Raw genomic sequence first — 48,392 nt, forward strand, 5'->3', positions numbered from 1 at the left:
TCTCGAAGAATCACGCGGTGACCGTCTTTCGTTCGGCTACGACACGCCGGCCATCTCATTCGGATCCAGCTCGTACACCATCCTCATGGACGTAACCCGTAGATGAAGACGATCAACATCCACGTATCGGTCTTCCCGTTACCTTCTTCGTAGCCCTGCAACACAGGGCGACGGTCGCCAAGTTCGGTATGACTTCTTGCCCCTGTCACTCGAATGATCCGGGGGGGTGATGTCGCCGAACCTGGTGACGTCGATGGACCGCTGATAGGGACACGGCCGCCTGCTGTGCCGGGGCATCGGGCAGGTCTCCTCGTAACGTGGGTGCCGGGTATCGACGTCGGATCGGTGACCGTCCGGAGCGGAACGAAAGGTGCGCTTCATGGACCCCACCTACGCCGTGTTCTGCGGCATCGACGTGGGCAAAGGCGAACACCACGCCGTCGGACTCGACCCCGTGCAGCTGCCAAGACCTTCGCGCAATGGCCGAGGAGAACGTCGATGCTCTCCGGTGATGTGCCGGCGGCACGGAAAGTGATCGGCGCACCTGCCAGCCCGACGGTATCGCGGTGTCAGCTCTACTTGGCGCGAGTGCATACCTCACAGAACACCCCACGGAGGCGCTCACCGGGACCGCACAAGCACATACCGTCGAAGTTCCTTCGGGCATGTGCCGGGCGAGGCGGGCGTCGCAAATGGTGGCCTTCATATACGAACTGCTGATGTAGACGGTTTTTTGGTCTGAGATCAGCAATGTGAGGGCGGATAGGCATCGACGCGCTGTGCCCGAGAACTGGTGTCGGCGGTCAAACCGGGGTGCCGGTGATCGTCGTAGCCAAAGCAGCGCGGACTTCGTCGACGGTGCTGATCTCGGCCAGTAGCGCGAGGGAGTCGATGCTGGCTTGATGCGCTGCGAGAGTGGCCGCAGAGCATGCATCCTCGACGATCACCACTCGGTATCCGAGATCGCCTGCGACCCTGGCTGTTCCCTCGACGGAGGCGTTTGTGGCCACACCTGCGAAGAGGAGGGTGGTGATGCCTTTGCTGCGTAGGATGGTATCGAGGTCGGTACGGGCGAAGGCTCCGATGCGCTGGTGAGTGAGCACGGTGTCCTCATCATGCGGCGTGAGGGGTTCGATGATCTCGGCGAGTTCGCTGCCTTCCTTGAGGCAACCGGATTGGGCGACGATGCCGAGTAGGGGCGAGTTGGCGTCGAGATCGGACAAGTCCGGCTTCCATGCGACCCGGGTGTAGACGATCGTGGTGTGGGCGGTACGGGCGGCGGTGATGAGCGTGGCTATGCGGTCGATGACCTTGCGCTCGGTCACCTGCTGGTAGAAGAAGTCGGCGAAGGCGCCGGTAGGTTCGACGACGTCGCCTTGACAGTGGACAGCCACGAGCGCAGTGGTACGCGGGTCGAGTTCCATCAGTATCTCCTGGGCAGAACGGGGAAGGATCAGACGTGGGCGAGGATCGAATGCCCGATGTTGTCGATGTCGCGGGCGGCTGTGCGTGGGTTGGACAGGAAGACTTGAAGGATGTCGACGCCGGCTTCGCGCATCAGGGCTGTTTTTTCTCGTAGCTCGGCAGGAGAGCCGTACAGGCACCAGTAGTCGACGAGTTCCTTGGTGATGATCGGACGGTGCCGGGGGTCGAGGCCGCGCAGGTACTTCGCCCAGACGTCGAGATAGTGCGGTTGGTCCGCGGATTTCGGGTCGCCGAGGTATTGCTGGGCGGCGGTGAGTGAGGCGTCGACGATCGAGTCGCCGAGTTCGTCGCGGTGTTGGTCCATCAGTCCGGCGTTGGTGATGCATGAGCTGATCGGTCCGGATCCGAAGCCGTTGGTGACGCCGTCTTCCCAGGTTTCTCCGTTGCCGAGTTGGTAGAACCAGGACAACGAGACGAGCTTGACAGAGCCTGGGGCTCGTCCTGCATCGGCGACGGCTTTGTCCAGGAGCCTACGAATCATCTGGATCATGTCGATGTTCGGTCCGAGGCAGTAGACGACGGCGTCGGCGTATTTGGCTGCTTCGGCAAGACCGCGGGGCCCGCCGGCAGCAACCCAGATCGGGATGTGGTCGGTGACGTTGTAGAAGCCACTTTCTTTGTCGAGGAACTCCACTTCCCGGGACTGTCCGAGCCAGGTGTGGTTGACCCGGTGGCCTGCCATCAGTTCACGGGAGACCTCGATGGCGTGGGACAGTTCGGAGATCTTCGCGGTGCGGTTACCCATGGAACGCAGCGCGTTGTTGGCGGTACCGATACCGAGGAAGGTTCGGCCTGGCGCCAGGGCATTGAGAGTGGCCATGGAGTTCGCGGTGACCGGGGCGATGCGGGTCAATGGATTGGTGACCATGGTGCCCAGGTGGATGCCGGTGGTCTGCTGCGAAGCCAGGGCGAGGAACTGGTACGGATCGGAGAACAGCAACGGGCCTTCGCCGACACCGAAGTGAGTGACCCCGAGGTCCTCGGCCTGCTTCACCATCGCGACCTGGTCGATCTTGGCGCAGGTGCCGATACAGAATTCCATAAGTTTCTCCTTGCACGGGGCCCAGGGGTGTGCACTTGGCTCGTCCTACCCGTCGTAGCGGGGATGTGTCCGACGGCCTCACTACGGGTGTGCATGCCTCCGGAGTGGATTCCGCAATCGGGGATGCTGCCCACTGATCGCGAACTGGAATGCTAGCGTTCCAGATGAACGTAGCTCACAGTGACTCACACCACAAGTACTAGAATGCAAGTCGCTGCCTTCAACTCCCAGCACCACCCGATAACCGACGGAAAGCCTGAGCCGATGACCTCGACCGATCCCGGCCCGACGGCTAGCACCGAGGCTGCCGCCCTCCTTGCGCACGTCCGCACCTCCGGGGCACGCCTGTCCTCCGCGCTCTACGACATCTTGAAGACCCGATTGCTCGAAGGCCGCTATACAGCTGGCGAGAAGATCGTCGTCGAGTCGATTCGGCAGGAATTCGGGGTGAGCAAACAGCCGGTCATGGATGCCCTGCGTCGCCTCTCGAGCGACAAACTGGTCTACATCGTCCCCCAGGTCGGGTGCGAGGTCGTTTCCTACACCCCGCGTGAGGTCGAGGACTTCTTCACCCTGTTCGGTGGTTTCGAAGGAGCCATTGCTGCGGTGGCGGCCACACGGCGAACCGAGGCGCAGGTGCGGGAGCTGGATCTGATCTCTGCACGCGTCGATGCCTTGATCGCCTCCGACGACCCCGAGGTCCGCGCCCACGGATACCGAGTTCACAACAGGGAATTCCATGCCGCCATCCATGCGATGGCGCATTCACGGATCATGGAGGAGACCAGTCAGCGGATGTGGGATCTGTCGGATTTCCTGATCAACACCGCCGGCATCACCAACCCGCTCGCGAGTGCGTTACCCAACCGCCAGCACGACCATCACGAGATCGCCGAGGCGATCCGAAATCGCGATGCCGCTGCGGCGCGTGAGGCGATGGAGCGCCATATCGTCGGCACGATTGCGGTCATTCGCGACGAATCGAGTGCTCAGCCATCGCGCTGATGGTGAGCCGCTCGCTGTAACGGGTTCTGTGCCACCGGACAGGCCTACAGGCTTCCGCCCCGCCTGCGGCGCTGTATCTTCGGGCAGCGCAGCATCACATTGATCGCCACAGAGCGATCCACACTCCTCCGACAGAGACTTGCGTCACCATTCGCGCTGGAGTAGCTTCGCAACTAGACGTCTAGCATTCCAGTTGCTCGGCCCCTTCTGCGGTGGCCCTCTTCGACCTCCCGACGAATCTCAGACGAAAGGCGCGGCCATGACCGCCTCGCACCCAGCATTGTTCGCAGTGCCAGCCTGCCCCGCCCCTCGCAGCGGGGGAACCACACCGTGACCACCGCGCCGACTTCCGCAACGAAGACCTCCCCGATGCGGGTGGCCCTGGCCAGCTTCGTAGGGACCACCGTCGAGTACTACGACTTCTTCATCTACGGCACCGCGGCCGCACTGGTCTTCCCCACCTTGTTCTTCCCCGATGTCTCACCTGCTATCGGAATCCTGTTGTCCTTCGCTACTTTCGGCGTCGGATTCCTCGCCCGACCCCTCGGAGGCATCGTCTTCGGCCACTTCGGTGACCGGGTCGGCCGCAAACAGATGCTCGTTATCTCTCTCGTCGGTATGGGTGCCGCCACAGTACTGATGGGACTGCTGCCCGGTTACGCCCAGATAGGCATCGCCGCTCCGATCCTGCTCACCTTGCTGCGCCTGGTTCAAGGCTTCGCCGTAGGCGGTGAATGGGGTGGCGCCACCTTGATGGCCGTCGAGCATGCCCCCACCGCGAAGAAAGGATTCTTCGGCTCCTTCTCACAGATGGGTGCTCCCGCCGGGACGAGCATTGCGACCCTGGCGTTCTTCGCCGCTTCTCAACTCCCGGACGAGCAGTTCCTCAGTTGGGGCTGGCGGCTACCGTTCCTGTTCAGCGCGGTCCTGATCGTAATCGGCCTGTTCATCCGCCTGTCCCTGACCGAAAGCCCCGACTTCGCCGAGATCAAAGCCAACAGTGCTGTAGTGCGGATGCCGATCGCCGTCGCATTCCGAAAGCACTCGAAAGAAATCTTCCTCATTGCCGGCACCTACCTGTCCCAGGGAGTGTTCGCCTACATCTGCATGGCGTATCTCGTCTCCTACGGCACCACCGTCGCCGGAATCAGCCGCACCTTCGCCCTGGCCGGCGTGTTCGTCGCCGGCCTCGTCGCCGTCCTCCTCTATCCCGTCTTCGGCGCCCTGTCGGACACCTTCGGCCGCAAGACCATGTACCTGCTCGGCGCCGTCACCATGGGGGTGGCGATCGGCCCGGCCTTCGCACTGATCAACACCGGAAACCCCTGGCTTTTCATGACCGCGCAGGTACTGGTCTTCGGCATCGCCATGGCCCCCGCCGCCGGAGTAACCGGATCGCTGTTCACCATGATTTTCGATGCAGATGTGCGCTACAGCGGCGTCTCGATCGGCTACACGATCTCCCAGGTCGCGGGCTCGGCGTTCGCCCCGACCATTGCGACCGCCCTGTACGCCTCCACCAACACCAGCAACTCGATAGTGCTCTACCTGTTGATCGTCTCGACCATCTCGGTGGTCTCGGTGGTCCTGCTGCCCGGCGGCTGGGGACGCAAGGGCGCGACACGCCAACTGGATGCCGACCAGCGCACCTCGACACCGAGCGCAACTGCCATCGCAGCTTCTTCGACTCCGCCCACCACCGACGCCGCACGGTCCGTGCGGACCCTGGACAAGTGAAGTGACCACCATGAACGACCACGACCCCACCTACGACACCGACGTCATCGTCGTCGGACTCGGTCCCGCTGGAGGCACAGCCGCTCTCGCCCTGGCCACCTACGGTGTCCGCGTCCACGCCGTCTCGATGTTCCCCTGGGTGGCGAACTCACCCCGCGCGCACATCACCAACCAACGCGCCGTAGAAGTGCTCCGCGACCTGGGCGTCGAAGACGAAGCCCGCACATACGCCACTCCGTGGGACCAGATGGGCGACACCCTGTTCACCACCAGTCTGGCCGGTGAAGAAATCGTCCGGATGCAAACATGGGGCACCGGCGCCCGGTACGGCGACTATCTCGCCGGCAGCCCGTGCGCGATGCTCGACATCCCTCAGCCCCTGATGGAACCGGTACTGATCAAGAACGCGGCCGAACGCGGCGCGTTGATCAGTTTCAACACCGAATACCTCGATCACAGCCAGGACAAGGACGGTGTCACGGTGAGATTCCGGGATGTGCGCTCGGGCACCGAGTTCACCCAGCGAGCGCGCTTCCTGCTCGGCTTCGACGGTGCCCGCTCGAAGATCGCCGAACAGATCGGACTGCCCTTCGAAGGCGAGCTCGCCCGTGCCGGCACCGCCTACATCCTGTTCAACGCGGATCTGAGCAAGTACGTCGCTCACCGGCCGAGCATTCTGCACTGGATCTTCAACTCCAAGGCCGGTTTCGGTGAGATCGGCATGGGTCTGCTGCGGGCGATCAGACCTTGGGGCCAGTGGATCGCCGGATGGGGCTTCGACATGTCCCAAGGTGAACCCGACACATCCGATGACGTTGTGCTAGAACAGATCCGTACCCTTGTCGGCGACCCTGAGCTGACCATCGACATCGTGTCGCGCTCGTTCTGGTACGTCAATCAGCAGTGGGCCGAGCATTATCAATCCGGCCGGGTGTTCTGTGGCGGCGACGCCGTACACCGGCATCCGCCGAGCAGCGGCCTGGGCTCGAACACCTCCATGCAGGACGCATTCAACCTTGCCTGGAAGATCGCCTACGCCGCCAAGGGATACGCGGGACCGGGACTGCTCGAGTCCTACTCCCCCGAGCGGGTTCCGGTCGGCAGGCAGATCGTCGCGCGCGCCAACCAGTCCCGCAAGGACTACGCCGGTCTGCGCGAGTGGTTCGATCCCACCAGCGACGACCCGGTCACCGCCGGCCTGGCAAAACTCAAAGCTCCCTCCTCCGAAGGCGCGGCACTGCGTGAGCGCCTATACGAGGCACTCGAGGTCAAGAACACCGAGTTCAATGCCCACGGCGTCGAACTCAACCAGCGTTACGCCTCGTCTGCGGTGGTCCCCGACCTTGAAGCCGGTGAGGAGGTATGGGGACGCGACCGGGAACTGTACCTGCAGGCCACCACTCGTCCTGGCGCCAAGCTGCCACACGCCTGGTTGGTCGGCCCGCACGGTACCCGGGTCTCGACCCTCGATGTCACCGGCAAGGGACAGATGACCCTGCTCACCGGCATCGGCGGACAGGCATGGAAACGTGCCGCTGCCACATTGGACCTACCGTTCCTGCGCACCGTAGTCATCGGTGAAGCGGGCATCAACGACTCGTACGGGTACTGGCGGCAGCTCCGTGAAATCCATGAGGCCGGGGCTCTTCTCGTGCGCCCCGACGGCTACGTCGCCTGGCGGTACAGCGCTCCGGTATGGGACGACAGCGAAGCACTCACCCACCTCGAGAACGCGCTCAGCATCGTCCTCGACCGTGCCCCGCATGAGACCCCAACCGCCGGGAACGGCGGTACGCCCCAGTACAGCATCCACGCCGTACCGAGCGTCGTCCCGCACGTCACCGCCGACGACGCAGCACCAGCCTCCACAGCCAGCATCACACCAATCGAGGGAGCACACGCATGACCCGCCCGTACACCAGCGTCTGGGACGATCTGAACCAGGTCGAGTTCAGCCAGGGGTTCATCCAGGCCGGCCCATACCGCACCCGCTATCTGCACGCCGGGGACGACTCCAAGCCCACACTCATTCTCCTACACGGCATCACCGGCCACGCCGAAGCATATGTCCGCAATCTGCGTTCACACGCCGAGCATTTCAATGTGTGGGCCATCGACTTCATCGGCCACGGCTACTCCGCCAAACCCGATCACCCCCTCGAGATCAAGCACTACATCGACCACGTGCTGCACCTTATGGATGCCATCGGCGTCGAGAAAGCATCCTTCTCAGGCGAGTCGCTGGGCGGATGGGTCACCGCCCAGTTCGCTCACGACCACCCGGACAAAGTCGAGCGGATCGTGCTCAACACCATGGGCGGCACCATGGCCAACCCACAGGTAATGGAACGGCTCTACACCCTGTCGATGGAAGCCGCCAAAGACCCGAGCTGGGAACGCGTCAAAGCACGCCTCGAATGGCTCATGGCCGACCCGAACATGGTCACCGACGACCTCATCCGCACCCGCCAGGCCATCTTCCAACAACCGGACTGGCTCAAGGCATGCGAAATGAACATGGCCTTGCAGGACCTCGAAACTCGCAAACGGAACATGATCACCGATGCCACCCTCCAAGGCATCACCGTGCCAACGATGGTTCTGTGGACTACCAAAGATCCCTCCGGTCCGGTCGACGAAGCAGAGCGCATCGCCTCCCACATCCCTGGCGCCAAGCTGGCGGTCATGGAGAACTGCGGACACTGGCCCCAGTACGAAGACCCCGACACCTTCAACAAACTGCACCTGGATTTTCTCCTCGATCGCAGTTGACACAGATGCAGCCGGTGCCGTCCTCGCCTGAAACCCCTGGCGGCACCGGCCGGACGCACCCATCCGACGAACCTCATCCGCTCTCGCTCGAACCATCCGGGCAGAGGCCGTGAAGTACCAGAAAGGAGGCTCCGCGATGCCTGTGGCGCTGTGCGCGATGTCGCACTCCCCCCTGATGGGACGCAACGACCCCGATCAAGAAGTCATCGACGCCGTCGACGCCGCCTTCGACCACGCGCGCCGATTCATCGCCGATTTCGCCCCAGATCTGATCGTGATCTTCGCCCCCGACCACTACAACGGGGTCTTCTACGACCTGCTGCCACCGTTCTGCATCGGAGCCGGCGCGCAGTCCGTCGGCGACTATGGCACCGAAGCCGGCCCCCTCGACGTCGACCGCGACGCCGCCCGCACTATTACGCGCGAAGTACTCGACAGCGGTATCGACGCCGCGTTCTCCGAACGCATGCACGTCGACCACGGTTTCGCCCAGGCTCTACAACTACTCGTCGGATCGATCATCGCAGTACCGACCGTGCCGATCTTCATCAACTCCGTCGCCGAACCCCTCGGCCCCGTCAGCCGAGTTCGGCTGCTCGGCGAAGCTGTCGGACGAGCAGCCAACAAACTGGACAAACGCGTCCTGTTCGTCGGATCCGGAGGGCTCTCCCACGACCCACCGATTCCGCAGTTCACCAGCTCGCCTGAGCAGGTGCGCGAACGGTTGATCGACGGCCGCAATCCGAGCGACGCCGAACGCAAGGCCCGCGAACAACGCGTCATCACCGCAGGTCGAGACTTCGCTGCCGGTACCGCCACCATTCAGCCGTTGAACCCCCACTGGGACCAGCATCTTCTCGAGATTCTGGCATCCGGCGAACTCGAACAAATCGACACGTGGACCAATGACTGGTTCGTCGAGCAGGCCGGCCACTCGTCCCATGAGGTGCGCACCTGGATCGCCGCCTACGCCGCGCTCCACGCCAACGGCCCCTACCAGGTCACCTCGAGCTTTTACCGCGCAATCCCGGAGTGGATAGCAGGATTCGCAATCACGACAGCCCTCACCCTCTCCTCGAACCACACGAAATGACCGGCACCTGAACCCACGAAAAAGGTTCCTGTCGTTGTTCGACAAATCCGACTGAGCGCGACCATCACCGCACCGCCGCGGCTATCAAGCAGTGCACTACTGCAGGCTCGCGGGTCTGTTCGAGGTCGACCTTGCCGTCGCGGGGATCCCAATTGTTCACCACGACAATGAATTTCTTGCCGAGCGGTTCGATGACCTGCTTGATCGTGCGCGCGGTGGGACCGAGACACAGCGGCTCGGGTTCGATCGGAACGATGACCAGATCGGCGACCTCGAGCACCGCGCGCAACGCGTCGGCGGAACTACCGGTGCCGAGGACATCGGTGCCGTCGTCGGCACCGGACAGGTCGATCCAGCCCGGGGTGTCGACATAGACGTGCTCGATGCCGAGCAACTTGTCGAGATTACGTAGCACGTCGAGGTTGTCGTGGACCTGGTCGATCATAGACGGCAGTTCCTCGACACGTGAGGCCCACCAGACTGCGGAGCCCTGGGGGTCGACGGAGATCGCGGCGACCGGGGACTGAACATCGTCGTCGTCACCGCCGGCGAGTTGATCCTCTTCTCCCCGGCTTGCGCAGCACCGCTACTCCGAACGACGACTGTCGCCGCCATATGCAGTACGCACTCATCCTCCGGTTACACCGGGGATGGCCCTGCTGCCCGACAACCCGCCGACATGGGTGAGATAGGCGCCGGTCCGCAACCCTGACTCCGCGTCAGGGTTGCGCACATTGCCTAGGCTGCGCGACCGAACCGACGTTCGTAGTCCTCGCGTTCACGCGAGGCACGCGCCTGCGCTTTCGCACCGAGCAGATCAGGATCGAGACCGTGTTGCTGAAGTCGATGACGTTGCCAGATGCTCATCAACGCCACAGAAAAATACGTCCAGGGCAAGAGCAGCAACATCATCATGGAGACGGGAATCCATACCGGTCCCGGGATCAGCAGGAACAACAGCAGCAGCGGGATGACCGGTACATTCCACCTGAGAAGATAGCGGCGCACGCCGCCCGGCCCCAGGATGTCGTTACGGACCCAGTCCTGCATCTGCGGAGGCAGGGGGCGGCCAACCACATAGGCCAGGCGCTGAATTACGGTAGGTCGTGTGCGAAGTGGGGTCGTCACAGCGTTCCCTTCGTTGTATCCGGTGACTCGGATGGATCTCGGGACGGACGTCGATCCGAACTGGTTATTGCATGTGCTGCAGCATCATTGAGAAGGGTCAGTGCCCGATGCAGCTCCTGGAGCTCCGCCGGCGAAACACCGAGCTTCTCGACCACGGCGACCGGGACTTTCTGGGCTTCGTTCCGCAGGGCTCGACCTTGGGCAGTGAGATCGATGACCAGTTGACGTTCGTCTACACGACTGCGCGAACGAGTGATCAGCTGTGAGGCTTCGAGGCGCTTCAACAAAGGCGAGAGCGTGGGCGAGTCCAGAGCCAGCGCTTCGCCGATCGCCTTGACCGACATCGGAGCTTTCTCCCACAGCGCCAACATCACCAGGTATTGCGGGTGAGTGAGGCCTAGAGGCTCGAGGATAGGCCGGTAGACAGCCAGGACGGCCCGGTTGGCAACGGCAAGCGCGAAGCAGACCTGCCGGTCCAACGCCAGGAGGTCGTCGTTCCCGATCGAAGCGAGGTCACCTGTGGTCACAGGACGAGCATACCGGACTCAGTCGTGCGCGAACTAATTGTGTGCGAGCAATATTCGAGATGTGCATCACCGGCACGACCTGCGATGCAGTTCGATATCCGAACAAGTGCGCCTCGCACCTGCGCACCCACTCCGATCCCTCGAAGTGTCGCGAATACCGAACCCAGCGGCGCCACGCGCATCACCGGCCAGATACTTCATCAGTTCCCATTGGGTCGAGCGGCGACGAACCCTCCCTGGCCTGCGGGTCGGCACGATGCGGCGCCTCACGATCGACGGCCGGCATTCCGGACGGCGACGGGTCGGGAAACGGTGGGTCCCGTCCGGGGGCAGACCACCACCGCCACCGGCGGTGCATCGATCCGGTACATCGATGATGCGCACGTCACTGGACCTCGGGTACATCTCGCACGTAGGTCCGCCACTGCAGAGGAGGCCTGTCGTCTGCCATGAGCATGGGGCCGGTGTGAGCTGATTTTGCCAGGGTGATGGGACCACCTGGATTGCCAGTTATGGGACCACCGGCGCGCCTTGCCGGTGATCTCGTCGTTTGCTCGTTCGATCGTCTGTGACAGCTCAAGCGAGGTCGCGGAGGTCGACGGACATGGCTTTTCGGGAGATCAGTGTGAACGAGATCAGAGAAGTACTGCGACTATGGCTCGGGACAGCCGCTCTGCCGGCGCCTGGGCTGCGCACCATCGCAGACCACGCCGGGGTGGACCGCAAGACCGTCCGACGTTACGTCGACGCCGCCCAGACTGCCGGGCTGAACAGGGACGGCACTGCAGCCGACATCGATGACGAGTTGATCGCTGCGGTCGTCGACACCGTGCGCCCCGACCGGCCTCATGGACACGGTGCGGCATGGGAACAGTTGGTTCCTCACGGGCAGCAGATCACCAGGTGGGTGGCCGGGGACGATGAGCACAAACCGCTGACGATCACCAAGATCCACGTGCTCCTCGCCCGCCAAGGCTGTGTGGTGCCGTACCGGACGCTGCACCGGTTCGCTACCGAGCGGTGCGGTTTCGGCCGCAAGGACCTCACCGTTCGGGTCGTCGACGGAGATCCGGGTGTCGAATGCCAAATCGACTTCGGGTATCTGGGGATGCTCACCGACCCCGAGGACGGCCGATCCCGGAAAGTTCATGCCCTGATCTTCACCGCCGTGTACAGCCGACAGATGTTCGTGTGGTTGACCTATTCGCAGACGCTGGCGGCGGTGATCGCCGGATGCGAGGCGGCATGGAAGTTCTTCGGCGGGGTCTTCGCGGTCCTGATCCCCGACAACCTCAGACCCGTCGTGACCGCGGCGGACCCGATCACCCCGCGTTTCAGCGAGGGGTGGCTCGACTACAGCAGTCACGTCGGATTCATCACCGATCCCGCCCGGGTGCGGTCACCGAAGGACAAACCCCGCGTCGAACGCACCGTGCAGTACGTGCGCGGAAACTTCTGGGCCGGTGAACGTTTCACCGATCTCGCCGAAGCTCAAGAGTCCGTCGTCCGCTGGTGCAGCACCACCGCGGGCATGCGTATCCACGGCACCACCTGCGCACGACCGCTGGAGGTCTTCGACACTGCCGAACGACCCATGTTGTTGCCGGTGCCGGCGGTCTACGATGTGCCGATCTTCAAGGACGTGAAAGTGCACCGTGATTTCCACGCAGAAGTCGGGCGGGCGTTGTATTCGTTGCCGCAACAGTGGATCGGATCGACGCTGTCGGTGCGCGCCGACACCGAACTGGTGAAGTTCTATCACCGCGGCATCCTGGTGAAGATCCACCCCCGCACGCCGCCGGGTGGACGGAGCACCGACCGCGCTGACCTGCCCGAACACAGATCCGACTACGCGCTGCGTGATGTCACCTCTCTGATCGCCAAGTGCACCGCGCACGGGCCGAACATCGGCATCTACGCCGAACGCATCCTCGACGATCCGCTGCCGTGGACGAGGATCCGCAGCGTCTACCGTCTGCAAGGACTGGTCCGCCGCTACGGAGTCGAACGGGTCGAGCAGGCCTGCACCCTGTCGCTCGACCTCGACGTCGTCTCGGTCACCAAGATCGCCTCGATGCTCGAGCGCGCCACCGAGAAGACCTCGCCGGATCTGCCGAAAGCAGTCGGACACACCGCATCACGATTCTCACGTGATCCGTCCGAATTCAACACTGCCGCAAATGCACCCGCACTGTCAGTCGTCGGCGACAGCGCCGAGAACACGGAGATCCACCGATGAGCACCCACACCCGCACCGCAGCCACCGAACCTGTCGGTACCGACATGGTCCGACTGCTCAAAGCTCTCAAACTCGGGGCGCTGGCCGACACGCTGCCCGAACGCGCCGCCCTGGCCCGTCAACACAAACTCAGCCACATCGGGTTCCTCGAAGTGCTCCTCGCCGACAAAGTGAACCGGCGTGAATCACGTTCGGCGACACTACGAGCCACCAAGGCAGGACTCGACCCGGCGATGGTGTTCGATACCTGGAATGCGCTCGATGATCTGCGCTACGACCGGACACTCCTCGCAGATCTGACCTCATTGCGGTTCCTCGACAACCAGCAGTGCGCGATCGTTCTCGGCCCGGTCGGGGTCGGCAAGACCCATCTGGCAACAGCATTAGGGCACATGGCAATCCGGCGGCGACACAGTGCTCTGTTCGCGCGATCGGACAAGCTGTTCACCCGGCTCCGCGCAGCCCGATTGGATAACACCGTCGACGCCGAGATCCGCAGGTTGACCGCGATCGACGTGCTCATCATCGACGACTTCGCGCTGCGACCGCTCGATGCCACCGAAACCAACGACTTCTACGAACTCATCGTAGAACGGCACAAGAAGAAGACCACGATCGTCACATCAAATCGGGAGCCGTCGGAGTGGCTGACGATGACCGCAGACACCCTCCTCGCCCAATCCGCGATCGACCGGCTGACCTCCAGCGCCCACACCCTCGTCGTCGAAGGACCGTCCTACCGTCAACGCACCCGGCCCGGAGCAGTTGACGCCGCCACCGACAACACGCATCCTCAATAACGCGCCACGGTGGTCCCTACCCTCTGGCAATCAGGTGGTCCCATCAACCTGGCAAGCGACAAGGCCGATGCGCCTTACTTGTAAGGTTGTTCGTCGATCCACTTCTGCAGGCTGTACCCCAGCGAAGCCAACGACTTATCGAGAGTGGTCAACACCTCACCGGGGGATGTGGGAGACCTCACTCCCTCGCGCAGGACGGCGAGCACCACGGACTGCACCGCACCCCCGACAGCAGCCGGCACCACCGCCGCCGGACGCGTACCGATACGGGACGCAACGAACGTCGAGACGACCTCGGACCACACCAACCACCGTTGAGCACCCTCGGCCTGCAATTCCGGTGAGGCGTCGAGGATCCGAATCTGGGCGGTCCAGACGCCCTCATCGTTGAGTCGGGCCGTTACCGTATCGATCACCCCGGCCCGGATCGCCTCCATGACCGGCACCTCGTCGTCAACCGTGCCGAAGGAGCGCTGGAGATCGCGGGTACTTTCCTCGAAAGGAAACCACACGAGTGCCGCTTTGCTGGAGAAGTACCGGAAGAAGGTGGTCTTGCTGATCCCCGCGGCCGCAACGATATCCATGATCGACGTCTCCGCATAGCCTCGTTCGAGGAACAGTTCGAACGCGGCGACCTCGACCTGCGCGCGAGACGACACCCGAGGACGCCCACGTCTGCCGGTAGCCATCGCATTCCCCCCTCTTTTCGACCCGAGACTTGATTTTGGGTACTCGGTACCGTAAATATAGGCGACGCGCGATGCGACCGATAAAGACGATCTTGCAACACCACCACGATCCGTCACCCCCTGTAGGCGGACCGTGGTTCCCGGTCGGTGAACCGACCCCGTCCCGGATGCCCTGCCTGTCCCCCCTCCAACGGGCAGGGCATCCGGGAACTTCCACACCGACCCGTGTAGGGCGGGTTGTGTCCTATCCGTTCGATTGAGGGGCCCGCCATGCCCCATCGATGCCGTTCGTCGGTGTTTGCTTGCGGGACAGCCGGTACGCCGATCGCTCCCACCGTCGGAGCGCTCTCCCTTATCGGAATCCTCTTTACGCTTTCCCACGAACGAGGGCAGTGCCGCTCACAGAGACCGATTCGGGAGTCCGACTGCTCGTTCGGCGCCGGGCATGATCGACTTGATTTTCGGAACCGGGTAGCATAATTATAGTTGAATGCTCGATTACCGCTGCTGTCGTCCGAGCTGAACCGCCCGGACGATCACCTCCGGCACGTAGATGGCAGGTCTGATCGCGATCGGCAGACCCGTTCTCCCGACGGGACGCCTCGGCTCCACCGAACGACATACGACCAAGGAAGACCGTTCTCTGATGATTTCCAGCCTCGTAATCCGGCCTCTGGCTCGCGCAATCGAAGTCGTACTGATCGTCGCCGATACCGCCCTCGCCACCCGAGTGCCGGCCCTGCCCGACTGGGATGAAGACGGCTCCGCCGCCCGGAGCTGACGTCGCAGGGACATCACCCGCACAACGCTGTGCCGCTTCCGGCGATCACCGACACGCCAACGCACCGAACCGGCACCGAGATAACCGAGACCACATCACGAAGCGTTGACGGCCTCATACCGTCGCGCGGCGAGCAGGACCGAGCACGGCGACATTGCCGGGTGCCGCAGCCGCCGGCAGGTCGAGGACCGTCGACGTACGCAAGCGATGCAGCAGGAACGCTGCCCCGAGCCGGCTGCGCCCGAATCCCTCGAACGGGTTGAAACCGAGTGTCGCAGTGATGGTATCGATCCTGCTCTGAAGCGTGCTGTGGTGGATGTTGAGCAGTCGCGCCGCTTCTCGAACGGACTGCGCAGCGACGACAGCATCGATCGTCTCCATCCCCCAGGCGTAGTGTGCGATGGCCTCGACACGGTCGGCGTCGCTGTGCGGAGCGTGCTCATCGGCGTCGGCAAGCAGTTCGATCAGACCCCCGTAGGAGTCGGCCACAACCTGGGGTTCCTTCGGGGTTCGGCACAGGCGCAGAGCGACCATCGCGGTCCGGAACGACCGATCCAACAAGTCCGGCGGCGTGGCTGTTCCGATACCGCACGGCGAAGCGCCGAACGGCGGGTACCGCTCCGGCACAACGATGGCGTGAACCGGACCGAACGGGGTGGCGATCACGTCCTCCGGGCCGGCGGGATGATTGCGCCACACCGCGAACAGCGGTGCCACAACGAGGCGATACAGGCCCGTTGCCGACAATCCGAGCGCACTCGCCGCGGTCAAGCGCTCGTCGGGAATGCTCTCGCGACCGGTGAGTATGCCGAGGTGGCGGCGATTGTCGATCTCCCGGGCTCCACGCCCGTTCCGGATCCGCACAGCCAGTGCCAAGCGCTCGAGGATGAGTGCGTCGTTCGGCCCAGCAGCACCGTCGCGTTCGAGCCAGACGTCGATGCCGTCCTCCGACGCCACGTGCAGATTCGAAGGATCTGTCGGCGATTGACCCTGCACTGCTTCACCTTTCGGAGTGACTCGTAGAGTCCGCGGCGGGACGCTCTGCCGGAACCCTGCAGTACAACCGGCCAGCGCGGCAGCGGTTGCGAGCAGGGCACGGGTGTTGACGTTGCCGACGATCAACTCGTCGAAGCACGCGATGACACGCAGACCCAAACTGGCGCTGGGATCGAGGCGGGCGATCCGTCCGAGTAGCTCTTGCATATTCGTTCCTGCCCTCAGTCCGCAAGGATTTTCTCGACCCAGGTGTTGCGGGTCCGGATCATGGACCGGCCCACGCTGGTGTGCGGGGCGAAAATGTCGCACGCGTGAAAGGCGCCGGACCATACGTGCAACTCGGCATCGCCACCGACTTGCCAGATCCTGTTGGCATAGTCGATCGCCTCGTCCCGGAAGATCTCGGCCGCACCGACGTCGATGAAGGCCGGCGGCAATCCGCGCAGATTCTGCGCGCGGGCCGGGGCTGCATACGGCGAGACAAGGTCGGTGCCCCGCTGCTCACCCAGCAGGGCGGTCCAGCCGGTTTCGTTGCTGATCCGGTCCCACACACCGATACCGTCGAACTGCTCGATCGAAGCGGTCGTGCACCGGTCGTCGAGCATCGGATAGTCGAGCACCTGCCCACACAACCGGGGACCACCGCGGTCCCGCGCAGCCAGCGCGAGACCGGCTGCCAGTCCGCCACCGGAGCTGGCACCTGCGACCAGGATCCGGTCCGCCCGCACGTCCAGATCGGTGACATGCGCAGCCAACCACTCCAGGGCGGCATACATGTCCTCACGCGGGTAGGGGTCGGGATACTCAGGGGCCAAACGATATTCGACCGTGACAAGAACCGCCCCCAGTTCGGTCACCCAGTCCAGCACCAGGTCCAGGCCGCTGAACATGTCTCCGAACATCAATCCTCCGGAGTGCGCGTACAGCACCGCAGGACGGGGCCCGCTGAAGTCCCGGGAACGAAGTACCGCAGCGTTGACGGCAGCGCCATCACCCCCGGGGAAGGTCACGTCGTTCACCGCGATCCGTCGGCGGTCGAATTCCTCGTCCATCGGAGGGGACGCATAGGACGTACGCATGAACTCGATCAGGTCCGCAGTGATGGTCGGAGGGAACATACCGCCTACCACAGCCAATCCCGCCTTGAGTTCGGCATCGAATGGTGGACGGGGCACGGCTCGGGCCATCGTCACGTCACCTCCTCGAAGACTCGGATCGAGGATACGGCGGCCGCTCGACCGAGGGACCCGCCATTCGGCGGGGAAACAGAGCGAAACTGCGCCGCTGCGTCGGTTGAGACACCCATCACACTCTTGTGAAACTTGGAGCAGCGTCACTGTCGGCCGAACGAGAGGAACAACCCCCATGTCCGATACCCAACGCGTCGTCGACTCAGCCCGCGAAGTCATCCACACCACGGTGAACAGCGGTGCCGTGCCCGGAGTAGTAGCGGGCATGACGAACGACCAGGAAACCCTGTTCATCGAGTCCGCTGGGGTACGGTCTGTCGACAACGATCAACCGATGACCGATGACACCGTCTTCAGCATCTTCTCGACCACCAAAGCCCTCACCGGCACCGTGGCGCTGCAACTCGTGGAATCCGGTGATCTCGACCTGGATTCCCCGGCCGAGGAGTACGCGCCCGCGATCGGCGAACTCCAGGTCATCGAGGGCTTCGACTCGAACGGCGAGCCGATGCTGCGAGCACCGAAGACCGACATCACGACCCGCCAACTACTGCTGCACACCGCCGGCTTCGGATACGACTTCTTCAACGAGACGTACAACCGCCTCGCCGAGAACCACGGTCAGCCCAGCATCGTCACCGCCACCAAGGACGCGCTCGAGACACCGCTGCTGTTCGATCCCGGCACCCAGTGGGAGTACGGCTCGAATATCGACTGGGCAGGCCAGGTGATCGAAGGCATCGTCGGCACCCGCCTTGGCGAGGCGCTGAAGACACGAGTCCTCGACCCCCTCGGCATGACATCGACGTCCTTCACTCCGTCCGACGACATGCGCGCGCGTCTGGCGACCATGCACCAGCGCACCGACGACGGACTCCAGGCCACCGATTTCGTCATCCCCACCCCGCCCGAGGTCGACATGGGTGGGCACGGACTGTTCTCCACCGTCGGTGACTACCTCGCCTTCATCCGGATGTGGCTCAACGACGGCGAGGCAGACGACGGCACCGTCATCCTCCGCCCCGACACCGTCGAGTGGGCGACCAGAAACGACCTCGGCGACCTGACCGTGAAGATGCTTCCGGGTGTCATCAGGTCTCTGTCGAACGACGCCGAGTTCTTCCCTGGCCAGCGCAAGGGCTGGTGCTACACGTTCATGACCAACGAAACCGAAGCACCCACGGGCCGTCCCGCAGGGTCTCTCGCCTGGGCAGGCCTGGCCAACCTCTACTACTGGATCGACCGGCACAACAAGATCGGAGGCTACTGGGCGACGCAGATCTTCCCGTTCGCCGACCCCAGCTCGCTCGGTGGTTACCTCGACATGGAGACCGCCGTCTACCGAGCCCTTTCCTGACCCCGGTTCCATCCCGGGCCGCGGCACCGGACATCGACCTCGATCCGTTGACCGCTCGCGTAACCGGCGCGCTCGCCGAACAGCCACACGACGACATCAACGAGATCGGGTGAAATCCCCACCCGACGCACGGACACCACACCGCTGCGGGTGTCGAAACACCCGCAGCGGTGTGGTGTTGCCACGCTGTTCGAGGTCTGGGTGCAACAGGTCGAGCGCGAACACCGTCGTCTCCCACGGGCTTGCCGCGAGGGCCGCACCTTCCGACAGTCACCGCTACCGCACGCAAGGCCATAGGACGACTCTCGGATCACGCATTCTGCGCGATCACACGTGGATGCCGAACGTGTCGATCTTGCGGTAGAGAGACGACCTTGCGATCCCCAGCAATTTCGCGGCGGCGACACGATTGCCACCGCTGTCCCGTAGCGCAGCCACTATGGCATCGCGCTCGACTCTTTCCATTGCCGTCATCGTCCGGCGAGGCGCGGAGCTGAGCGCTGGAGGCAGATCAGCTACTGCGATCGTTCCCGCGGGCTTGGCGCGAAGTACGTGATTGAGAGTGCCGACCAGTTCACGGACGTTGCCGGGCCAGTGGTACTTCTTCAGGGTTCGCATCGTGTCGTCGCTGAAAGCGGTTTCGCGGTGAGGTGCAAGGTGCATTCGGATGATGTCCGGGATGTCATCGGGGTGATGACGCAATGCGAGGACCTCGACGGTGGCGATGAAATGCTCGGCGAGAGCAGAATCCTGAAGTGCTTCCCCATCAGTGGATGTGGTCGCGACGATCCACCGAGCGGGGTATCGGTGCTGGTCGGCGGATATGAGGTCGGCAAAGAGCTCATCGGTGCTCGCGTCGAGTCGGTCGATGCGACGAAGGACGATCGTGGTCGCCGCGGAGTCGAGCGCAGTGCGCAATTCCTCGTGAGCGGACTTTTCAGCAGAGCAATCCACGACGACAATCGGGGCCTGCGGATTCTTGTACAGGTGCATGCCCCGAACGAGAGTGAGTTTGCCGCTTCCTGGTTCACCTTTGAGGATCACGTTGGCATCTGTCGCGGCGAGGGACGTCAACTCCCCTCGACACCGGTTCCATTGGAGCGAAGACCCCGCCACCCCCGGAAACACGGGAACCGTGCGCCGGGGTTGCATGATCTTCGTGGGACACGATGTCGCCTCGACTTCGAAGACGATGCCGGCGATGTCGCCGCCATGTTCGACGAGAGTGCGCTTGACGGCGATGCTACCTCCGGACGGAAGGCGCAGGTCGAACTGGGCAACTCGTGACGGATCGAGCATCGACTGTGCTTCCTCGCGGAGAAAAGCCTCGTCGATCGGGTCGAGAAGGCGCGAGCCGATCTCGTTCGACATGAAAACACCGCAACTGAGTGAGTACACCGCCGTCTGCCGGCGCCGACAGGCGACGAGGAACTCGCCGAGCACGAGCTGTTGCTTGATCGATCCCGTGGCGCGAAGAGCCGACTCGATATCACGAGCCGCTCCAAGGGCGAGCTGGCGCATCAACGGGTTCGATGTGTGGGTCAAGCCTGTGATGTCGATCAGTCCTTCGACACGGCCGGTGGTGGGGTTGTGAATGGGCGCGCCGGCACAGGTGAAATACTGGATCGATTCGTGATAGTGTTGAGCGCCGTCGACGTAGACGGCCATCCCGGTCTCGAGGGCTGTGCCCACTCCATTGGTACCGACGAGCTCTTCGGCGTAGGTGAACCCGGGAGCGAAGTACACCTTGTCCAGCTTCGCGGCGAGGACGGGATCATTGTCCCGCCGGACCAGCACACGCGCATGCTCGTCACTCAACGCGACACTGAGGGACATGTCGGACAGGTCGTCATGGAGCCGATCGAGGATCGGCAGGGCGCATCGCACCAGTCGTCGGCGAAGATCGAGGTCTTCGACGTACTGCAGCTGTGGAAGGTGCGAGCCGTCCGGGATGACACCCGCCTGACGTGAGCGTCGCCATGACTGTGCGATGAGGGGTGAGACGTCCTCGGAGGGGGAACCGGCGAGGTCATGGAGATGCCGGGCGGTGGTCACGCGGCGCCGGCGGTTATCACTGTCCATCACATTTCCTTGCAGGTCGCAGCACTGCCATCCCCCTCAATGTGCCGCACATCACATTCTATGAATGTCCCAGAATAGGACATCGATCTGCCGTCTCCAACGGCAGTAGCGGGGCGGTACGGCCACCCCGCCGGCCGGAGATCGGCACTCGCGGTCCGCACCGCGCCTACTCCTCGGACCACCGACTGCCGCGATCCGGGGTGCACACCACCATCAGGAGACTGACATCAGGTCGTCGACGGCGGACCGGATCACCGGGCTCGGCTTCACCCCCCAGGGGAAGCCGAGCCCGTTCCATCACCTGCCCCGCCCTACGCATAGAGGTCGACATCGCCGGCAACCGCGCAAGAATTTCGATGTTCTCTGCCGCCACGACCGCCGGCGGGCACACTCACTACCGTCCCGCCCACGTGGACCGTTGTCGTGGCGGCACCGCTTCAGACCTCGATCGCGAGAAGATCCGCAAGGTGGCGGTCGATCTGCGGCATGTAGGTCGGGGCGACAGCGAACAGGCCCAAATGCCCGAGCACATCTTCGACCACGCGCAGTTCACTGCCCTTGATCAGTTCCTGCTCGGCAGCACAGTCGCGGACCGGGAACAACTGGTCTTCGTCGATGGGAATCACGAAGGTCTTGGCGGTGATCCGTCCGAGTGCAGCGGCCAGGTCTCCCCCGGTATGCCGAGAGACGTCGCCGCGTTGCCAGGCCCAGGATTGAGTGAGGAGTGCGTTGGGATCCATCGCCGTGAAGTAGGGCTCGAGGAATCCGGTCAGGAACGCGTCCAGGGATTCGAACTCCATTGCTCGCCATACTTCTTGCTTCCAGAACTCGGTCGAGAATCCGAGCACTCCCCAGATGTGAGCCTGCCTGGTGAGGCCGTCGACGACCTGCGTATGCGAGGTGTATTCGCCGCCGTTCCAGCCCGGATCCGACAGGATCGCTTCGCGCATGATCTCCGCGATCAAGAAATCACCGGGAGTGTTGCGTGCCGTACCGGCAATCGGTGCGGCGCGCAGAACCTTGTCGGGGAACCTCACCGCCCATTCGTAGGTCTGTTGAGCTCCCATGGAGCCTCCCGTCACCAACGCGAGGCGTTCGATACCGAAATGCTCCCGGAGCAGCCGCTCCTGGGCCACGACATTGTCCCCGATCCGAACACGAGGGAAGTTCGACATGGCGATCTCTGCGTTGACGCCGGTGGCGTTGTGGGGAGACGTCGACAGACCGTTGCCGATCTGATCCACGCAGACGATGAAATACTTGCTCGGGTCGAGAGCATGGTCAGGACCGATGTATGCGTCGCGCCAGATCTGGTGGGTCCCCGAGTACCAGGTGGGGATGAGGATTGCGTTGTCCTTGGCTTCGTTCAGCGTTCCGAACGTTGCCACTGCGAGCCGGCAGTCCGGGATCGAGCCACCCTCCTCGAGGTCGAGGGCTCCGATGCCGATCAGGTCGTAATCACCGTGGAAGTCGTGCGTGTAGTACGGGTTGTCGATCATCGAGATCGTCCTCCTGAGCTATGAGAAAGCGGTAGCAGCGCGTGCTCACCCGATGACATGTGCGTACGCCGCCGTGAGACGAGCAGTGGTCGACCGCAGGGTCGGATATCCGAGAAGGTCAGCTCAGCTGGAATCCCTTGTAGCCGGCCGCGGCGGCCGCGAGAGTGAGTTCTCGATAGGTGCCGACCCCGCCGGTGTAGGACAGCACGCGGCGAGGTTTTCCGGGAACGTTCGCGCCGTTGTACCAGGAATTGGTCTTCGAGATCAGCGTGGCATTCGCGGTTTCGTCGTGGTGGGCGACCCATTCGCCCTCACCCTCGACGGTCGGTTCGATGACGGTGTACCCGTGCTCACGCATGTGCCGGATGCATTCGGTGATCCATTCGGTCTGTTGCTGCAGACAGGTGGTCATGTTGCACAGAGCCGCGGAGGGGGCGAGTGGGGCACCGGTGGTCAGCATGTTGGGATAGCCGTGCACCATCAGGCCCATCGTCGTGCGGATGTCACGCGACCAGTCGCTCGTGAGCGATCGGTCCTCACGTCCCCGGATGTCGATTCGTGTCAGCGCGCCGGATCCCGCATCGAATCCCGTGGCCAGGATGATGACGTCGACTTCGTGCAGCGTGCCGTCGTCCAACAGGATCCCTTCCGGGACGATTCGGCTGATCGGATTGGTGCGCACCCCGACTGCTTCGACATTCGGACGGTGGTAGACCTCGAGATAATTGGTTTCCAGCGGTACCCGGTGTGTACCGAAGCCGTAGTCGGTCGGAATCAACAGTTCACACAGCTTCGGATCCTTCAGTCGCGCACGCATCTTCTCTCGCACGAACTCGGACACCTGCTCACTGACCTCTTCATCGGAGAACACCTCCGCGAAAGAAGCGAGCCAGAGCTTGAGTGAACCGTTGTCATAGATCTCTTCGAGCCTTTCCCGCCGTTGCTCGGGAGTCAGGTCGACCCATGCATGCTCGAAGTCGTATTCGAAGCCACTGAACGTATGCGGCAACGTCGCGCGAAGTTCCTCGAAGCGCTCCTTGTACGCGGCAACATCCCGGTCGTCGTAGGACGGATTCTTCATCGGCAGGGCGTACTGCGGTGTACGGATGAACACCTTCAGATGTTCGACCTTGTCGGCGATGGTCTGGATGACCTGGATCCCGGTGGCGCCGACACCGATCACTGCAACTTTCTTGCCCGCGACATCGGCGCCCTCCTTCGGCCATCGAGAGGTGTGGAAGATCGGGCCGGCGAAGCTTTCCTGACCCTCGAACACCGACGACATCGGTGCCGACAGCATGCCGGCGCAGGTGATCAGGAACTGGGTGGCAATCGCGTCCCCGCGATCGGTGCGCACGATCCATCGCTTCGAGTCCTCGACGTAATGCGCACTGGTGATCGTCGTCGAGAATTGGATGTCGCGACGCAGATCGAGACTGTCGGTCACATAATGCAACCACTGCTCGATCTCGGGTTGGCCGGGGAAACGCTGACTCCAGCTCCAGTTCTTGTACAGCTCATCGGAAAACAGGTACTGGTAGATGTAGGCCTCCGAATCGAATCGAGCACCCGGATAACGATTCCAGTACCAGGTGCCGCCGACGTCGGAGGCGGTATCGAAGGCGCGCACCCGCAGCCCCAGCTCGCGAAGCTGATGCAGCTGATACAGGCCGGCGACTCCCGCACCGATGATCAACGCGTCCAGCTCGAGTGACACCTCGGTATCAGCAAGTCCGACCGCAGAGGAAGAGTGAGGCGACATGTCCTAGCCTTTCTGTAGTTCAGGTCACGTGGAAGCCATCATCGTGATGTGCGCCTCACTCAGCTGTCCCATCTTCGGACACTTCCCGGCTTCGCAGACACGGATATCACCGAGTCCGGCGCCTCTCGCACCGCCAGCACCCCAGCAGAACCGATTTACAACTCGGGGGGTGTTTTCGACGACGCGGTGGGCAACCTTCGGCAAAGAGGCCTGCAATATATCCGGAATATACTGTTACGCAATGATTTCTACCACCAGTCCAGTTCCGGACCCATCTTGCCGCATGCTCGACACCGCCGCGATCGCCATCTCGATTCGGGTCGCCGCCGCACCGATATGAGCACACAGTCGGCGATCCGACACATTCCGGCCTTCCAACCGCGACCGTTGGATGCCACAGAATCCGAACTCTGTTCTGGTAGCTGCAATTCGAATTGCCATCGTCTGATCCCTCATCCCCCGGTAGCCGCCACGAAGACGGGACGAACCACAGCTTCCCGACTACCCGAATGAAAGGGAAATTCACCGAATCATGGCCACGAGACCGAATAAACCTGTTCAGAGTACGCATGATCATGCAAAACGAACAGTCTGTCGCTGCTCGGAGGGCCGAGATCGCAGTCCTGCCCGAACGGTTCGGCGCATCACCGCCGGCGCAGGTGCTCGAGCGTGCCTTGGTAAGGAACACTGATGTCACACGAAATGCACCATCTCGATCTGGGACTGTGGGCGCTCTTTCTCGCCTACGGCACCTCGATCGCCGGGTCCTTCGTCGGCCTGTCCTGCGCTCGCCGAGCCGCTACCACCCCACTCGGTCCGACATGCTGGCGCTGGTTGGTGATGGCAGCCTTGTCCATCAGCGGTGTCGGGATCCGGATGACCCACTTCATCGCCATGATGGGCTTCGCGGTGAGCCTGATGCACTACTGCGGCATGGCTGGATTTCACGCGTCCTTGGACTCGACCGCCACCACGCCGGAGGGCGTGACGCTCCTCGATTCGATGCTTCAGGCATACATTCTCGGCACGACCATACTGGCGGCGCCGCTCGTCGCATTGGTGCTCGCTCGTCAGAGTGCCGACACCGAGGTCGACGAAGCGATCGCCACGTGGAGCGCGGAGATCAATGATGCTGTCCCCTACCCCGGTGACCGAGGGCAGGAGGCCACAGCTGAACTCGACACCCGTCGAGACGTTCCGCGTCGACCTGCCGACCCCCTTCGCAAGGGTGATGTGCAGGTAGTGCCACACGAACGAGTGCGGCAACCACCTCTCTGGTGAAGGACCCACCGTTCGGCGGGTCCTTCACCAGCCCCCAGCGCACGAGTGTTTGTTGAGAGCAGGGGCATTCGCCGGTCTGGATGCTACCACTGGTGATCAGTGTGCGATGTACTTGGTGGCGAGATACTCGTCGATACCTTCGACCGATCCTTCGCGGCCGAAGCCGGACTCCTTCACCCCTCCGAAGGGCGCGGCCGCGTCGGCGATGATGCCTCGGTTGATTCCGACCATGCCGGTCTCGAGTGCGTTGGCGACTCGGGACGCTCGGTCGAGATTCTGGGTGTAGAAGTACGCAGCGAGGCCGTATTCGGTGTTGTTCGCCGCCGCGATCGCTTCGTCCTCCGTATCGAAGGTGGTGATCGCGGCTACCGGGCCGAAAATCTCCTCACGCAGCAGACGCGCGTCGGGACTCACGCCGTCGAGAACGGTGGGGGAATAGAACGTTCCCGGCCCGTCAGGACGGCCACCGCCGATGCGGATACGCGCACCCTTCGCGACGGCGTCTTCGACCAGAGCACCGACGGTGGCGCACTGCTTCGCGGTGATCAGCGGTCCGATATCGGTTCCTGCGTCGAGACCGTGTCCGGTGCGCAAGGCACCGATGCGTGCCGTGAACTTCTCGCTGAACTCTTCTGCGACGCTACGTGCGACGTGGAATCGGTTGGCTGCTGTACATGCTTGGCCGCCGTTGCGGAATTTTGCAGCCATCGCGCCGTCGACCGCTGCATCGACATCAGCGTCATCGAACACGAGGAAGGGGGCATTGCCTCCGAGTTCCATCGACATCCGCAGGAGCCGATCCGCTGATTGACGAACCAGCATCTTGCCGACACCGGTGGATCCGGTGAACGTGATCTTGCGCAGATCAGCGCTGCTGATCAGTGGTGCGGTCAGCGCTGCAGCATCGGAGGTCGGCAGAATCGACAGCACACCCTCGGGCAGACCCGCATCGGCGAAAATCTGACCGACGAGCAGCATCGTCAAAGGCGTTTCGGCCGCTGGTTTGACGATGATCGAACATCCGGCCGCCAATGCTGGACCGATCTTGCGCGTGGCCATGGCCAACGGAAAGTTCCAGGGGGTGATGGCCAGTACCGGCCCGACCGGTTCTCTGGTGACGACGATGGTGCCGGTTCCCGAGGGGGACGGCGAGACTCGCCCGCTGATTCGGTTCGCTTCCTCGGCAAACCAGTGCAGGAATGATGCGCCGTATTCGATCTCCGCATACGCCTCGTGGAGCGGTTTACCCATCTCGAGAGTGATGGTGCGCGCGAGGTCGTCTGCCCGCTGGTGGATGAGTTCGAATGCGGTGCGCAGTATTTCGGAACGTCGACGCGAGGGAGTCCGCGCCCAGTCCCCCTGCACAGCAGTGGCGTGTTCGAGAGCTCGGCGTCCATCCTCGGGCGCGGCATCGGCGACATGCGCAATCACGGCACCGGTCGCGGGGTCCTCTACGGGGAAAGTGGTGCCGGTAGACGAATCGACGAGTTCTCCACCGACCCAGAGTTGGGTGGGGACGCCCGCGGGGAGAGTGTGGGTCATAGCTCCTGCCGAGTGTGTGAAGGTTCATCGCCACGCCCGACCAGTCGGCACCCGAACCGGGAGCCGAGGCCGATGCAGGTCGCTCGGGTGTAGCCACGCGCGTTCGGTGGCCACACCCGAGCGGGCGAGCGGGTACTAGCTGGTGGTGATGGACTTGCGCGCCTTGTCCTGGAGGGTTTCGAGTGCCCGGATGAGATATCCACGGAAGACAGTGTGGTTTTCGCTCATCGGGAAGTGGCCGATCTCCTTCATCTCGATGAACTCGGCGTTCGGGATCTGCGCCGCGGTCCGGGCGCTGTCCTCGGGGGTGGTGAGGTAGTCGTAGTCACCGGTCAGCATCACAACCGGGCACCGGTCACCGTCGATGTCCGCGAGCTTTCCGCGCAGGTCGTGATCGACCGAGTAGAAGTGCAGGTCACCGCGGAAGGACTCGGAACCCTGGCTGTAGTAGAACCAGGTCTTCCAGCGATCCGCCTCCGGCGACTGAGGTGCCATCAGGTCCCACACGCCGCTCGCGCAGACCTGTGCCGCGTTGGCGTGGGGGTGCTGCCACCAGTCGAGGTAGAAGCCCGGCGAATAGTCCGCACCCTCGACAGGGATGACGCCGGCGAAGCGGTCAGGGTGCCGAAGCGCAAGCTGCAGGGCGATGTTCCCACCGAACGAGGATCCCATGAAGATCGGGTTCTCGAGTTCGAGCGCGTCGCACAACGCCACGATGAAATTGGCGAAGTGGTCCGCGGAAAGCTGGTACTCCTCGGTCCACCATTCGGTGTTCTCCGGCGGATCGGACTTGCCGTGCCGCGGCAGGTCGTAGGCGATGACACGGTAGTTGGCGGTGATCTCCTCGTCTTCGAGCAGACCGCGCCACTGGTGGTTGTGGCAGCCGGCGGTGTGCTGGCACACCAGCGGCTGGCCGGTGCCGTTCTCGAGGTAGAAGACCTTGTACAGCAGTCCGTCGACGTCGACGTCGACGTAGTGGCCGGTGACCGGGGAAATCTTGCTCATCAGTGTTCCTTACGGCTCAAAGGGGGTGGGAGGATCAGACCGGGACGCCGACGGTGCGCAGGAGTTCGATCTGGCGGGTGATGCACCGCAGGTTCTGCATCAACACCAGGATGTCGCCTTCGAGCTTCATGTCGCGCTGGAAGCTCGCGGCCCAGATGCCGTGGTACATCGGGGCGGGCACCGGGACGCCGAAGTTGCGCCAGGTCTCGGCGCTGGCACGCAGCGCGAACTGGTACGGCACATCCAGCGGACCGGGGTCGATCGCGATGTCCACCACGTTGCCGCGGCTCATCTGGATGACGAACGTGTGGTCGGTCATGTCGAGCAGGTACGAGCAGGTGAAGTACTTGCCGTGTGCCTGGATCTCGGGGTCGGTGTTGTTCGCCTCGGTGAACGAGGCCGCCCAGTCGGCCGTGTCGAGGGCACGCGTAGTGACGGTCATGTGGGATTCCTTCGATGAGGGAGACAGCGAGGCCGAGTGCGAGCACTCGCTCCGGTATGCCGACCCGGATCCGGAAAGTGCTGGCCTCCCGGATGCCGTGCCGACCATGACAGCCATCACACCTCGTGTCCGCCGGGTGCGTCCAATACCTATCCGGCCCGGATCGATAGGCAATGACTACTGGTCTCCCGGGGTGGTGTTGGCTATCTTCGGAAACATGCAACCCCAGCTCGACCTGCGACTTCTGTCCTATTTTGTGGCAGTTGCGGAAGAGTTGCACTTCGGGCGCGCAGCCGCCCGTCTGCACATCGCTCAGCCCTCATTGAGCGTGCAGATCCGCAAGCTCGAGCAGAACCTCGGCGCGGTGCTGCTGCTGCGCAGCAGCAGGCATGTCGAACTGACCCCTGCCGGCCAGATCCTGCTCGACGAAAGCCGCCGGTTGCTGGCGAACGCCGAACGAGCCGTCAACCTCACCCGCGAAGCCGCCTACGGCGTCAGTACCCGCAAGTTGGTCATCGGCTTCCAAGGCAACGCAGCTGCCGAGCTCACACCGCACATTCTCAGTACGTTCCAGTCGCTGCATCCGGGCATCCAGGTGCAGATGCATTCCTACGATTTCTCCGACCCGTATGTCGGGTTGGCCGACGGATCCTCCGATGTCGCCTTCGTCCGGCCCCCGCTGTTGATACAGGACTGGCTGGGCATGGAAGCCCTGTTCGTCGAACCCCGGGTGATGGTCGTGTCCGCGAATCATCCGCTCGCCCAGTTGCCCGAGGTGAGCGTCGAACAGGTCACCAACGAGTTCTTCGTCGCACGCAAAGCCCCCGAGAACTGGCGAAACTACTGGCTGGCCACAGAATCGCGCCAAGGCGAACCGGTGCGGGTCGGCGCAGACGTCGCCACCGTCGACGAATGCTTCGAAGCGATCCTCGCCGAGCGCGGCGTGGCATTCTCACAAGCATCGACGCAACGCTTCTACAGCAGACCGAGCCTGGCATTCGTGCCGGTGACCGACATCCCTCCCACGGCGCTGTCCATCGCCTGGCGCACGGATGTCGCGTCCAAACCCGTACAGGATCTCATCGACACAGCACGCGCTGTGGCCTCGCTCCACACCGTGCCCGGAGCATGGTCCACCCGGCCTCACAACTCGATCACCGAAGGTGCCCACCGCACGACAGGCTGACTTCTCCTGGCCCCTCGAATCAGCATTCCGATCACTGGTGCCTTCTTACCGAACCCATTGCTCAGCGTGCGAGTACCGCTCGACGTCACGAACGGTCACAGTCTTTCCCGAGCCGACGTGGACCTGTTGCAGACAACCAACGACACGGCGGCCTCCCTCCGGAGACCGCCGTGTCGTTGGTTGTGCAGCACACCTGGGCGTGACTACCCGCGCTGCTCCGGAAGGTCGTGTGACACAACGCCACATACAAACCCGGTCCGGAGCCACGCAACAGACGCAGTCCTCTGCGCACCCAGTCCGAACCGAGGCGACATCGCGAGCAGCGATGGCCCTATGACAGCCGGCCGTTCACCCGGCGGGGGATACCCCACGGGTTCGCATCGACGAGAGCGGACGGCAGGTTCGCTTCGGGCACCGACTGGTAGGCGACCGGACGCAGGAACCGCCGAATCGCGGTCGCTCCGACGGAGGTGTGTACCGAGTTGGTGGCCGGGTAGGGACCACCGTGGTGCTGAGCCCAACCCACGGCCACACCGGTGGGCCATCCATTCCAGATGACGCGCCCCGCACGGCGCGCAAGCGCACCGAGCAGTCCCGCAGCATCGGGATCGTCATCGGTTCCGTGGACGGTCGCTGTCAACGTGCCCGGCAGGACAGCCATCGCCGCGTACAGCTCCTCGATCGATGTGTAGGTCACGATCAGCCCGAACGGACCGAAGCATTCTTCGAGCAGGTCCTGAGGGTTTCGACGCAGTGCCCGAGCGTCGGTCACGCCGATGACCGGCCGCACCGACAGTTCGTCCAGACCACTCTGCTCGGGCACTGCCACCGGCCGGACCTCGGGATGGTCGAGGATCTGCTGGGACACCTCGAGAAACGACTGCCGGATCCCTGCGTGCAGCAGACGGAACGAATCATCGGCGACCGCGGTTCGAACGAGCCACTCGATCGAACTCTGCTCGGGAACGAACAGCAGCCCCGGCTTGGTGCAGAACTGCCCCGCGCCGAGCAGCAACGATTCGAGGAACTCGCCGGCGATCTTGCCCGACCGGTCCTCGGCGGCCGCAGGTGTCACGAACACCGGATTGGTGCTGCCGAGCTCACCGTAGAACGGGATGGGATCCGGGCGACCGGCTGCCAGGTCGGCCAGCGCACGGCCACCCGATGTCGAGCCGGTGAACCCGACGGCGGTGATACGCCGATCCTGGACGAGCTGACGTCCGATCTCGGCGCCCTGCACAACCCCGAAGGTGCCGTCCGGGGCGCCGCACGCCCGCAGTCCCTCGTCGATCGCCCGCGCATAAGCGGCGGTCAATCGCGGCTGAGCAGGGTGGGCTTTGGCCACGACGGGGCAGCCGGCAGCCAATGCCGAAGCAGTGTCTCCGCCGCCGAGTCCGAATGCGAACGGAAAGTTGCTCGCACCGAACACTGCGACAGGTCCGGTGGGCACGAGCATCCGGCGCAGGTCGGGACGCGGAGCAGGGTGCGCATCCGGATCGGCCGTGTCGATGATCGCTTCCAGCCAGGAGCCCTCCTCGACGACCTCGGCGAACATCCGCAGCTGCGTCGTCGTCCGCGTGACTTCGCCGCGCAGGCGCGGCTCGGGCAGTGAACTGTCGGCGGCCGCCAGCGGTACCAGTTCCGACGCTGTGGCGTCGAGCGCATCGGCCACCGACCGCAGAAGGTGCGCTCGCTCGTGCAGGTCCGTACGAGCAAGAGGCGCCGCGGCGGCCTCGGCGGCGTCGAGAATCCGCTCGTAATCCTGCGCGGAGGTGTCGAGAAGAGTGTCTGTCGCAGTGGTTTCCATTGCTGTCCTGTCGAATTCGGAGCGTCCCGTGCTAAGTGTGTGGATCTCAGTGTGCGGGAGAACCGATGTGATGCGACATCTCCACATGGAGATGGTGTGAGTGCAGTCACCGCCTCCAGGATGGGCATCACACGAGATACCGGATGACTTTGGAGGACGACGATGACCGCAACGACAGGACCACTCGCGGGGGTTCGGGTACTGGATATGACACGTCTGGCGCCCGGACCGTACGCGAGCATGCTGCTCGCGGACCTCGGCGCAGAAGTGATCGCAATCGGTGGTGGTCGTTCCGGGCTTCCGGTGCCCGCGCTGTCGCGAGGCAAGGAGTTCATCTCGCTCGATCTCAAGACCGCCGACGGCCTCGACGCCCTGCACACCCTCGTTTCGGAAGCCGACGTCTTCATGGAAGGATTCCGCCCCGGAGTGGCAGACAAGCTGGGCGCCGGCTACGCGGAACTGTCGGCCCTCAATCCCGGACTCGTCTACTGCAGTGTGACGGGCTACGGCCAGAACGGGCCCATGGCGCAGCGCGCCGGGCACGACATCAACTACCTGGCCATCGCCGGTGCCCTCGGGACCTTCGGCCCCTCGGATCACCCGCCGACACTGCCGCTGAACCTGGTCGCCGACTTCGCAGGCGGCGGATTGCTGTCGGCATTCGGCATCATGTCCGCCCTCTACGACCGCACGCGTACAGGCAAAGGCCGGTACATCGATGCCGCCATGGTCGACGGCGTGCTGTCGATGATGGGAATGAACTTCGTCGATTGGCAGACGCCGACGCTGCCCGGACGTGGACACGGCGTACTGACCGGATCGATGCCGTTCTATCGGTGCTACCGCTGCTCCGACGATCGCTACGTCGCAGTCGGGGCACTCGAGACCGCCTTCTTCGAACGGTTGTGGACCACCCTCGACCTCGGCGCCGTTCCGAACCATTTCGACGAGTCCACCTGGGACCACATCGAAAAGTCACTGACCACAGCATTCGAGACGAAGACGATGGCGGAGTGGACCACAGTGTTCGCCGATGTCGATGCCTGCGTGACACCGGTACTCGAACCGCACGAACTGGCCACCTTCGATCAGATCGTCGCCCGGGACCCGGACTTCGCACTGGATTCGGTCCCCGTGGTCCCGGTGTTCTCCGACGGCCCGACACGGCGCGCCACCGACACCCACGTCAAGACCGAGGAAGTGCTGCGCCGTGCCGGCGTCGCCGAAGACCTCGCCCACCGGGCGGCCGCAGCCGGTATCCCCTCGTCCGTGACGGGTCTGAGCTGGCCCCCACTGTGACCGTCGAACTTCCGAATCATCACCTTCCCCACACAGACCAGGAGTAATTCATGAGTATCGAGTATCGCGAATTCCGCGAGAGCGTCCGCAAACTCGCGCAGACCAAGATCGCACCGCACGCCGCCGATGTGGACGACAAGGAACGATTCCCCTCGGAATCCTGGGCAGCCCTGCGCAGCAACGACCTGCCCGGACTCGCCTACCCCGAGAGCCTCGGCGGCAGTGGAGCCGACCTGCTCGCCCAGGTCATCGCTGTAGAAGAAGTCGCAGCGTCCTGTGCAAGCACGGCACTGGTCATGCTGGTCAACTGGGCCGGCACCTCCACCGTGCTCCGTCAAGGCTCCGACGAACTCAAGCAACTGGTGGTACCGAACGTCGCATCGGGCGCCGCGGGCGCCGCATGGTGCATGACCGAGCCGCGCGTGGGCTCGGACCTGTCGGCGATCGCAACGACCGCAACCCAGGATGGGTCCGACTGGATCCTCAACGGTCAGAAGCGGTTCATCAGCAATGCGCCGTGGGCCGACTGGTACGCCGTGCTGGCGAAGACCGGCGAGAAGTCACTCGGCATCTTCATGGTGCACAAGGACGACGCCGGCGTCAGTTTCGGCGCTCCCGAAAAGAAGATGGGTATGCGCGGCAGCCCCACGACCGACGTGAACTTCGACGAGTGCCGACTGCCCGCCGTCCGGGTCGTCAACGACCCCTACCAGGGGTTCGCGTACATCTCCGAGGAACTGAACGTCAGCCGGGCACTCATCGCCGCGCAGGCTCTCGGCATCGCACAGGGCGCATTCGATGCCGCAGTGTCGTACACGACCGACCGCGAGCAGTTCGGCCAGTCCATCTCCCGCTTCCAGCTTCTGCGCGGCATGGTCGCCGATATGGCCGTCAAGATCGAGTCGGCCCGCACGCTGCTGTACGACGCAGCCCGTCTCATCGACGACGGGGAACCGGCGGGACGGACGAAGGCGGCCATGGCGAAGCTGCTGTGCAGCGACACCGCCATGTCGGTGACCACCGATGCGCTCCAACTGCACGGCGGATACGGCTATGTCCGTGATTATCCGGTCGAGCGGATGATGCGCGACGCCAAGATCACCCAGATCTACGAGGGCACCAACCAGATCCAGCGACTCATCATCGCCAAGTCGGTATACGGAAAGTAGGCGCACCGTGCACCACCCCCAGCAACAACAAGCGCTGAGCGGCATCCGGGTCCTCGACCTCGGCGAGATCATGCAGGCGCCCGTGGCCGCGCAGGTTCTCGGCGACCTCGGCGCCGAAGTGATCAAGGTCGAGCGCGGTGTCAACGGAGACATGCTGCGAGGCCTCGATCGCGAGTCACTCGACGAAGGTCGCCCCAGTGCCTACTTCGCCGCGGTCAACCGCAACAAGCGCAGCATCGCACTGAACCTGAAAACCTCTGAGGGGCAAGACATTCTCCATCAGCTCCTCGCGGAGGCGGATGTTCTCATCCACAGCTACCGGACCGCGGCAGTCGAACGACTGGGCTTGACCTACGACGATCTGCACGAGCGCTATCCTCGGCTCGTCTACGGCACTGCGACCGGATTCGGCGAGACCGGGCCATACGCCCACAAAGCAGGCCAGGACATGCTCGCGCAGGCACTGAGCGGAATGGCACGCGCGTGCGGCGACCCGTCGATCTCGGCATACGTACATCCGGTACCGACCGTGGACTACGCCTCGGGTATGGCCCTCGCCCAGGGAATCTTGGCAGCACTGTTCGAACGCGAGCGCTCCGGCCGCGGCCAGAAGGTCAGCGTCAACCTCTTCGATACAGCACTGGCCCTGCAGACTCTCGAAAGCTCCACACTGCTGGCGTACCAGCGTGAGACCAACTGGGTCAGCGACTGGTACAGCGGCATCTTCGAAACGACCGACGGTCTGCTCTTGGTACTCGGCCTGTTCCGCGAGAACGCTCTGGGTCTGGCATGCAAAGCTCTCGACATCGACGATCTGTCCGTCCAGCCGACGTTCGCCACACCACAGCTCCAGGCAGAGAACAAAGAGGCCGCCAACGCGGTTCTGCGTCCGCTGGTCGCACAGTTGAGCACCGCCGAGGCGGCAGAGTTGTTCGACGGGGTCGATCTGCTGTGCGCACCGCTGCTCACCCTGCAAGAAGCGCTCGATCATCCCCAGACGCGGCACAACGGCACGCTCGTCGACGTCGAGATCGAGGGTGTGCGCACCACCCGGTTGATGGGCAACCCTGTCACGTTGTCCCGCACCCCCGCCCAGGTGCACCGTGGGGTGCCGGCGGTCAGTGAACATGCCGACGAAATCCTCCATGAGCTCGGTATCTCCGAGTCCGATGTCCAGACCTTGCGCAATAAGGGAGTGATCCGATGAGTAATGCGATGCAGACGGACCCGACGAGCCCGACCACCGGCACCGCCACCGCGATGGTGCTCGAAGGCTTCGGACAGACCATGACCGCGACGACGTTTCCGCGCGTGACCCCCGATGCCGGCGCGGTCGTCGTCGACGTCACGCACGCGGGAATCTGTGGAACCGACATCCACCTGCAGCAAGGTCGCCTGCCCATTCCGGTACCGCTCATCCTCGGACACGAGGCGGTCGGTCGCGTACACGCCCTCGGCGAGGGAGTCACCACCGATGCCCGGGGCGAGCAACTGCACGTCGGGGACGCGATCTCATGGGCGTCCAACATCCCGTGCGGGCACTGCTACTACTGCCAGGACCAGCACGAACCGTCGCTGTGCGAGACCCGCAAGGTGTACGGCATCAACCAGTCGTCGGCCGACTGGCCCCATCTGTCGGGTGGGTGGTCCGAACAGATCTACCTCCAGCCCGGCTCGACGATCATCCGCATCCCGTCCTCGGTGACCCCGCAGCAGGTGATCGCACTCGGCTGCGCCGGCCCGACGGCCGTGCACGCCGTGAACGATATCGCCAAGCCGCAGACAGGTGATGTCGTCGTGGTCCAGGGCAGCGGACCGGTCGGCCTGGCCTGCGCCATGTACGCCACACTCGCCGGCGCAGCGAAAGTGATCATCGTCGGCGGGCCGGCCAACCGTCTCGAGGTCGCGCAGGCCGCCGGCATCGGCGACATCCACATCGACATCTTCACCGAGACCGATCAAGAGGCCCGTCTGGAACGGATCCTCGCGCACACACCGGACGGGCGCGGCGCCGACGTCGTCATCGAGGCCACCGGCGTCCCGACCGCAGTAGCCGAAGGCATCGACCTCGCCCGCCGCGGCGGCAAGTACCTCGTCGTCGGGCAGTACACCGACCACGGCACCACTCCGATCAACCCCCACTACATCACCAAAAAGCAGCTGCAGGTGCTGGGAAGCTGGGCGTTCTCTCCGCAGAACCACCTCGAATACGTCGAATCCCTCCCCCGGCTGACCGCCCACTTCGATCTCGCGTCGATGGTCACCGAATACCCGCTCACCGAGGCGGACGATGCCATGGCCGATATGCGGGACGGGCGCACGCTCAAGTCGGTCCTCACCACCGGAGGCCGGTCGTGACCAACTCCCGGTACACCGCGGCGATCGAGGCGATGCTCGAGCGGATCGACTCGACCGCCAAGCAGACCGACGGCACCTTCCCGCACTACGGCGACATCGAATCCGGCGAATGGACCACCACCGCCGACGGAAACTGGACCGGAGGATTCTGGGGTGGCCTGGCCGCACTCGGCTTCGCCGCCTCGGGTGACAAGCGCCTGGCGCACCTCGCCGACGACATCACCGCGCAGATCCTGCCCCGGCAGAATTCCGACACCGCATTCCGCGGCTTCCTCTTCTGGTACGGGGCCGCAGTCAACCACCTCGTCACCGGAAGCGACGACGCGGCGCAGACCGCTCTGGCAGGTGCCCACGGCCTGCTCACCAGCTTCAACGATCGCGCCGGCATCATCCCACTCGGAGCAGAAGCAGAAGAAGCAGAGGCGGTCGGAGAAGGCGCCGCGAACATCGACGCCGTCCCGGGCACCGTCGCACTGCTGTCGTGGGCCTCGGCACATACCGGCGACCCACGCTTCCTCGACGCCGCGATCCGCCACGCGCAGCGGCACATCGAACTGTGCATCCGCACCGATGGCTCGGTCTGCCAGTCGGCACGATTCGACACATCCAATGGTGCGCTGCTGGATCGCTACACCCACAAGGGCATGAACGCCGACAGTACCTGGGGCCGAGCACAGGCGTGGGCGATGGTGGCATACGCCCAGGCTGCGCAGTGGGCATCGCCGTCCTTACTGCCGACCGCCGTCCGACTGGCCGAATGGTGGCTCGACCGCACACCGAGCGGCGGCGTCGTGTCCTGGGACTTCGACGCCGGCACCGGTCCGGACGTACCGATCGACACCTCCGCCACGGCCATCGCCGCTGCCGCGCTGCTCAAGCTCGATCGGCTCGTCCCTGAGCGGACCGACTTCCGGGACCGGGCCGTCGCCCACGTCGAGGCACTCCTCGATCACCTCACCCCCACCGGACCACACGACAGCAGACCGGCCGGGATCCTGATGGACGGTTGCTTCGACAAACGCCGCGACTTCGCGACCCGAAACGAACTGATCTGGGGCGACTACTTCTTGCTCGAGTGCCTGATCAACCTGAACAACCGGTCCGATACGCTGAAGTTGTGACCGAACCACCATGACGGGTCACCCGAGACCCCGGAAAGAAGATCGAGGAAAGCCGGTGTCGGAAAATACACCTACTGCAGCTCACGAGTTCACCCACTCGGACCTCAAACCGTCGATCCTCGACAATCTCGCACTTTCGCGCGCCGAGCTGCTGGTTCTGACCGACGAAGCGTCGGCGATGACCACAGCAGGCCAGCGGATCCGGGAGATCGGCGACTTCGACATGTCGCTCATCGGGCGCGTCGAGGTCGATGGGGTGATGGTTCACCGCAGTTGGCAGGGCACGAAGAGCAACGCTCTGCACCGACTGGTGGTGCCGGAAGGGATCGGGCTCGGCGGCAAGAGCATCATGCTCCAACAACCCGTCTGGGTACGGGACTATCTGTCCGATCCCGGAATCACCCACGACTTCGACGCGCTCGTCGAACAGGAGTCACTGCGAGGAATGCTTGCCGTGCCCATGGCTTATGAAGGTCATGTACTCGGCGCCATGTACGTCGGCACCCGCGAATATTCGTCCTTCGGTGATCGAGTCATCGCAGAGGTCCAGTCAATCGCCGAAACGGCCGCCGTCACTCTCCTCAGCGCCCAAAGGGCCGCCACCCAGACAGAACTCGCCCTCGAAGCCGAACGGAAACGACTCGCCGAAGCCCTACACGATTCCGTGAGCCCGGTCCTTTTCCGGATCGGTGCCGAACTGCAGAGCCTGCGCGCCCTCGCTGACGCGCAGGCGATCCACGATCGCCTGCAGGAGATCACCGAACAGGTACACGCCGTCAATGCTTCCATCCGCAGATCGCTGACCGACCTCACCGCGCGGCCCCCCGAACGGAATCTTCCGGTCGGCATCGAGGAGGACTGCCAGGCATTCACGCTCCGGACCGGTATCCCGGCCCGTTTCGTGCCACTGGCCGAATCCCCCGACCTCGATGTCAGCCGCGTCGAGGCACTCCAACGCCTTGTTCGCGAAGCGCTGGTCAACGTGGAGAAACACGCCGACGCGTCCACTGTGGTGGTCAGCTTGTCGGCACGGTCGGGCAAGGTGACGGTCGTCATCAGCGACGACGGCCGCGGCGTCGACGGCACCGACGATCCGATGCGAGGAAGCCAGCTGGGGCTCGGATTGGCTGCAGGGCGCCTCGAGCGGCTCGGGGGCGGCATGTCGGTGGTCAGCGACGACGAAAGCGGCACCACCGTGCGCGGCTGGGTAGACGCTCTGGAGGGACCGAGCACATGACCGCGCCACCGAAGACCATCCGCATCCTCGTCGTCGACGATCATCCGATCGTGCGTGGCGGCGTGGAACTACTCGCCCGCGAGGACACCGACCTCGAAGTCGTAGGAGGTGCACTGACCGGCTCTGCCGCGGTCGAATTGGCCTGCACCCTGCCCGTCGACGTCATCCTCCTCGATCTTCGGCTCCCCGATATCCCTGCACCGGAACTGATTACGCGTCTTCGTCGAGCCGCGCCGCACGCGCGGATACTGCTGTTCACCGCGTTCGCCGATCACGGTGCCATCGATCTGCTGATGGAAGCAGGCGCCGACGGCTGCCTCGTCAAGGACATCAGCGGACAGGACTTCGCCACAGCCATTCACCGTGTGTCCAGCGGAATCCGGGTGGTCGACCCGAGGTTGACGGGACCACGAAAAGTCGTGACCTCCGAGGCGCTGTACCGGGCCGGCCTGACCCGGCGCGAGTACGAAGTGCTGCGTTTTGCGGCCATGGGTCACAGCAATCCCGAAATCGCTCAGGAACTGTCTCTCACCCGCAACACCGTGAAGACCTATCTGCAGAGCGCCATGCAGAAACTGAACGCGCGCAATCGCGTCGAAGCCATTGCACGCGCTCACGAACTTCGCTTGCTCTGAACCGAATTCGCTTTCCCCGGAGCGCACTCCACCTCTCCATATGGAGATGTTGTGTGTTCTGGGTCACCCATATATTCGAGCCGCAGAAATCATCTCGCGCTCGCGGCAACGGAGGCCCCACATGCCAAAAATGTCCCAAACATCGAAAGTAGGATTTGCCAGCGGTGTCGGCACAACAGTCGAATGGTACGACTTCTTCATCTACGGCACCGCAGCCGGACTCGTCTTCAACAAGATCTTCTTCCCCGAGTTCGACTCTCTGATCGGCACTCTGCTCGCCTTTGCCACGTTCTCCGCCGCCTTCGTGGCGCGCCCGCTCGGCGGAGTGGTGTTCGGTCACTTCGGTGACCGGATCGGACGCAAGTCCATGCTCGTGATCACCTTGACCATCATGGGCTTGACCACTCTCGGAGTCGGGCTGCTCCCGAGCTACGAGACCATCGGCGTCGCCGCACCGATCATCCTCGTCACCTTGCGTTTCGTGCAGGGTCTCGCACTCGGTGGTGAGATCGGCGGGGCGATCCTCATGGCCGTCGAACACGCTCCCGCCGACAAACGCGGCTACTACGGCAGCTGGGTGCAGATGGGCGTGCCGGCAGGACTGATGCTCGGTAACACGGTCTTCCTGTTGATGGCCGGACTGTCTCCCGAAGCGTTCGAATCCTGGGGATGGCGCATTCCCTTCTTGATCGGCGGCGCATTCGTCGCGATCGGCCTGTTCGTCCGACTGCATGTCGGCGAAAGCCCGAACTTCGACCGCGTCAAGAAGAACGCACAGTTGGAGAAGCTGCCCATCGGGGTGGTCCTTCGCCACTACCCCAAGCAGGTCCTCCTGACCTGTGGTGCCTACTTCGCCATCGGCGTCACCTTCTACGGCACTACGGTATTCGGCCTCAGCTACGGCGTCACGCAGGTCGGCTACACCCGAAACCAGATGCTGACACTCGTCCTCGTCGCCATGGCGGTCACGTTCGTCGCACTACCATTGTTCGGCAAGCTGTCGGACGCCTACGGCCGAAAGCCGGTCTTCCTCGCCGGGGTTCTCGCCATGCTGCTGTTCACCTTCCCCTGGTTCTGGCTGGTCAACTCCGGATCCTTCGCGCTGGCGATGATCGGGTTCGTGGTGTTCTGCCTCGCCTTCGCCACCTCCTACGGTCCCCTCGCAGCCTTCTTCGCCGAAGCCTTCGACACCCGCATCCGCTACACCGGAATCTCCTTCGGCTACACGATCGGCACCCTCGCCTCGAGCGCTCCCGCACCGATCGTCGCCACCTACCTGCTCGATCGCACCGGCTCGTACGTCGCCGTGGCGCTGTTCATGGTCGCAATGTGCGCCGTCTCCGTCGTCTGCGTGATCGCCATGCGCGAGACTTACCGACAGGACCTGTCCGACAACGACGAAACCTCCGGACAGGAACAACTGTCACCGACCTCTCACTGAGCACGCTCACGCACCGGTCCCCGGTCGCCGACGCCCGCCCCCTTCGGAAGGCCGCTGATTCGTCCGCGCATGATCCCACGGCCGTGGACCTCGACAGACATCCACCCCACCCCGATTCCCGGGGGCGCGGAACTCCTCCCCCGCGCCCCCGGCACCCTCGAAACGAGTCCAGATGAGCATCGCCGAACCGTCGCTGCACCCGTTGGCTCTACCCACCACCTCACTGCGTGTCCTGGTCACCGGCGTCGAGCAGAACGAAGGTGCCCACGTGGCCCGAACGTTGGCAGCAGCTGGACACCACGTGTTCACGCACAGCTTCACCCTCGATGCTGCCGAGCACCTCGCCGGCCGAGTCGCCGATGACGACGGGATCGCTCATCCAGTCGCGGCCGATCTGACCCTCGAATCCGACGTCGACAACATGTTCACCCACCTCGAGCGACGATATGGCGGCATCGACGCGCTCGTGCACACCGCATGGCTACCCGGCCCGGAAACCGCATGCCACTCGCTGAGCAAGATCCGCCCCGCCGACTGGGGCCGGTTCACCTACGACCACATGGCGTTGTTGTTCCACACGACCAGACGTGCTGCCGTATCCCTCCACCGCACCGGCGGCATCGGATCGATCGTCACCGTCACCGGCCTGGACACGCTCCGCAGAATCACCGACACCGATCGAGGACCGGCGCGAGACTCCATGGACGGCGCAATCGAATCCTTCGCTCTCGCCGCCGGACGTGAACTGGGCAGTAACTTCTTGCGGATCAACAATATTCGTCTGGTACCCACCCCGACTCCGGAGACAAGTGTCACCGCTGCTGCCCCGATACGCCTCGAAGCGGTGCTGCCGGAGCTGATCGACCCAACATCCGATATCGGCTCCGGTGGCATCTTCACTGCCTACACCTCGTTCCCTGCACCGGTGCGGTGATCGGCGTCGGCCCGATGTCCCCATTCGTTGTCATCGGCGCGTCGAATGTTGCCCGGCTCGTGTGCGCGTCGCTCACCCAACGCCACTTCGATGTTGTCCACCTCGATGCACCCGACGACCCGGAACTTCTGCAGATCACCCAGCACGACCCTGCCGGGGTCGCCGTCGTCACCCACGACGACGCGGTCGCCGTCCGTTATGCCCTCGCCATCGCCCACATCAGTCCCCACACACCGATGGTCGTGACCGTCTTCGATCGCACCATCGCCAACCAGCTCACCCGATTGATTCCCCACTGTCAGGTAACCTCCCCCGCAGACCTCGCGACACCGTCCCTGGCCGGCCCGTGCATCGCTGCCACGATCGACGCCGCGCACACCGCGCCCGATGGCACCACACGCGTCCTCCGGCAATCCGCCCACGGTGACCAACCGACCTGGCAGCCGCTACCCCACAGCCGCACCAGCAGAATTCGCCGCCGATTCATCCACTCCGTAGGCACACTACGATCCCACGACGCCGGCACCCGCATGCTGCTCACCGGCCTTATCGGACTGCTCGCCATCCTCCTGATCGATTGGATATGGCTCACCGTCGGCAAAGGCCACCACTGGGTCGAGTCCCTCAAAGAAGCAGTCCAGGTCGTCGCCACCGTCGGTCCCGCACCGGCCTCACACGGCGACCACACCTATGACGTGTTCGCGGCTCTGGCGATGTTGGCGGCGATCGTGTTCACCGCCATGTTCACCGCCGGGATAATCGAACGTCTGCTCGGAACCAGCCTCATCGGCTTGATCGGTCAACGGGTTCTCCCCCGCCGCAACCACGTCATCGTCGTCGGATTGGGACAGATCGGTCTCCGGTTGTGCCTCGAACTCCGCAAACTCGGCATCCCCGTCGTCGCCATCGAACGCGACGATCGAGCCCGCAATCTGCGCCTGGCCCGAGCACTGAACATTCCCACCATCGTCGGGCACGGTACCGACAGAACCCTCCTCGAACGCGCCCGCCTCGACCGGGCCCGATGCCTTGCCGCCGTGGGCTCCGACGACCGTGACAACATCGCCGTGTCCGTGGCAGCCCACGGAGTGCACCCCGACGCCAGACTCGTCCTCAGAGCCGGCGAACACGAAGCCCTCACCGACACCGGATCCCTCCTCCCACTCGGGATCACCAGAAACGTCGCAACCTTGAGCGCAACCTTCGTCATCGCCCGACTGCTCGGTCTCGACGCCCACCGTGTGGTAGTCGCAAACGACACGATCCACCTCGAACTCGACGGGTCCTTCGAACAGTTCGTCCTCGCCGCACGACACCATTGCCCCCATGTCACCGGGACAGATGCTCACTACCCCTCGTTCGAGGTACGACTCCGACGAGCGCCTTCGAGGCAGCGCACATCAACATGGCACGAATCCGGAGCCCACAGACAATAGCGTCGACGATTGTCCAGTCATGCAGCGCTGGCGAGTTTCCTCCGTCGCACTGTGACCGCCAGCGACATGGAGAACTCACCCGACTCCTTACGTGGGCACACCGCCCGTTTCGGCTCCAATCGACTCGTGCCCCGCCACATCGTCGAAGGCCGGAACAGTGGGCGCGTTCAAGTACACCGTGCTGCCGGCGGCCCTGAACTGGTCGGACATATGTTGCATCCCGGCGACGGCGGCCTGGTCGGCGGCGTCACCGAACCTGGTCCGGATGTCTTGGGAGATACGCATCGAGCAGAACTTCGGCCCACACATCGAGCAGAAGTGCGCCGTCTTGGCCGGTTCGGCCGGAAGCGTCTCGTCATGGAACTGCTCGGCCGTATCCGGATCCAGCGACAGAGCGAACTGATCCCGCCACCGAAACTCGAAACGCGCCTTCGACAACGCGTCGTCACGCTCGACGGCACCGGGATGGCCCTTGGCGATGTCGGCGGCATGAGCGGCGATCTTGTACGTGATGACCCCGGTCTTCACGTCGTCCCGATTCGGCAGTCCCAGATGCTCCTTCGGGGTGACATAACACAGCATCGCGGTGCCATGGCGGGCGATCTCGGTGGCCCCGATCGCGGAGGTGATGTGGTCGTAGCCCGGAGCGATGTCGGTCACCAGCGGCCCCAGGGTGTAGAAAGGCGCTCCATGACATAGCTTCTGCTGACGCTCCACATTTTCCCGCACCCGATGGATCGGGATGTGGCCAGGGCCTTCGACCATCACCTGAACGTCGTGAGCCCAGGCACGGGTGGTCAGTTCGGCAAGGGTGTCCAGTTCGGCGTACTGCGCGGCGTCGTTGGCGTCGGCGATCGACCCCGGTCGCAGCCCGTCCCCGAGGGAAAATGCCACGTCGTAGCGGGCGAAGATCTCGCACAGTTCGTCGAAGTGGGTGTAGAGAAAATTCTCCTCGTGATGGGCGAGGCACCAACCGGCCATGATCGACCCACCTCGGGAGACGATGCCGGTGAGTCGCTCGGCCGTGAGCGGTACGTAGCGCAGCAGCACTCCGGCGTGGATGGTCATGTAGTCCACACCCTGCTCACACTGCTCGATCACGGTGTCGCGGAGGATCTCCCACGTCAGCGCATCGGCCTGGCCGGCGACCTTCTCCAGAGCCTGGTAGATCGGCACCGTGCCGATCGGCACCGGGGAGTTGCGAATGATCCATTCTCGGGTGGTGTGGATATCTTCGCCGGTGGACAGGTCCATCACAGTGTCCGCGCCCCAACGGGTGGCCCAGCGCATCTTGTCGACTTCGTCGACGATGGAGCTGGTCACCGCTGAGTTGCCGATGTTGGCATTGATCTTCACCAGGAAGGACTTGCCGATAATCATCGGCTCGGACTCGGGGTGGTTGACGTTGGCGGGGATGATCGCCCGACCCGCCGCCACCTCCGAGCGCACCAGTTCCACGTCGCAGTTCTCCCGCAGCGCCACGAATCGCATTTCCTGGGTGATGATCCCCGCTCGGGCATAGTGCATCTGCGTGACCGTCCGGCCTGTCTTCGCTCGCACCGGGACAGGTCGGGGCCCCTTCCACTCCTGGGACGCCTCTCCACGCCGCACAGCCGAGCGGCCATCGTCGAGCAGATCCCGTTCTCGCCCCGGGTAGTGCTCGACGTCGCCGCGAGCAGCAATCCAGTCGGCGCGCGTCGGCGGGAGCCCGACCAGCGGATCGCTATCGGGACCTGCAGTGCGGTAGACCTGCAGCGGCGGGTTCGGCACCCCGCCGGGAGAGTCGTTCAAGCGGATCTCTGTGACAGGTACACGCAGGTCGTGTTCCTCGTCGTGGACATAGCTCAGGGCATGCGAATTGGATGCACTCATCGGAATCGTTCCTACTTCCTTCGCCGGCATTACCCGGGCAGGTTCGACGGTCGCAGGCTGCCTCAGCCCGATCTCAGCCCCTGCAATAGGGCTCCCGTGGGGACGTCACAGACCCTAACACCCGACTCGTCTCGCTGCAGATGTAGCTGGTCCGGTCGTCGGAGCGGTGCGAAGTCGGCCCGTCCTGTACGAGCTACGAGGAGGTACTCTTCTATACGTCATCGACTGTTGACTCGAGGAGATCGGGATCTTGTCCGCACAGCTGGCCTTCGATGCCCTCGCTGACCCTGTGCGGCGAGCCATTCTCACTGTGCTGGCAGAGCGCGATGAGTGCAGTGTCAATGAACTGGTCGACCAGATCGACAGCGTGGGACGCACCGGCGTTTCGAACCACCTCCGGATCCTGCGGCACGCGGGATTGGTCACCGAACGCAAGGCCGGACGCTTCCGTTTCTACTCGATCGACCCGGCCGGTCCCGCCCGGGATGTCATCGCGATGTTGCAGGAAATGTTTCGAGGAGCCCTGGTAGATGCCGTCGAGGCTGCCGATCGCACCGCTGCCACCGATACATCTCTGTGACGTGCATAGCTTCCAGGAAACACGGTGACCCAGCTCGTATTGCACGCGGAAGAGTGGACCGCATCCCCACCCTCGGTGGCCTACAGCCTTTTCGGAGCAGGCGAAGAGGCGGGATGGCTGTTCGGCGGGGTATGCGGTCGGGTCGAACCCGGCGCTGCCGTGCGTATGGCGGTCCACCTCAGCGGTTCCGGCGCAGAGCCGGTCGAGATTCTCGGCCGTATCGCTGCTGCGCGTCCGCATGTGTACCTCGATATCGTGCACGACCAGCCTTGGCCGGGGCGTATCAAACTTCGTTTCGGAGCCGCCGATGGAGGCACGAGAGTTCGGCTCATCGCCGAACTCGACCAGCCCGGATTGGAATGGTTGATGCGGCGTCGAGGGTTCCCTACCGCTCGAAACGCCTCGCCTCATCCCCGTCTGGGCTTGTTGACGTCGAAATCTGGACCCTGCAGCCCCTTCGCTACCTCAATCGACAACGCTGCCATGGGGGCGCTCGAGGAAATCAATGCCGAGGGTGGCATTCATGGCCGACGGGTCGAGTTGATCGTGGGCGATGACGCCACAGACCCGGAGACCGGCATCATGGAAGCGCGGCGACTCGTCCAGGCAGGCTGCCGGACCATCCTGATCGCCACCACATCGGCTACCTATACCGCAGTTGCCGAGTCGCTCGGCGATGCACCCGTGCTGCTGGTGCAGCCGGTCATGAACGAAGGAGGCAGCGGTCGTCTCCGTCTCCAACTCGGGGAGCGGCCGGGCGATCAGTTGGCAACAGCCACGAAACCACTCACGTAGATGGAGGGGGTGCGACGATCGTTTCTGGCCGGCAACGATTATTGTTGGCCGCGAACGACACATGGCTTGGCTCGCCAACTGTTGCCCCGGTACGGCGCCCGAATCGTCGGTGAAGAGTTCGCGTCGATGAGGACTCGAGATTTCGCTCAGATCGTCGAATCGATTCAGAAATCGGGAGCCGACATCGTCCCTCGTCCGATCTGATGCTGTTGAGTTCGAACGTCAGTGTTATGCAATGGGGTTGCGGGATCGGTGCATAACACTGGCACCGGCATTGGAAGAGTCCATGCTGACGTACATCAGCGACGAAGCAGCCCGTGGTCTGCACTCCGTCTCGGGGTATCTCCAAGGATTACAAACGGAAGGCAACGCCTCGTTTCTGAGGAGGTACCAGGCACAGTTCGGTCCTTGGGCACCGCCACTGTCGACGTTGAGCGAGTCTGTGTTCGAGGCAGTTCACATATGGTGGCAGGCTGCCCGGAAAGCGGAGGATAGCGAGCGGATCGCCGCGGCAATGCGTCACGGGGAGTTCCAGCTACCGCGGGGTACTGTCACTTTGAGCGAGGACCGACTCGGGCAGCAGCTGCATGTGACGAAAGCGGCTGGCACGGAACTGTATCCCGCCATCGGATAGGCCGAGACCACGCGTGCTGGTACAGAAGACGAGGGCATCGATCTCGGTCATATCGATGTGGCCACTCCGTCTACATCCTCGTTCCCGGCCGGGCGGATGTGCGACCAGCGAGTGCAACTCGGAGTCGTCGGCGCATCAGTGTCGCCAGGATTGTTTCCGGTTACGACCAGGCCTCGCGTTATCGTCATTCGACGCGATGTCGATGCCGGTCAGGGCGACGATTACCGCTGCCAGATCCTCCTCTGTGGGATCGGGACCGGATGCGGAGGTCGAGATTTTCTGCGAGATCTGTTGCCCTCTCGGGGGTGGCTCTGCCTTCATTCTCCTCTTCTTTCTTGGTGACTTCTCGCTGCGGCACTTCCGGCCACAGTCAGCATCTATGAGCTCGCTCCGAGTGCAGACCGCTCCCAATCCCTTCCGGCAGGAGTCGTCGAGCGCCTTACAGTCGCGAAGCGGGCAACAGTGCGCTCGATCTTCTTGCCATCAGCGCAGCTGGGGCAGAGTGGGTGCGCAGCAATTGAACTCAGGCTAGCGAGCAGCTGTCGGACTGTCCATAGCGCGACGGTCCGATACGAGCGAGACTCGTCTGTATGACGCGATGCTCCTGGCCGTTCCCCTCACGAGCGCGTGCACCCTCCCCGGACCCGGCGCGGCATCGCCAGGTGAGGACACAGGTGCGCCGACCTCCACCCCGTGGGTCTCGTATGCGCATCCGCTGCGGGTGACCACCACCGGCGTTATTTTGCACCTCGACGGTCACCCCTGGTGGCCGACCGGCTTCAACGCCTATCAACTGGCTACGGATTGGACGGTCAACGCCGGTTGCGGAGCGATGGTGGATCTGGACTCCTACTTCTCGTCTCGCCAACCGGGGACAGTGACCCGATTCAACGCCTTTCAGAATCTGGCCGTGGACAAGCGCAACGGCAAGCTGAACTTCGAACCGATCGATGCGGTGTTTACAGCTACGCAACGGCACGGACAGTTGCTCATCCCGGTGCTCGCCGCCCAGGACGGCGCGTGTGAGGACGAGCAATACAGAACGCGCAAGTGGTATCTCGGCGGATGACAGGAGCCTACCGACATGCCGCTGAGCTACAGCGAGTGGGTTGCTGCCGCCGTCGATCGCTGGGCCGGATCATTTTCGATCGCTGCGTGGGAACTCCTCGGTGAACCCGAGGTCGGTGTCTGAACCACCCCCGACTGCGACCTGCACCAACGCCGGTGCCCGGAAGACTCGCCGCAGGTGCTGCGCGACTGGGTCGATGCGGCCGGGGCAGTGGCTCGTGCGCACGATCAGCGACACCTGCTCACGCTCGGTCCACTCGGGGGCGCCTAGTGGTCTGTCTGCGAAATAATACGGTAGATTGTAGTATGCCTGTCATGACTGCGGCGGCCATGCCTGCAACCGATACCCAGCGTGTGGAACTGGCG

At 63.7% G+C, this 48,392-nt stretch carries 38 protein-coding genes, 2 pseudogenes and 1 riboswitch; of the genes and pseudogenes, 24 read left to right on the plus strand and 16 right to left on the minus strand.

The features are described from left to right. Positions 1 to 803: 803 nt before the first annotated feature. Together ACQR3U_RS21110 and ACQR3U_RS21115 are read right to left on the minus strand one after the other, a co-directional pair. Positions 804 to 1,424: a cysteine hydrolase family protein gene (locus ACQR3U_RS21110; RefSeq protein ID WP_230811564.1), complete on the minus strand. Its 621-nt coding sequence runs from the start codon at positions 1,422 to 1,424 to the stop codon at positions 804 to 806. Positions 1,425 to 1,453: 29 nt separating this feature from the next. Further along, on the minus strand, positions 1,454 to 2,527 hold the full coding sequence (locus ACQR3U_RS21115; protein WP_006551092.1) for an LLM class flavin-dependent oxidoreductase: 1,074 nt from the start codon (positions 2,525 to 2,527) through the stop codon (positions 1,454 to 1,456). 264 nt (positions 2,528 to 2,791) lie between these two features. On the opposite strand from ACQR3U_RS21115, the gene ACQR3U_RS21120 reads away from it, so the two are divergent. The 5 genes from ACQR3U_RS21120 (at position 2,792) to ACQR3U_RS21140 (ending at position 9,134) form a co-directional block, all read left to right on the plus strand. Beyond that, positions 2,792 to 3,532: a GntR family transcriptional regulator gene (locus ACQR3U_RS21120; protein ID WP_006551093.1), complete on the plus strand. Its 741-nt coding sequence runs from the start codon at positions 2,792 to 2,794 to the stop codon at positions 3,530 to 3,532. 369 nt (positions 3,533 to 3,901) lie between these two features. Next, positions 3,902 to 5,269 carry an MFS transporter gene (locus ACQR3U_RS21125; RefSeq protein ID WP_230811567.1) on the plus strand — a complete coding sequence of 456 codons (1,368 nt, stop codon included), beginning with the start codon at positions 3,902 to 3,904 and terminating at the stop codon, positions 5,267 to 5,269. Position 5,270: 1 nt separating this feature from the next. Then, positions 5,271 to 7,175 (plus strand): FAD-dependent monooxygenase, encoded by a 1,905-nt coding sequence (locus tag ACQR3U_RS21130; RefSeq protein WP_230811565.1) that lies wholly within the window; start codon positions 5,271 to 5,273, stop codon positions 7,173 to 7,175. Next, entirely contained in the window at positions 7,172 to 8,041 is an 870-nt protein-coding gene (locus ACQR3U_RS21135) for an alpha/beta fold hydrolase (protein ID WP_006551096.1), read from the plus strand. Before ACQR3U_RS21130 ends, ACQR3U_RS21135 begins: the two co-directional genes overlap by 4 nt. A 136-nt stretch (positions 8,042 to 8,177) precedes the next feature. After that, positions 8,178 to 9,134: a 3-carboxyethylcatechol 2,3-dioxygenase gene (locus ACQR3U_RS21140; RefSeq protein WP_024102221.1), complete on the plus strand. Its 957-nt coding sequence runs from the start codon at positions 8,178 to 8,180 to the stop codon at positions 9,132 to 9,134. A gap of 106 nt (positions 9,135 to 9,240) precedes the next feature. On the opposite strand, the pseudogene ACQR3U_RS21145 reads toward ACQR3U_RS21140, so the two are convergent. From ACQR3U_RS21145 to ACQR3U_RS21155, 3 genes and pseudogenes are all read right to left on the minus strand, one after another. Continuing rightward, positions 9,241 to 9,693: pseudogene (locus tag ACQR3U_RS21145) on the minus strand (ParA family protein); the annotation flags it as partial. A 179-nt stretch (positions 9,694 to 9,872) separates the two neighbouring features. Next, entirely contained in the window at positions 9,873 to 10,262 is a 390-nt protein-coding gene (locus ACQR3U_RS21150; protein ID WP_024102225.1) for a DUF5313 family protein, read from the minus strand. After that, entirely contained in the window at positions 10,259 to 10,789 is a 531-nt protein-coding gene (locus tag ACQR3U_RS21155; RefSeq protein ID WP_230811566.1) for a MarR family winged helix-turn-helix transcriptional regulator, read from the minus strand. The genes ACQR3U_RS21150 and ACQR3U_RS21155 overlap by 4 nt, the downstream gene beginning before the upstream one ends. Positions 10,790 to 11,393: 604 nt before the next feature. On the opposite strand from ACQR3U_RS21155, the gene istA reads away from it, so the two are divergent. Continuing rightward, positions 11,394 to 13,028, plus strand: a complete 1,635-nt coding sequence (gene istA, locus ACQR3U_RS21160; RefSeq protein WP_269572367.1) for an IS21 family transposase — start codon at positions 11,394 to 11,396, stop codon at positions 13,026 to 13,028. Next, on the plus strand, positions 13,025 to 13,828 hold the full coding sequence (gene istB, locus ACQR3U_RS21165; protein WP_230811450.1) for an IS21-like element helper ATPase IstB: 804 nt from the start codon (positions 13,025 to 13,027) through the stop codon (positions 13,826 to 13,828). The genes istA and istB overlap by 4 nt, the downstream gene beginning before the upstream one ends. 74 nt (positions 13,829 to 13,902) lie before the next feature. Here the strand turns inward: istB and ACQR3U_RS21170 are convergent, their stop codons facing one another. Then, positions 13,903 to 14,634 carry a TetR family transcriptional regulator gene (locus tag ACQR3U_RS21170; RefSeq protein WP_230811449.1) on the minus strand — a complete coding sequence of 244 codons (732 nt, stop codon included), beginning with the start codon at positions 14,632 to 14,634 and terminating at the stop codon, positions 13,903 to 13,905. A gap of 436 nt (positions 14,635 to 15,070) precedes the next feature. On the opposite strand from ACQR3U_RS21170, the gene ACQR3U_RS21175 reads away from it, so the two are divergent. After that, positions 15,071 to 15,298, plus strand: a complete 228-nt coding sequence (locus ACQR3U_RS21175) for a hypothetical protein (protein WP_230811448.1) — start codon at positions 15,071 to 15,073, stop codon at positions 15,296 to 15,298. A 114-nt stretch (positions 15,299 to 15,412) separates the two neighbouring features. On the opposite strand, the gene ACQR3U_RS21180 is transcribed toward ACQR3U_RS21175, so the two are convergent. Further along, complete coding sequence (locus tag ACQR3U_RS21180; protein WP_230811447.1) at positions 15,413 to 16,501, minus strand: helix-turn-helix domain-containing protein; 1,089 nt, start codon at positions 16,499 to 16,501, stop codon at positions 15,413 to 15,415. Between the two features lie 14 nt (positions 16,502 to 16,515). After that, entirely contained in the window at positions 16,516 to 17,412 is an 897-nt protein-coding gene (locus tag ACQR3U_RS21185; protein ID WP_230811453.1) for an alpha/beta hydrolase fold domain-containing protein, read from the minus strand. A gap of 247 nt (positions 17,413 to 17,659) precedes the next feature. On the opposite strand from ACQR3U_RS21185, the gene ACQR3U_RS21190 reads away from it, so the two are divergent. Further along, positions 17,660 to 18,841 (plus strand): serine hydrolase domain-containing protein, encoded by a 1,182-nt coding sequence (locus ACQR3U_RS21190; protein ID WP_006553291.1) that lies wholly within the window; start codon positions 17,660 to 17,662, stop codon positions 18,839 to 18,841. Between the two features lie 327 nt (positions 18,842 to 19,168). Here ACQR3U_RS21190 and ACQR3U_RS21195 read toward each other — a convergent pair whose 3' ends face one another. The 3 genes from ACQR3U_RS21195 to ACQR3U_RS21205 all read right to left on the minus strand — a co-directional run bounded on the left by ACQR3U_RS21195 (position 19,169) and on the right by ACQR3U_RS21205 (position 24,139). Further along, a complete protein-coding gene (locus ACQR3U_RS21195) occupies positions 19,169 to 20,896 on the minus strand; it encodes a sigma-54-dependent Fis family transcriptional regulator (protein ID WP_230811446.1) in 1,728 nt (575 codons plus the stop codon). Positions 20,897 to 21,360: 464 nt separating this feature from the next. Beyond that, positions 21,361 to 22,422, minus strand: a complete 1,062-nt coding sequence (locus tag ACQR3U_RS21200; protein WP_024102233.1) for an alpha/beta fold hydrolase — start codon at positions 22,420 to 22,422, stop codon at positions 21,361 to 21,363. Positions 22,423 to 22,540: 118 nt separating this feature from the next. Next, positions 22,541 to 24,139, minus strand: coding sequence for a flavin-containing monooxygenase (locus tag ACQR3U_RS21205; protein WP_428692133.1), 1,599 nt, complete (start codon positions 24,137 to 24,139; stop codon positions 22,541 to 22,543). A 921-nt stretch (positions 24,140 to 25,060) separates the two neighbouring features. Here ACQR3U_RS21205 and ACQR3U_RS21210 point away from each other — a divergent pair. Then, the gene (locus ACQR3U_RS21210) at positions 25,061 to 25,465 is read left to right on the plus strand and encodes an MHYT domain-containing protein (protein ID WP_230811444.1); all 405 of its coding nucleotides are present in this window, start codon (positions 25,061 to 25,063) and stop codon (positions 25,463 to 25,465) included. A gap of 96 nt (positions 25,466 to 25,561) precedes the next feature. On the opposite strand, the gene ACQR3U_RS21215 is transcribed toward ACQR3U_RS21210, so the two are convergent. The 3 genes from ACQR3U_RS21215 to ACQR3U_RS21225 all read right to left on the minus strand — a co-directional run bounded on the left by ACQR3U_RS21215 (position 25,562) and on the right by ACQR3U_RS21225 (position 28,454). Continuing rightward, on the minus strand, positions 25,562 to 27,007 hold the full coding sequence (locus ACQR3U_RS21215; protein ID WP_230811443.1) for an NAD-dependent succinate-semialdehyde dehydrogenase: 1,446 nt from the start codon (positions 27,005 to 27,007) through the stop codon (positions 25,562 to 25,564). 135 nt (positions 27,008 to 27,142) lie between these two features. Continuing rightward, a complete protein-coding gene (locus tag ACQR3U_RS21220; protein WP_019288297.1) occupies positions 27,143 to 28,012 on the minus strand; it encodes an alpha/beta fold hydrolase in 870 nt (289 codons plus the stop codon). A 34-nt stretch (positions 28,013 to 28,046) separates the two neighbouring features. Beyond that, complete coding sequence (locus ACQR3U_RS21225) at positions 28,047 to 28,454, minus strand: hypothetical protein (RefSeq protein WP_006553284.1); 408 nt, start codon at positions 28,452 to 28,454, stop codon at positions 28,047 to 28,049. On the opposite strand from ACQR3U_RS21225, the gene ACQR3U_RS21230 reads away from it, so the two are divergent. Further along, entirely contained in the window at positions 28,453 to 29,640 is a 1,188-nt protein-coding gene (locus tag ACQR3U_RS21230) for a LysR family transcriptional regulator (protein ID WP_269456344.1), read from the plus strand. The genes ACQR3U_RS21225 and ACQR3U_RS21230 overlap by 2 nt on opposite strands. 331 nt (positions 29,641 to 29,971) lie before the next feature. Here the strand turns inward: ACQR3U_RS21230 and ACQR3U_RS21235 are convergent, their stop codons facing one another. After that, positions 29,972 to 31,447 carry an aldehyde dehydrogenase (NADP(+)) gene (locus ACQR3U_RS21235; RefSeq protein ID WP_039584295.1) on the minus strand — a complete coding sequence of 492 codons (1,476 nt, stop codon included), beginning with the start codon at positions 31,445 to 31,447 and terminating at the stop codon, positions 29,972 to 29,974. A gap of 162 nt (positions 31,448 to 31,609) precedes the next feature. On the opposite strand from ACQR3U_RS21235, the gene ACQR3U_RS21240 reads away from it, so the two are divergent. From ACQR3U_RS21240 to ACQR3U_RS21285, 10 genes are all read left to right on the plus strand, one after another. After that, positions 31,610 to 32,746, plus strand: a complete 1,137-nt coding sequence (locus ACQR3U_RS21240; RefSeq protein WP_071936074.1) for a CaiB/BaiF CoA transferase family protein — start codon at positions 31,610 to 31,612, stop codon at positions 32,744 to 32,746. A gap of 50 nt (positions 32,747 to 32,796) precedes the next feature. Beyond that, complete coding sequence (locus ACQR3U_RS21245; RefSeq protein ID WP_006552209.1) at positions 32,797 to 33,915, plus strand: acyl-CoA dehydrogenase family protein; 1,119 nt, start codon at positions 32,797 to 32,799, stop codon at positions 33,913 to 33,915. A gap of 7 nt (positions 33,916 to 33,922) precedes the next feature. After that, positions 33,923 to 35,122, plus strand: coding sequence for a CaiB/BaiF CoA transferase family protein (locus ACQR3U_RS21250; RefSeq protein ID WP_024102240.1), 1,200 nt, complete (start codon positions 33,923 to 33,925; stop codon positions 35,120 to 35,122). Continuing rightward, positions 35,119 to 36,273 (plus strand): zinc-binding dehydrogenase, encoded by a 1,155-nt coding sequence (locus ACQR3U_RS21255; protein ID WP_071936073.1) that lies wholly within the window; start codon positions 35,119 to 35,121, stop codon positions 36,271 to 36,273. The genes ACQR3U_RS21250 and ACQR3U_RS21255 overlap by 4 nt, the downstream gene beginning before the upstream one ends. Further along, positions 36,270 to 37,394, plus strand: a complete 1,125-nt coding sequence (locus ACQR3U_RS21260) for a glucuronyl hydrolase (protein ID WP_230811442.1) — start codon at positions 36,270 to 36,272, stop codon at positions 37,392 to 37,394. Before ACQR3U_RS21255 ends, ACQR3U_RS21260 begins: the two co-directional genes overlap by 4 nt. Before the next feature lie 55 nt (positions 37,395 to 37,449). Next, entirely contained in the window at positions 37,450 to 38,631 is a 1,182-nt protein-coding gene (locus tag ACQR3U_RS21265; protein WP_230811441.1) for a GAF domain-containing sensor histidine kinase, read from the plus strand. Next, positions 38,628 to 39,266 (plus strand): response regulator, encoded by a 639-nt coding sequence (locus ACQR3U_RS21270; protein ID WP_230811440.1) that lies wholly within the window; start codon positions 38,628 to 38,630, stop codon positions 39,264 to 39,266. The genes ACQR3U_RS21265 and ACQR3U_RS21270 overlap by 4 nt, the downstream gene beginning before the upstream one ends. Before the next feature lie 130 nt (positions 39,267 to 39,396). Next, entirely contained in the window at positions 39,397 to 40,707 is a 1,311-nt protein-coding gene (locus tag ACQR3U_RS21275) for an MFS transporter (RefSeq protein WP_006552215.1), read from the plus strand. A gap of 172 nt (positions 40,708 to 40,879) precedes the next feature. Next, a complete protein-coding gene (locus ACQR3U_RS21280) occupies positions 40,880 to 41,641 on the plus strand; it encodes an SDR family oxidoreductase (RefSeq protein WP_230811439.1) in 762 nt (253 codons plus the stop codon). A gap of 14 nt (positions 41,642 to 41,655) precedes the next feature. Next, entirely contained in the window at positions 41,656 to 43,077 is a 1,422-nt protein-coding gene (locus ACQR3U_RS21285; RefSeq protein WP_230811438.1) for a potassium channel family protein, read from the plus strand. A gap of 87 nt (positions 43,078 to 43,164) precedes the next feature. On the opposite strand, the gene thiC is transcribed toward ACQR3U_RS21285, so the two are convergent. Next, positions 43,165 to 44,949, minus strand: a complete 1,785-nt coding sequence (gene thiC / locus ACQR3U_RS21290) for a phosphomethylpyrimidine synthase ThiC (protein WP_230811437.1) — start codon at positions 44,947 to 44,949, stop codon at positions 43,165 to 43,167. After that, a riboswitch (TPP riboswitch) is annotated at positions 44,948 to 45,057 on the minus strand. (Overlaps the previous gene by 2 nt.) A gap of 142 nt (positions 45,058 to 45,199) precedes the next feature. On the opposite strand from thiC, the gene ACQR3U_RS21295 reads away from it, so the two are divergent. The 3 genes and pseudogenes from ACQR3U_RS21295 (at position 45,200) to ACQR3U_RS21305 (ending at position 48,027) form a co-directional block, all read left to right on the plus strand. Beyond that, on the plus strand, positions 45,200 to 45,529 hold the full coding sequence (locus tag ACQR3U_RS21295; protein ID WP_230811436.1) for an ArsR/SmtB family transcription factor: 330 nt from the start codon (positions 45,200 to 45,202) through the stop codon (positions 45,527 to 45,529). Positions 45,530 to 45,895: 366 nt separating this feature from the next. After that, positions 45,896 to 46,880 (plus strand): annotated as a pseudogene (locus ACQR3U_RS21300) (substrate-binding protein); the annotation flags it as partial. A 799-nt stretch (positions 46,881 to 47,679) separates the two neighbouring features. Further along, positions 47,680 to 48,027 (plus strand): hypothetical protein, encoded by a 348-nt coding sequence (locus ACQR3U_RS21305; RefSeq protein ID WP_230811435.1) that lies wholly within the window; start codon positions 47,680 to 47,682, stop codon positions 48,025 to 48,027. Positions 48,028 to 48,392 lie beyond the last annotated feature (365 nt).

The organism is Rhodococcus sp. IEGM1339 (assembly GCF_050321925.1).
Lineage (GTDB): Bacteria > Actinomycetota > Actinomycetes > Mycobacteriales > Mycobacteriaceae > Rhodococcus > Rhodococcus pyridinivorans.

Bases quoted from the DNA above. Each gene is read 5' to 3' on its own strand.
- ACQR3U_RS21110 (WP_230811564.1), bottom strand. From the start codon at position 1,424: ATGGAACTCGACCCGCGTACCACTGCGCTCGTGGCTGTCCACTGTCAA.
- ACQR3U_RS21115 (WP_006551092.1), bottom strand. From the start codon at position 2,527: ATGGAATTCTGTATCGGCACCTGCGCCAAGATCGACCAGGTCGCGATG.
- ACQR3U_RS21120 (WP_006551093.1), top strand. From the start codon at position 2,792: ATGACCTCGACCGATCCCGGCCCGACGGCTAGCACCGAGGCTGCCGCC.
- ACQR3U_RS21125 (WP_230811567.1), top strand. From the start codon at position 3,902: ATGCGGGTGGCCCTGGCCAGCTTCGTAGGGACCACCGTCGAGTACTAC.
- ACQR3U_RS21135 (WP_006551096.1), top strand. From the start codon at position 7,172: ATGACCCGCCCGTACACCAGCGTCTGGGACGATCTGAACCAGGTCGAG.
- ACQR3U_RS21140 (WP_024102221.1), top strand. From the start codon at position 8,178: ATGCCTGTGGCGCTGTGCGCGATGTCGCACTCCCCCCTGATGGGACGC.
- istA (WP_269572367.1), top strand. From the start codon at position 11,394: ATGGCTTTTCGGGAGATCAGTGTGAACGAGATCAGAGAAGTACTGCGA.
- istB (WP_230811450.1), top strand. From the start codon at position 13,025: ATGAGCACCCACACCCGCACCGCAGCCACCGAACCTGTCGGTACCGAC.
- ACQR3U_RS21175 (WP_230811448.1), top strand. From the start codon at position 15,071: ATGGCAGGTCTGATCGCGATCGGCAGACCCGTTCTCCCGACGGGACGC.
- ACQR3U_RS21180 (WP_230811447.1), bottom strand. From the start codon at position 16,501: ATGCAAGAGCTACTCGGACGGATCGCCCGCCTCGATCCCAGCGCCAGT.
- ACQR3U_RS21185 (WP_230811453.1), bottom strand. From the start codon at position 17,412: ATGTTCCCTCCGACCATCACTGCGGACCTGATCGAGTTCATGCGTACG.
- ACQR3U_RS21190 (WP_006553291.1), top strand. From the start codon at position 17,660: ATGTCCGATACCCAACGCGTCGTCGACTCAGCCCGCGAAGTCATCCAC.
- ACQR3U_RS21200 (WP_024102233.1), bottom strand. From the start codon at position 22,422: ATGATCGACAACCCGTACTACACGCACGACTTCCACGGTGATTACGAC.
- ACQR3U_RS21210 (WP_230811444.1), top strand. From the start codon at position 25,061: ATGACCCACTTCATCGCCATGATGGGCTTCGCGGTGAGCCTGATGCAC.
- ACQR3U_RS21215 (WP_230811443.1), bottom strand. From the start codon at position 27,007: ATGACCCACACTCTCCCCGCGGGCGTCCCCACCCAACTCTGGGTCGGT.
- ACQR3U_RS21220 (WP_019288297.1), bottom strand. From the start codon at position 28,012: ATGAGCAAGATTTCCCCGGTCACCGGCCACTACGTCGACGTCGACGTC.
- ACQR3U_RS21230 (WP_269456344.1), top strand. From the start codon at position 28,453: ATGTGGGATTCCTTCGATGAGGGAGACAGCGAGGCCGAGTGCGAGCAC.
- ACQR3U_RS21225 (WP_006553284.1), bottom strand. From the start codon at position 28,454: ATGACCGTCACTACGCGTGCCCTCGACACGGCCGACTGGGCGGCCTCG.
- ACQR3U_RS21235 (WP_039584295.1), bottom strand. From the start codon at position 31,447: ATGGAAACCACTGCGACAGACACTCTTCTCGACACCTCCGCGCAGGAT.
- ACQR3U_RS21240 (WP_071936074.1), top strand. From the start codon at position 31,610: ATGACCGCAACGACAGGACCACTCGCGGGGGTTCGGGTACTGGATATG.
- ACQR3U_RS21245 (WP_006552209.1), top strand. From the start codon at position 32,797: ATGAGTATCGAGTATCGCGAATTCCGCGAGAGCGTCCGCAAACTCGCG.
- ACQR3U_RS21255 (WP_071936073.1), top strand. From the start codon at position 35,119: ATGAGTAATGCGATGCAGACGGACCCGACGAGCCCGACCACCGGCACC.
- ACQR3U_RS21270 (WP_230811440.1), top strand. From the start codon at position 38,628: ATGACCGCGCCACCGAAGACCATCCGCATCCTCGTCGTCGACGATCAT.
- ACQR3U_RS21275 (WP_006552215.1), top strand. From the start codon at position 39,397: ATGTCCCAAACATCGAAAGTAGGATTTGCCAGCGGTGTCGGCACAACA.
- ACQR3U_RS21280 (WP_230811439.1), top strand. From the start codon at position 40,880: ATGAGCATCGCCGAACCGTCGCTGCACCCGTTGGCTCTACCCACCACC.
- ACQR3U_RS21285 (WP_230811438.1), top strand. From the start codon at position 41,656: ATGTCCCCATTCGTTGTCATCGGCGCGTCGAATGTTGCCCGGCTCGTG.
- thiC (WP_230811437.1), bottom strand. From the start codon at position 44,949: ATGAGTGCATCCAATTCGCATGCCCTGAGCTATGTCCACGACGAGGAA.